The organism is Bacillus cereus group sp. BfR-BA-01360, assembly GCF_022663595.1.
Taxonomy (GTDB): domain Bacteria; phylum Bacillota; class Bacilli; order Bacillales; family Bacillaceae_G; genus Bacillus_A; species Bacillus_A cytotoxicus.
In genome coordinates this window covers 1-57,671 of the sequence record NZ_JAKUFV010000005.1, presented here as the reverse complement: position 1 = coordinate 57,671, position 57,671 = coordinate 1, and the positions used below count along the sequence as shown (strand labels likewise).

Below are 57,671 nucleotides of genomic sequence, written 5' to 3'. Positions count from 1 at the left end.
CTTCTTGATACGTAGTAAATGTACTATGAATCGCTTCTCTCTTTTCCTGTAACGGAGTCCATTTATCACCTTTATTCGTTACAATTTTTAACCAACCATCTGCACGTTTTTCTTTGACCACAATGATTTGCGGTGCATGCTGATTTGATGTAATCCCTGAGGATAATGATGGCTGATGATATGTAATGAAATATCTATTCATATACATTCTTTTTGCCGTATCTGCTTTTTTCATATCTGTTTGTGCAATAAATTGTGCTGCTTCTGCACGCGTTACAATACCACGTGGTTTCCAGCCATCGCCAGTACCTTTTGAAATTCCTAGTGCAACTAATATATTCGCTAGTTTTTCGCCCCAATGTCCTTGTAAATCACCAAACTGCGTTGGTAAATCACCGATAATTTTATTGTTTAGTTTGTAAGCTTCAACAAGCATAGAGGCCATAGAAGCACGATCAATGTGTTTAGAAGGGTTAAAGTTACCGCTTCCATCCCCTTTAATGACACCAGCTTTCTCAACCGCTGCAATATATGGAGCTGCCCAATGGTTTTTGGCATCTTGGAACGACGGTTTTGCCTCTTTGTTAATCTTTAAACCTAGTATCATAGCCATTAACTTTGCAGCTGAACCACGGTCAATTTGTTCAGAGGGTGAGAAGGTTCCATCTGGTTTTCCGTCAAGTGCTTTTTTCTCTACTAAGTAGTTAACGGATTGTTGCGCCCACTTTGGTACATCTGGAAATGTCTTTTTTGCAGCTGAAGTATTGACGGGGGAAAGGAGTAAGTTCGCTGCCAAAATTCCTACTGTAAGTTTTGTTGTAATTCTCTTATAGTTCACTTGAATCGCTTCCTTTCTAAAATATTGTTAAATGGATTTTGTTATATTGTAATAATTAAGATGAGCCTCTCTTTTTATTATCTTCCATAAATTGATAGATAAAAAGAGAGAAAAATTCCTTTAATAAAGGGAGATTCATGCAATGAGCTGGAACTGAGAAAACGAGGAATAATGTTTTTTGCGAGATAATATCAATATATTTTCTATTACACATGCATCATCTACCTTTCAAGAATATACGTGTTTCATGGCTCTTCTCTACATATAAACTTAACGTATACTTTACAATTGCTTTAAAAATACATGTTAAAATTTAGTAGGAGTCTGAAAGACGAATTATATGTATAAAGGAGCTGCTAGGGTTGGGAATCTTTATATCGGAAGTTGAGACGTTCTATTTTTGTTCAGCAACTGTCACAGAAGAGGATTGTACATTTGATTTTGTCGTTCGTAGCACACCGGTTGGGATTTCAATTTGTTTCGTGGAGAATGGGTATGAGGATGAGTGGTTTCCAATGAATGTAGAGACTTATTTGAGAGTAAATGAAGGGATGTTTCCAAATGAGGAAGCAAAAGAAGAGTTTCGGAGACAATTAAAGAGTGAAACAGGCTGGATGCTTGATAAACAAGGGGAAAGCGAAGGGTGTATGATTCAAAGAGCGATGAATGCTGCTGAATATGAAGCCTTTCAGCTTGTGAAAAGGAATATTCCTAAAAAAATGAGAAAAGATGATTCGAGATTTTTAATGGAAGATGAACCGAGAGAGCATCTTTTTAAAAATCGCTCAGGTCACCTTATGTAAGGTGGCTTTTTTACGCTATTTTTCCTTAAAACTTGCTTAAAAGATAAGATGTTATATTTCTAAACATTATTATTTTTGTTACAATATAATTGTTAGTGTAAAACTTTGTAAAAAAGGCGTAATGGTAGAAAAGGTTTCGTTACGTTTTTCTGAAAGTTTTGTATTATGTTGTTATTATTATATCAATATAAAAAGGAGAGAGAATATGTTACCAAACACGGTTCGTACTCCAAACAAAAAAAAGAAATGGATGATCATTGGGATTATTACATTAATTGTTGTCGTTGCAGCGATTAACATTTTCGTCATGCAAAATAAGAAGAAGGGCGAGGCGAAGGCGGATGCTATTAGTTTCGAAAAAGTAACAGAGCGTAAGCTAAATAATACGAAATTAATTGCAGGACAAGTAAAGCCAGGAAATATCGAAAGTTTCTATGCAGATCCAACAAAAGGGAAAGTGAAAGATATTGCCGTAAAAGAAGGGCAAGAAGTTGAAAAGGGAACGAAGTTATTCTCTTATGATAATGAAGAAATCAATTTGCAAATACAACAAGCCGAGCTTGAGCAAAAAATGGCAACGATGCGTTATGATCAGACGCAGAAGAAAATAGATTCATTGAAGAAAGAGATTAAGAAAGCGAAAGACAGCGGCGCTGGAAAAGAAGTGACAGAGCCGATGGAAGAGCAAGTAAGTGAATTAGAATTACAGCAAAAAACAGCGGATCTTGAAAAAGAAAAAGGTAAGTTGCAGGTAGAAGAATTACAGAAAAAACAGAAAGAACTTACGATTTATAGCAACTTTGCAGGTGTTGTACAAAAGCTAGATAAAGATGCAGCGCAAAGTTCCTCACAAGCGATGGGTGGACAAGGAAAAGCATTTTTACAAATCGCTTCTAAAGAGCCATTCCAAATTCAAGGGACATTAACGGAGCTTCAAAAATCACAAATTCAAAAAGATCAAACATTTACTGTAACAGCGAAAGCAAACAGTAAGAAAAAATGGACAGGTAAGATTATAGAGGTAAGTGAGTTCCCAACAAGTGCAGAGATGGCACAAGCGGCAGGAGCAGGTGAAGCGACGCAAAATATGTCTCAATATACATATAAAGCAAGCCTTGATAGTCAAGATGGTTTATCTCCAGGTTATCATGTGTCACTTCAAGTAAATTTAGAAAATAAGAAAATGATTGCTGTTCCAAGCAAGAGCATTGTTGAAAAAGGTGACGATGCATTTGTATATGTAGAAGAAAAAGGAAAGCTTCGTAAGCAAAATGTGAAGAAAGGGTCTACTGATGGAGATTGGACAGAAGTTCTTGAAGGCGTAACAGTGGGACAAAAGGTGGTTAAAAATCCTTCCGACAAAGTGTATGACGGAATGGAAGTGAAAGAAAAATGATTACACTAAATAATATTCAAAAAACGTATTATCAAGGAAAATTGGCAGTACCCATTCTACACGGCATTAGTTTAACGATTCAAAATGGTGAATTTGTATCGATTATGGGCCCGTCTGGTTCTGGTAAATCGACACTTATGAATATTATTGGTTGTTTAGATCGTCCGACAGAAGGCGAATATATGTTGAACGATGTGAATATCTTAACAGCAGACGAGTCAAAACTTGCTCTTATTCGCAATGAATATATTGGCTTTGTCTTTCAACATTTTAACTTATTGCCGCGTCTTTCAGCGGTGGAAAATGTTGAATTACCACTCGTTTACGGTGGTGTGAAGAAAGCGGAGCGTCGTAAGCGTGCCCTTGAGGCTCTTAGCAAAGTAGGATTAGCAGATCGGGTGCATCATTTACCGAATGAATTGTCAGGTGGACAAAAGCAGCGCGTCGCAATTGCAAGGGCAATTGCGAATAACCCAACGTTTATTATGGCCGATGAGCCAACGGGCGCTCTTGATACGAAATCTGGTGAACAAGTGATGAATATCTTCACAAAGTTAAATGCAGAAGGTACAACAATTGTTATGGTTACGCATGAAGAAGAAGTCGCGGCATATTCTTCAAGACGCATTGTGCTGCGAGATGGAAAAATTACGGAAGATAGAAGGTGTGCGGTATGAGTTTATTAGATAGTATAAAAATTGCCCTATCTTCTATCCTAGCGCATAAACTTCGTTCCGCACTTACGATGCTTGGTATTATTATCGGTGTCGGTTCTATTATTACTGTTGTTGCCATCGGACAGGGCGGAGAGGCGATGTTAAAGTCGAAAATTGCCGGCTCTGGTAATAACCTTATGCCGATTCACTTTGTTCCTGATATCAACGATCCATTTAGTGGAGAACAAGAAGCACCAAAGATTACAGATGAAGACATTTTTGAAGTGAAAAACATTAAAGAAGTTTCACATGTCATTACAACGAATACTATAATGGAACCACTTGAGGTAAATGATAAAAAAGAAATGGTTACGGTCATAGGGCTAGACAGTGAATACTTTTCGGTCAATAAAGTAAAGGTGGTAAAAGGACGCTCGTTAAATGAAGGGGATATTTCTCAAGGAAATAACGCGGTCATGATTAGTACAAAGACAGAAAAAGTATTATTCAAAGATGAGAATCCTGTTGGGAAAATTATCGAGATGAAAGGCCAACCAATGCAAATTATTGGTGTGTATCAATCGGATAATGAAATTATGGGATTTGAAAGTTCAGAAGCATTAATTCCTCTTACATTATGGCCAACTTTATATGGAACAGATGAAATTCAAAATATTTCCATCCAATCTAAAAATGTAGATGATCTAGAAACAGCGGGTAAAAAAGCTGTTGAAGTATTAAATAGTCGTAAGCCAAGTGAAATTTCAGGTAAGTATGAGATGCTGAATTTAAAAGAATTCCAAGAAGGAGTTTCTAAAGTAACGAGTATCATGACAATGATTATCGGAGGAATCGCTGGTATTTCTCTAGTTGTTGGTGGTATTGGTGTGATGAATATTATGCTTGTATCTGTAACAGAGCGTACGCGTGAAATTGGTATACGTAAGGCGCTTGGGGCAACGCGTAGCAAAATTTTGCTACAATTCTTAATTGAAGCGGTTATGTTAACGCTGCTTGGCGGATTAATTGGGATTGGTCTTGGCTATGGCGGAGCATATATTGTGTCCACATTTGCGAAATGGCCACCGCTGGTCTCATGGGAAGTTGTCGTTGGCGGCGTCGTATTCTCCATGACACTCGGTATTATTTTCGGATTAATTCCAGCGAACAAGGCTGCGAAATTAGACCCAATTGAAGCACTTCGTTACGAGTAGATTGCTAGTGTAGTAGAGAGGTGCTCTCTACTACACATAGATTGTTCTAGTGGGCGGTTCGTAGTCTCTCAAGTAGAGAAGGTGAACCGCCCGGTAGAACGGGTGATATAAATGATAAGGAGGCGTTACAATGGAGCCAAATGTTAATGCGCAAGACGTAAGTGGGAAAAAGCCATCATTATTCGGAATGATTCCATCTCCGAGCGTACAGTTTGAACGAATGAAAACGAAGAGCCCGGTTTGGGGAGCATTCTTTCTTTTCGTTATCATAACGGCGATTATAGCTAGTATTACTACGTACCAAGCGATGAATAATCCAGAAGCATTGGCAAATATTCCAGATCCAGAAGCGGCTAAAATGGCAGGGTATTTTAGTATTGGAATTGGAGTTATCGGCGGATTAATTGGTACAATATTTTGGTTTTTTGTTGTAGCAGGGATTTATAAAATTATTATGATGTTTATGGGCAACGATACACCGTATATGAAGGTATTATCTATTTACTTATATACGTATACTATTACAATTTTAGGAGCTATTGTAAATCTTATTTTAAAATTGATAATTGGCGGCTCTGCAGAAACTTCTTACACGAGTTTAGCACCTTTATTTGAACCAGGTACGTATCTTCATGGTGCTGCTTCAGCTTTTGAAGTTTTCAGTATTTGGGGATTAGTTGTCATGGGATTAGGTTTACAAATTGTAGCAGGATTAAGCAAGAAACAAGCAACAACGATTATTGTAATCTTCTTTATCCTTTCTGTTGCATTTAGTAGTTTAAGTGGTATTGCTTCTAGCTTCTCTAACTTAGGTCAATAAGATCATGAAAGCGGCTCTTTTTAGGGTCGTTTTTTATTTGCACGTATTTCATATAGCAGCATGGAAATTTCAAATTTAGCTTGCTTAAATTTGAAATTTGCGAGATAGAATTTGAAATAACCTGCCATGAAATTCTCTTTCTCTTTTTATATTGTAAAAGTACCGCGGAATAACAAAAAGGTATACCTTTTAGAAATGGGTATGAGATGAAGCCGGTCACTTTTACTGAGGCAGTTACTTTGTATGAGAAAATGATTAAAAATCAAATGAAACGGCTCTGCTTATATAAGGATTATGAGGAGTTTTATCAGTGCGGTTTAATTGGATTATGGATGGCATATGAAAGGTATGAGGAAGAGAAAGGAAGTTTTTCGAATTATGCATTTGTGACAGTGCGTGGGTATTTGCTAGAGAAATTAAAGAAGGAGAATCGATTTCAAACATATCACACTTGTTTTGAACAAGAGCATTTCGAACATGTATGTGGAGTAGTAGAGGTATCATCGGAAGTTCACGAGTATATGAGTGTGTTAAATGAACGGGAAAAGCATGTGATTACCGAATCTTTTTTTATGGGAAAGAGCATTGATGAAATTGCAGGAGAGATGGGATTAACATACTATCAAGTGAGGTGGATATATCGGCAAGCGTTCAAAAAGATGCGTACTGGAGCGTAGTGGTCAGAAAGTGGAGGCAGGTTAAACAGACTGACTCCACTTTCGTATTATTTTAAAAATCATTATGAAAATCTTCAAGCATCATTTGAGCTAAAAGATTACCAGCCTTTCTCCATTGTAGTTTCATTTGATAAGCACTAATAGAGAGGGTGATATTGTCTCCATTGCAAAAATATACGATAGCTCGGTTGTTATCATCTTTTTCTATATATGCAATGTTTTTATAAAATAACCATGTACAGTCCCAAGTATGAGGAGAATGAGTAGGAATGGCACAGATGAAACGACGATGATCAATAGGAATGGGTGTATTTTGATATAATTTCCATTTTGCAACGATTGCTTTTCGTCTACCCTCATATGTAGAATAATTATGTGAGATAATGAGTTCCTTTATGATTTCAAACGGTGTTTTTGGTGAGTAAAAAATTTCATCCGTAGTATGGATTTGAGTTTGAAAAAAAAGATCTCTATGTGGTAACAGCATCATTATCATATTTGAAATAGTATGAATTTTCGCTATCTCCAACAATGGAAGACCTCCTTTTAAATTAAGATGGCTTACAAATTTTATAATAAAGGCCAAATATAAAAATAGATTTAAAATAATGTAAAAAATTGTAAAGTTATAGATGTTTTTAGAGGATTTCTTCTATAATCCTTTTTATAATTTGCATCGCTTGGACATATATATGAGAATAGAAAGTGTTAGGCGGGTGATAAAAGTATGAAAAAGAAATATATCATTGCGGCTCTCGTTGTTCTTTTGTTTATTTATTTAGCTAATAGTAACCCGAGCAAAGGAGAATATACAGAGTGGGCAGCAAAGCAATTCATGAATCGAAATGATATTAGTAAAAAGCTTACAGAAGTTGAAAAAGAGGATCCAGATGGGTTACTCGGGGAACTTGCAACAATCGGTAAGAAATTAGCGAACAAATATGTACAACCTCAAGTAGGAGTGTTAATTGATCATTATACAAAGCGAAATGATTATTTGTTCTTCTCAACGTATACAACGGAGTTCACGCTTGGAAAGGAACAGTATAAATATGTTTCGGTTGGATTTTCCCATATTTTCATTCCAATTGAAATGCCGAAGAAAAAAGACGAAGCCGCAGCGTAAGGCAGCTTCGTCTTTTTTGTATTAAGGAGCAATATTTACTTCTGTTACTGTCTTTTCAACAAGTCGTGCTCCTTTTTTTTGTGCGTTTTCTCCAAGTGATAAGAAAATGGAAGAAGCAAGAATCGTATCCATCACTTGACTAATGGTTTGCTCATTGACAGGCGTAACGGGATTATCGAGGGAGAAAACAACCGTTTTCCCATCTTCTTTCGAAAAAATTAATTCTAGCGTTTGCATAAGTTATACCTCCTTTATAAGTTTGAAAGATCAGTTGTGCTGACAACTTGTACAGCGTGAAGTTTTAATTCTTGTAAGGAAGAAAGCGCGCGTGCAACGTCATGTACTTTTTCTAAATCAGCGTTTGGCTTAACTTGTTTTAACTGTTTGTTTTTAAATACTGTTTTTCCATTTTTGTCTAGACCAGCGTTTAGAACAAGTCGTAAAGTTAAATCCGTTACAATTGTTTCCACTGCCATGTTCTCACCCCCTTTTCACCATATATATAGGAGGGAATAGTAAGATTTTGGCGTGAATTTTTTTATTTTTTTTGGTACGCTTAGGAGAAAGAGAGAGGAGTTTCAAAAATGAAAAGAAAGTGGTTATTTTGGATTCCCGTTTTCTTATGGATGGGAATTATTTTTTATTCTTCAGCACAGCCGTATAAGAAGCAAGATATGCGTTCAGATATTGAGCAGTACGTGAATGTAGAATTTGTGAAAGAGAAATTTTCATGGGTATCGATTGATTATGGTGGAGGAACCCCGGTTAGTATTGCGAACAAAGGAGTCGGTGGCTTTATTGAATTTTTCCTTCGCAAAGGTGCCCATTTTATGGTTTTCTTTATGCTTGGTGTATTGACATATTACGCGCTTTATCGCTCTGGTTATTCAAGGAAGCGATCGTTTCTTTTTGCACTACTTTTTGTTGCTGGTTATGCAACATTTGATGAGATTCATCAGTGGTTTACAGGAGATCGTACACCGTTGTGGCAAGATTCCTTGTTAGATACGTGCGGCGGATTGACAGGTATTCTGATTAGCAATTGGTTTTGGCATAGAAAAAGGAGCTCATCCCATTAAGGATGGCTCCTTTTTCTGTTTTATACGCCAAGAAGTGTTTTCAGTTCGTCTGTAGATAGCTCTGTTATCCAGTTATCGCTTGTGATAACTGCATTGTTGAGCGATTGTTTACGTTCAAGCATTTCATCAATTTTTTCTTCCAGTGTTCCTGTTGTGATCAGTTTATGCACATGGACGAATCGTTTTTGACCGATGCGATAAGCTCGGTCTGTTGCTTGATTTTCTACAGCTGGATTCCACCAGCGATCATAGTGAATGACATGGTTAGCTGCCGTTAAGTTTAGCCCTGTCCCCCCAGCTTTTAAGGATAGAATAAAGATATCATATGTTCTATTTTGGAATTGTTCAATCATTTTATCGCGCTCTTTCTTTGGTACACTTCCATTTAAGTAAAGAACGCGCTGACCAAATGTTTCTTCTAATACAGTCTGTAACATGTGCCCCATCCCGATATATTGTGTGAAAATAAGGCAACTTTCATTTTGGTTCTTTATATTTTCAATCAAATCCATTAATGTTTGCATTTTCATGGAACGCTGTACAATATCTTTTGGTACATCTTCTTTTAAATAGAGAGCAGGATGATTACAAATTTGTTTTAGCTTATTTAGCATAAGTAAAATAAAGCCACGTCTTTCAATTCCATTTAAGTTTTCTACATTTTTTAATGTATCTTGTACAAGTTGTTCGTATAGTGATGCTTGCTCACCAGTTAACGGACAGTATGCTTTTTGTTCTTGTTTATCCGGTAAGTTCAATGCGACTGTTTGATCTTGTTTTGTACGACGCAGTAAGAATGGTGAAATGAATCGCTGTACTTGCTGAATTTTAGCTTCATCTCGATCCTTTTCAATCGGTGTAACGAAGCGGCGCTGGAATTGTCCAAGACTTCCAAGGTACCCATGATTTAAAAAGTCAAAGATCGACCATAGCTCAGCAAGACGATTCTCCATTGGTGTTCCTGTCAAAGCAATTTTATGGTTCGCCTTTAAGTTGCGAACTGCTTTTGATTGCTTCGTATGTGGATTCTTAATATTTTGTGCTTCATCTAAAATAATAGAATCCCAACATAATGTGCTTAATTCTTCTTCATCAAGTTGCGATAGTGCATAAGAAGTTAGTACAACATCTGCACCTTGTAGAAATTCCTTAAAAGCCTCTCCTTTTGCGCGATTGCTACCATAATGTAATATGACTTTTAAATGGGGAGCGAATCGCTCGAATTCTTTCTGCCAATTCCCAAGAACAGATGTTGGCGCAACAATTAAAGCTGGACCTGTTTGAAGCTTGTTTTCTTTTACATAGAGTAAGTAAGTGATTGTTTGGATGCTTTTTCCAAGTCCCATATCATCTGCCAATAATGCTCCAAATCCAAGCTCGCGTAAATATAATAGCCAACTAACACCATGTTCTTGATACGGGCGCAGTGTTGCCTGTAAGGAGGATGGTATTTTGATTTTCGGAATGTCACCGATATGCAGCAATTTTTGGAAAAGCTCTTCATAATAATCATCTAGCTCAATTTCAATATCAGCAAATGGACTCTCTTCTTGAGTCGTTTCTATTTCGGCTGAACGAGATAAGTGCTGCTGCAACACATCTTTCATTTCCAGTCCGTATTTGTCCGCATGCTTCATCAGTTTTTTTACTTCTTCAATAAAGGCAGGATCAAGCCTCATCCATTGCCCATTTAAATTGAACAGCCGTTTGTTTTGCTCGACAAGTTCAAAAAATTCGCTTTCTGAAAGATCAATTCCTTGTGTAGAAACACGCCAATCAAAATTCATGAGTGTGTTCATACCAAAGAATGATTGTGTTTGCGCCGTATTTTGCTTTAATTGGATGCGCAGTTTTGGTTTCGTTGCTTTTAAATTTTGCCACCAAGATGGTAATAAAATGGTAACACCAGCGGCTAATAATTCATTACTTGCTTCCGTTAAAAAGTTCCAAGCCTCTGTTTCATAGAGTTCATCTCGAAAATGGTCCTCTTCTTTCAGCCATGGAACGAGCTTGCTGAATCCTTCCTGCATTTCTTTAATTCGGTTCTCATAGCCCTGCCATCTCTTTGGCAATGAATGAGAGTCCGTATAGATATAGATGCGATGTGCTCCGCGTTTTGGCGCAAGAATCGTTTCCAATTTCCACATTTCCAATTCATCATGTGGCTCTTGTAGACGAAGACCGATTGTGAAGGGAAGATCGTCTTCCATATAACCAATTTTGCGGAGCCAGTCTTCTTCATGAAGTGCTGTCTCTAGTTGTTTTTTGGAAAACTCATAATGCTCATATAATCGCTTCGCATTTTCCCATCCGTCTCCTGAACGCGTATCTTGCAAAATACTTTCATTAACAGCTTCGGAGAATAAGGTTGCTAGCGTACGATCTTCAATAGAGTGTTTCTCTACCTTCCATGCTGGATAATGAGACCATCGCTCCATATCAGGGAGGAAGTCCCCGGCTACAAAAGCATCCCATAGTTCTTTTGCCTCTGGCGTTAGCAGGGTAGTTGGCCCATTCCATTGCAGATTGGCAAAGGTGTTCATCGGTTTATTTGCAATGTATTCAAATGCCTGAAGGCTCGTTAAGATAAATCCAGGTCGTCCGTCATGGATTGCTTCTTTTAAAAAAGTACCGTAAAAGGAGGTGGAGTGCCATGTAAAGGCATGTTGTCTCCAAGCCATCTCAGGTAATGGATGCCCGGTTTCATTCTCTCCCCAGAGGAACCAACCTTGATTGACATATTGGAGCCGAATTGTTACTTCAATTTGTTTGATCATCGATTAATTTTCCTTTCCGTAATTCCTCTTGTAGGGCGCGTAAGCGTGAATGTAAATTAGCAATTTGAATGATGAAGGCATTCCATTCATCTGTTCGCTTTAGACGTTTATATAGCATGCGTAATTTTTTTAAATAGCGAACAGCGCGGCGATAAGACTTTCGATTTCGTTCCTCAATTGCTTGTACTGTAGCAAGATGATAAAGAGGGAGCGCTGCTTCAGGTGCTTCTTTTTCAATTTCTTTTAGCGGCTCCTTCAATACTTCAATCGCTTCAAGGCCATGCAGGAGATGCAATTCCGTCCATGTGTGATACTGTTTTTTTGCCAATGCATATTGTTCATAATTCGCGAAGCTGTACGGTAATAAATCTTGCAAAATCATTTCCAACCCAGCTTGTTCATTCATTTGTGTCGCATATGTTTCATACATCATGACAAATAAACGAACGATATCTTCCACAAAAATCGTATCGGCTTGATCTTGTATTGTTTTTTTCACTTGTTTATATGTGAAAGATAACCAATTTTTTGCACGATCCCATTGCATCGTACTTAGCAATTCTTCTAGCCAATCAAAATAAAGACTAACGACGAATGCGGGTTGTTTCTCTAATCGTTCCATCGCTCCTTCATCATTTCGCTTTAGAAAGAGTAGGTGTGAAGATGCGAGTGCTTTTGAGAGCGGGTGCATCTTTGTATCAATTCGTTTCTTTTCTTCCTCAAGGAGAAGGTTCTCTGTTAAGAGTTCTCCCCATATATGACGGTAAATAAAGAATCTTTCTTGTGTATAGGAGTCTGCTGAGAAGAACATGGTATGTACGAGCCGAGCCGTTTCCTGCAAGATGGGTTCACATTCAGCAGGTGCAGGTTCTGATTTGAAATCTCGTACAATGGACTCCACTTTATCTACAAATAGATGAATTACGTTAATGGGTTGATGATAAGAATAGATTTTTTGTGTTTCAAACTCCTTGACTTCTTCTAATAGTTTTTGAAAAGAATATAACGCGCCGTGCAGTTTATATAACTCATGGATCGCAACAACGCGCGGTGCTTTCCGCTCCAACTTCATGTAAAAATCTGTAAAAATACTCATTAGAAAATACATTTGTTTATAAGTAAGACGCGCCTGCTCTTTCTTAAATGTCTCATATTCAGAGTCAAAGTATGAATACCAACTTGTATAATCCGTTTCTGCAAAAGAGGAGGATTGTAGCAGTTGTCGAGCCGTTCGAATTGGTGTTTGCGATGGTTTTGTTTTATTTTTAAATAATTTTAATACATCGCCCACTTTTCCAAAACTAGAAGCAGCTGATAATAAGACGGCAAGCATATGCTCGCATTGTGTAGGTGCAAAACAATCGCAATAACTGTTTGATACATTGCGAATGGGAATGTGAACGCTATATATGTTGCTTTCAGTCTCTACCGTCCCTGATAGCGTATACCCATCAAAATCCACATTATAGACAACACCGCTGCGATATAAATGACGAGCGTTCGCAACATGTTCTTGATCAGCCGCCTGCTGCGGATCTAATCCTTGAACAAATTCATTTGCAATCATCATAATCTCATCTTTCGTAATTGAATGTTGCAGCATAATTTTCCTCCGTACAAAAATTTTCGTTCCTCTACCATTATAAACAAAAATGTAGGAAAACAGAAAAAAAGGAATTACAGAAGACTTATTAACGATAGATGTCCGTAATGTAGAAAGGCAAAGTGCTACGAAGTATAAAGTAACGACGTATGAGGAATATCATATTCGTTATGGTGATGGGTCAGTGAAGTTTAAAAGCTTTAGTAATGACCATATGGTTACGGTAAATGAAGGTGGAAAACTACTATATCATTCACTTGTAGCAAATAATACGTTAAAGTCTGAGGAAATTGCTGATCCGACGCATTAACTAGAAAAGAAACTATCTCGTTAACGGGATAGTTTCTTTTTGTAAGATTGATTTTAGGATAATACGGCTTGTACATAAGGATCTTGTAGAATTTTGTTAATGAATGGAAGCATGTCTGTTCGGAAGGGAATATCGATTGGAAATGGTTTTTGTGACCCGGGCTTAACACCATATTGAATCATTTTGTAATGTGTCTTTTCATCATGCTTTAGTATAAGTAATTTATAGCGGTTATCATCTTGTTCAATCGAGAAATCAATAGAGGTTGCATCGTATGTCATATCATCATCTTTATATAGGTAAGACTTTGGAGTTCCAATCCAGTCTATTTTTGCTTGTAAGTTCATGTTTTTACCTCCTTACTGTCATTATAGAAAAATAAAAGCCAGCTCTCAAATATAAGAGAACTGACTTATGATTTAGCAGTTATTGATTATTTTAAAATTTTCACTTTTACCGTTTTACGTCCCCATTTGTTAGCAGCGCTATCTGAACCAACTAGAACGTCGATACGGTTACCTTTAATTGCACCGCCAGTATCACCAGCGATTGCTTCTCCATAACCTTCTACCCATACTTTTGATCCTAATGGAATCACTTTTGGGTCAACAGCAATCATTTTCATATTTGGATTTGCTGTTAGGTCATGACCCATTGCAGTTAATACACGACCACCATATGTGCCGCCGTTTTCACTTGGATGAGCTGTATATGCTGTCGCTACAACCGTTAATTCACGGCCGCCAGCAGGCGCACTTGTAGCAGCTGCTTTCACTTGCATGACAGGTTTTGCTTGCGCAGCTGATTTAGCAGGAGCTTGTGTTTCTTGTTTTTCTACTACAGGAGCTTCACCTGTTAAGAAAGGAGCATGAACATAAGCTGTTTTCCCGTTATATTCAAATTGTAACCATCCATTTTGTACTTGGTTCGTTGTTTCGATTTTATCATCTTTCTTTAACGTACCAAGAATTTCTGAATTTGTGTTTGCTTCTGCACGTACATTTAATACGTTAGCAGTTACATAGTAGATGCTTTTTGTGAACTCTGCACTTACGAATACGTCTTTACCATTGAATTTAATTTGTGACCATCCGTTTTCTGTATTTATAACATCTAGTTTATGACCATTTAATACTTTTCCTACAACTTTTGATTCCGTAGTTGGGTTTTCTCGTACATTTAGTACGTCTGTTGTTACAACAGTTTCTGCACTAGCAGAAGTAGTGAAAATCCCAAGACCAAAAACTGCTGCTGTTGCTATACCAATTAATTTTTTCATGATAGCCTCCATTGCGTTTGTTTTCGTGTCCTCATTATAGCAACAGATTTTTTTAGAATTGGGGAAATCATAGAATTACAAACCATTCGTAAAGAACCATTAACAATTTGTAACATAGCAAAAAAAGATAGAAAGCGTTTTTCATGCCTTATTTTTAAGTAGTTTACATTATATATTCCTCATTTTTAATATAGTGTCTATTTTTCGGTAGAGATAAAAATGTTACGAAGACATTACATAAGTTTTACTAATGGGTTACATTCCTTGAGTATTTTACTAATTTATGACTAAAATAGTTATATAAACATAAATATTTTATGTGTAGATTTAAAAATACGTAATATATCCTAACAAAAAACCGCATAATTGTTACAAAAAGAAAGAGTGAACATCCATGCATTTTCTCTTTTTTTACAACTGTAACACATCTTTTTTAGGGAAATAGATCCCTTCCGCATTTATCTCGCATCATTTGACATTGTAATCTTCACCTTTTGCTTTTCAAGGAAGTAAAAAGATGATTTGAGAAGATACAAATTGTCTATAAGAATTCTAATTGGTGGCCATTATTTTACACATTTGTAGAAAGATACCGGCAGTATTGTTGTAATTTATCCGATTTAACACATTGGAATTTGTGTCATTTTACACAACGAAAGAAACCTACGAAGGGGGATTTGATGAGGAAACTGACGAAAACATTTATTGTTTCATTGGTATTATGTCTTGCATTTACGATTTGGGGGATTATTCCTGAATCAGTGATTGGAAAAGGAAGTTTAGGAAATGTCACAACTGCTATTCAGCATGTGTTAGTTAGTAAGTTTGGTTGGTTTTATATTATTTCTGTTTCTATTTTCCTAGGGATTTCTATCTTTTTAATCGTTTCAAAATACGGTTCAATTCGTTTAGGGAAAGATGATGATGAACCTGATTATAGTTATTTAACATGGTTTGCCATGTTATTTAGTGCTGGTATGGGGATTGGACTGATTTTCTGGGGCGTTGCGGAACCATTAAATCATTTATATGCACCACCATATGGAGAAAGTGCTACAGAACAAAGTGCCCGTCTGGCACTGCGCTTCTCATTTTTCCATTGGGGATTACATCCTTGGGGACTATATGCACTTGTAGCGCTTTGTATTGCGTATTTTACATTCCGAAAAGGAAAGCCAAGTACAATTAGTGCGACCGTAGGCTCTTTATTTAAGAGTGGAGAACATGGGCGCGTTGCACATATATTTGATGTATTAGCTGTTTTTGCAACAGTGTTTGGTGTTGCAACTTCGTTAGGACTTGGTGCACAACAAATCGCGGGCGGTATTGGGTATTTAACGCCGATACCGAATTCATTAACAACACAACTCGTGATTATTGGCGCTGTAACAATTCTGTTTATGTTATCTGCTCAAACAGGATTGGATAAAGGGATTAAATATTTAAGTAATACGAATATTATTTTAGCCTTTGCACTAATGGTAATTCTATTATTTGCAGGTCCAACGAATTTTATTATGAACTATTTCACTTCGACAATTGGGGCTTACATTCAGGAGTTACCAAGCATGAGTTTTCGATTAAGTCCATTAGATAAAAGCGGAAATCAATGGATTCAATCATGGACAATTTTCTATTGGGCATGGTGGATTGCATGGTCACCATTCGTTGGGACGTTTATTGCTCGTGTATCGCGCGGACGTACAATTCGAGAGTTTGTAATTGGTGTACTGCTCGTTCCAACATTAATTGGGGCACTTTGGTTCTCTGTTTTTGGTGGCACTGGTATTTATATGGAATTATTTGACCATGCAAATATTTATGAACAAATTAAAGAGATGGGAACAGAAATTGGATTATTCGCTGTGTTCGATCATATGGGAAGTATCGGTCCTGTGTTATCAGTACTTGCAATTCTCTTGATTTCAACGTTCTTTATTACATCGGCGGATTCTGCGACATTTGTTCTTGGTATGCTAACGACACACGGTAGTTTGAATCCACCAAATCGCATTAAGTTGATTTGGGGTATTGTTCAAGCGGCGTTAGCAGCAATTTTACTTTATGTCGGTGGTTTAGCTGCATTACAGACAGCTTCCATTATCGCAGCATTTCCATTTGCATTTGTTATCTTCTTTATGGTAGCTTCGTTATTTAAAGAGCTACAAAAAGAAGGGCGGCATCGCCAACGTAAATGATCGGAAAAAGGGGCTATCCCAAAAGGGAGTGTCACATAGTCGAAAATTCGACTTATGGGACAGCTCCTTTTTTTACGCAAAATAATATTGCTCGGCTAAAAATTTTTATATTTTTTCACATGATTTTCATAAGTTATTCATATTTTTGACAAAAAATTGTCAGAAATATGTTGTCACTTTTCTATATATATGCTATATTATTTATTGTAAGCGATTTCAATAAAGTTTTAAGTGTATTCAAGGGGGACAACTAGAATAATGAAACGTTACGAAAGAAAGTGGAAGCATATTTGTTTGAAACGTGTAGCACATCGTAATGTGCAAGAAAGCACGGAACCAAAGACTCAAGTAGTGAAAGAACAACAAGACAAGCAGTTGGTTTTACAAAAATAGCAGTCACTTTTTCGTATATAAATGAAAGTAAATCGTTCGTTGGGGGATGGACGTGAAACTTACTTTCGGCTAAGGGGTATTTGTCCGATATATAGACGTTTAGTCAAAAAATAAGCACAGAGCATACGGCGCTCTGTGTTTATTTTTTAATCAAACGTTTGTTTAAATAGGACTACTTCTCTTTTTTGAATCGAACCGTTTTATCCCAACCGATGACTTGTTTTTTACTTTTTGCACGCAAATAAAGAATGAGGCTGCGAATAAATAAGTAAGTAAAGAGTTGAGCATAGGTAAAGTACATAATGATACTAATGAAAATATTAATTGGTGTAAATGTTCTTTCAACACTTTGTGAACTAAATAGTTGGGCAGTATACGTAATATATGCGACATACCACATAAATAGTAATGGAATGGTATAGTGAATGTGAAATAGACCGAGTAATCCTACAATGAACCAAATATTCGAGATAATGAGAAATAACCAAAAGACAAGGTAAACGAGTACCTGCTGTAAGGAATGGACAAGCAACTTTCCTTTAAAGAAATGGAATGAAGAAAATATTTTTTCCAAAATGTATAAGTTTCCTTGTAGCCAGCGTGTTCGTTGTTTAATCAAAATTTTTAAGTGCTCTGGTTCTTGTTCCCAAGTAACAGATTCAGGGACGATTGGTAATACATAGCCTTGTTGCGTAATTCGTAATGTCAGTTCTGCATCTTCCGCAATTGCATATGGATCATAGCCACCGAGTTCTTCTAAAGCAGACCGACGAAGAAGCATATTTGTCCCTGTAAGAGAACCGGTTTGAAATAACAGCCAGCGTCCGGATTGCATGAGAAGCTGGAAAATTTGAAATTCTAGTGAAATCATTCGTGTTAACCAATTTCGTTTCTCATTTATTGTTCGAACATGTCCAACTGCACCAACTGCGTTCTCGGTTGTTTCAGCGTATTCTACAAGCATTCGTAATGCATGTGGTTCAGGCTGATTGTCAGCATCATATACACAAAAATATTTACCATTCGAAATGCTAAGGCCATAATTTAATACGCGTGATTTTCCTTTTGGTTCGCCTGGAGGAACGCGGATGTGACGAATATGAGCATAATCCCTATCGAATGCATCTCCAATTTCGGGTGTTTCGTCCTGTGAGTTATCATTTAATAGATAAATGGTGAGTTGACCTGGATATTCAATCTTGACCATTGCTTCTAGTGTATCTTTCATAACGATCCCTTCGTTATGTGCTGGAATGAAAATATCGACACTCGGATAATGTTCCAATACACGTTCTTTCTTCTTTCTATTTCGATGAATCAGCCCTGCAATCGTTAATAATGAATAATAAGCAAGTAGGGCTGAAAATAAGAAAGCAGTACAAATTAAAACATATTTAATAGAGAAGACGATGCTAATTAAAAAGACAAGTATGCAAAATAGGAGAAAGAATAGGAAAATAATGAGTGTCATCATAGTCATCATAAGGGACTAGACTCCTGTCCATTTACTTGCTTTTGTGTGATTTGAATTTGTTGTATTGCATCGTCTGTTAACGATTCTTTCATTTTCGGATATAGTCGATTCATGACAATTTCAGCGCCAGCTATATCTGTATTTTGAAGTAAAGTTACTAAAGTATTATGATCATATTTTCCCACAAGGTCAAAATCACGTCGTACAGTAGAAAGTAATAAAGAAGCTATACGATCCATAACACTTTTCTTTGTATGTTTACTAAAAGAGATGAAATCGAAATAGATAATTATTCCTGTCTCGCTGCGACGTTTCATGGCAGCAATTAACAAAGTTTGACGTCTTTCAAATTCTGTTCTTGTTAGGAGTTTTGATTCACCGATGTACTGTTCTAATACCTGTATTCGTTCGGTTAAATTTTTATTTTCCAGAATCACTTGTTTTAACATATAAGTTGAAATATATACAAAGAAGAAGTTAGCTACCGTAAGGAAATGCGTAATCATATACTTCAATTGTAGGGATGTGCTTCATAAATAAACCCATGACTGATAGAATAAATAAAATACAGAAAGAATCGTCCCAAGTATAAAGAGTACAAAAGCCTGTTTGTCTGGTATAAATAAAAACAGTATGTGAACGAGGACATAGGAAATTGTAAAGAGTATAGCGTGTTTATATGCTGTTATATATATGGTTGTAAAATAAAATAAAATTTGTACAATCCAAAGTAGTAATACTTTTATAGAGTTATGTTTCATTTGATTCCCCCTCAGGCTCGTATTTGTAGTATGCACAGTTTTATAAGAATGAGTCGTATTTGTTTTTATTTGCATATATGAATGTTAAGGTGATTGTTCTTTTGGAAGTTTTTTGGTGGAAGAGGAGTGTACGAATCAAAAACAAAAGCCCATTCCAATGATTTGGAATGGGCTTTTCATTTTATAAGAACATCATACCTGCAACTGCTGCGTTTAAGAAGTTCGCTAATGTACCAGCGATCACTGCTTTAATCCCTAATTGTGCAATTTGTTTTCGGCGCGTTGGAGCAAGTGTTCCTGTTACACCTAATTGAATTGCAATAGAAGAGAAGTTTGCAAAACCACAGATTGCAAATGTTAAGATCATAACGGTCTTATCAGAGAGCTCTGACATATGTGGTCCTAGACTTGCATAAGCAACGAATTCGTTAATGGCAAGTTTCTGACCGATGAAACCAGCTGCTTGTACAGCTTCGTTTGGTGAAATCCCGATTAAGATAGCGAATGGTGATAATAAATAGCCAAAGATTAAATCTAGGCTTAATTTAATATGGAACAAAGAACCAACCCATCCTAATAGGCCGTTCAGTACAGCAATTAATGCGATGAAAGCCATTAACATTGCCGCTACGTTAATTACGAGGTGCATCCCTTCAGATGCACCTCGTGCAGCTGCATCAATAACGTTTGCATCTTCACGTTCGGTAGAAAGCTTTACGTTGTTATCTGGTGTTTCTGTTTCCGGCATTATTAATTTTGCAATTAATAAACTTGAAGGTGCTGCCATGATTGCCGCTGCTAATAAATGCTCAAGCGAAATTCCCATAGCTGCATAGCCGACAAGAACGGATCCAGCAACCGCTGTCATACCGCTTACCATAACGGCAAAGAATTCACTATTTGTTAAGCGTGCTAAGTACGGTTTAATTAAAATTGGTGCTTCTGTTTGTCCTAAGAAAACAGTTGTTACAGCATTTAAACTTTCGGCTTTAGAAGTTCCGAGAAGTTTACTTAATGCACCACCAACGATACTTACAAATTTTTGCATAATACCAAAGTAATATAAAATGGCTACTAATGAACTAATAAATACAATTGGAAGTAGTGCTTGAATTACGAATACAAATCCCCAAGGGCCTTTTGTATTTACTAAGTCACCAGCGACAAATTTAATCCCCTCATAAGAAAAGTTAATTAGACCCTGGACGCCATCAGAAGCGATCTTTAATCCAGCTTTTCCAGCATCCCATCGTAATACGATGAAGGAAAATGTAATTTGTAGTGCTAGCGCAATTAAGATTGTGCGCCAATTAATAGCTTTGCGATTGGAAGATAATAAAAATGCGATTGCTAATACTCCAATCACACCGCCAATTCCCCATAAAAAATTCATGCAGTGTAAATCTCCTTTCTCATAGTAAAAAAAAGTATAAATAACGGATGTCTATACTGCTAGAAACATAACATCTTAAGTAACTTACCATACCGGGCTTCTGAGGTCAAACATCCATATAAAAGTTTAAATAAAAAGAAAATTCATTAAGAAAACACATATAAACAGGATGAAGGAGAAATAGGTTATATCTATTCGGGAGGAGATATGTATTATGGTAACGTTATAAAATATTTTTATAGAATATAGTGTATGAAATGAAGAGGAAGTAACATATTTTAAAACAAAAAAGAGCCTTCTAGCAATCTAGAAGGCTCTGAAACTATCAATTAAGGTGCTTTCGTGTAACCTAAGAAATGATTCTTCCAATAAGAGTTACTTAATGAAGCAACAGCTACACCGTTATCTCCAGCTTGGATAAATGATCCGCCACCAAGATAAATACCCATGTGGGAAGGACCTGATTTATAAGTGTTTTGGAAATAAATTAAGTCGCCTGGCTGTGGATTTGAAGTCTTTGGTAGGCTGCTCCAATATCCTGCCACACTTTGACGGCTAATGTTATGACCAAATTTCTTATATACATGGAAAATATAACCGCTACAATCCACACCATTAGCAGAAGTTCCGCCCCATACGTATGGAACACCTGCCATCGATTTTGCATATGCAAGGATCGATGAGTTATTACCACTATTATTTGTATTGGTATTGTTTTGCATGTTAGATGGTGTGTTAGGTTTTGTTTCTACAGCACCACCAACTGGTGTTTTAGATAAGAAGCGAGTTCCGATATAACCAGTTTGTCCGTTATAGTTAATTTTACTCCAACCAGAGTTTTCAGAAAGTACTTGAACCTTATGGCCGTGAGGAAGAGCACCGATAATTCGGTAGTTTGTACCTTCGCCGCTACGTACATTGAGGGCGGAGGCATTTACATAATAATCTCCAATCGCTCCCTGCGTTTGAGGTGCTTGTTGTTTAGGTTGTTCTGGCTGAGCGGTTCCGCCCTTAACAAATTTTACAAATTCACTACTCACATACCCAGTTTGACCTTGGTGATTAATTTTAAACCAACCATTTTCGCTACCAATTACGTGTAATGTTTGTCCGTTTAATACACCACCGATTACGCTATGGTATGTAGCTGGACCCGTACGAACGCGTAAAGATGTTGCATTTACAACGTAAGTTCCGCCAGTTTGTACAGTTACATGACTACCATTTTGATATTTTGGCTCTTCTTGACTTCCTTGAATTACATTGTCGTTAGAGCCACCTTTTGTTACATAGTCTTTACTAATGTAAGCTGATTGTCCTGCATAGTTAATTTTAAACCAATCTTGAACTTCACCAACAACTTGTACAACTTGTCCTTTACGAACAGATCCTAAAATAGTGTGAGAAGTGCTAGGCCCTGTACGAACGCGAAGAGAAGATACGTTTACCGTATAGTTTCCGCTTGCTGGTTGTACAGTTGCAGAATTACTATTGTTATTTGCAGAGTTAGCGCTTGCAGAAGCACCAGATACAAATTGGCTGCTTACGTAACCAGTTTGTCCATTATGGTTAATTTTAAGCCAGCCATTCTCTTGACCGATTACGTGTAATGTTTGCCCTTCGTACACACGACCTATAATAGAACTAGAAGTGCTAGGACTTGTACGTACACGCAATACATCAGCAGTTACTTTGTTGTTTCCACCTGTGCTTACATTTGTTTTTGCTGCACCGCCTTGTGAAACGAACTCACCGCTAACATAACCAGTTTTTCCATTTAAGTTAATTTTGAACCAACCATTTTCTTGACCAATAACATTTAACTTCTGCCCATTGTATACGCGAGAGATAATCTGATGAGAAGTACCAGAACCTGAACGAACGTGTAATACATCAGCAGTTACAGTGTAACTTGAACCATTTGATGTTGCGACTTGAACGGATTGTGTAGCAGGCTTTTGTGGAGTTTGCTCTGGGGCAGCTTGAACACTATCAAGTGTTGGAGCTGCTCCTCCTGCTACAGACACCGCCGCAAGACCGGCAAGATATTTTTTCATGTTTTGTCGATTCCTTTCTGTCTGTAGTATAGTGAAGAAATATTTACCAACTGTTAAAAATTCTAAAAGGCATGTCGATTACTGTCAAGACTTATGAAGGAATCTGAATATGACAAAAAGGTTACAAAACAGAAATAAAGATAGATTCTTCACACTGATTTTTACTTAAAATACATATATTTGAAAAAACGAACGAAATATTATTCGTATTTATGGAAAAGAAATGTCAGAAGTTGTGAAGCTCTGTACGAACGATTTTTGTAATAATTTCGTAATTGGCCCCACATGTCCATTTTGAATTGCAGTTCCATCAAGATGCGTCATCGGTAAAATTTCTATCGTGGTTCCTGTAAAAAAACATTCATCTGCATGATAGACATCGCGAATACTAAATAGCTCCTCTTGTACAGGAATCTTTAATTTATTTGCTAAAGATAGCGTATATTGGCGTACAATTCCATTTAAGATTAAATGATTCGCGGGGTGTGTATAAAGAGTACCATTTTTTATGAGAAAGAAATTGGAGTGACTTCCTTCTGTAACGATACCGTTTCGAACGAGAAGAGCTTCTTTGCAACCTTTACGTTCTGCTTTTGTATAGGCTAATACGTTCGGTAATAAATTAAGGGATTTAATATCGCAACGTAACCAGCGCACATCTGGTTCTGATATCGCGCGTACTCCATATTCAATCCATAGGGAAGGGCGTTCTTTTTTCGAGATATAAGCATAGATTGTTGGAGGTAAATCAAAGGAAAATGCATGTGTACGTGCTTGAATACCGCGGGAAACTTGTAGATAAATCGTCCCATCTTCGTGAAAGTGATTCTTTTCGATTAATTTGTAAAGTAATACAATGAGCTCCGCTTTCGAAAAGGGGAGTGATAATTCAATTTCTTCCATTGAGCGATAGAGCCTTGTTAAATGCGGCTCCAATAAATGAAAGTTTCCTTTATAGAGCCGAATTACTTCATAGACACCATCGCCAAATTGTAATCCGCGTTCTTCTAAATCTATGTATGGATTTTGTTTGTGTGCATCAATAATTCTCTCGTTCCACAGTATAAATCTTTCATATGCCAAATTACATCCCATCCTTTCCAAATCACATACGTGATGAGTTGTGTTTCTCATCCTGTATAGTAAATGTTATGAAATATATTTGTATGTTGTGATTTAGGAGTGACCAATATTTTATATATAAGCGAGTATTGTTATTGTATTTTGTATATACAAATTCGAAAATGAGAAATAAGAATCCTGCTTTTGAAATAAAAAAAGCAACATTCATACGGAATGTTGCCAAGGAGGGTAGTTATATTTCATAGGGACATTGTCTTATTAAAGGCTCGGTGAGTGACAAAGCACAATGCCTTTTCCAGACAATTAGTGTCACTTCTGTAACACTAGAAAGTTGTGAACAAAATACGAGAGAAGAGAATGGTTTGGAATGTTGTTTACAAATTCAATTATAAAGATGTTTCGTGAATTTAATGTAAATATTTAGTGAAGATTATGTAATTTCAGCATAAAAAAAGAGCTGAGATTACTCAGCACCTTTTTTGTCTTCTTTAATAATTGTTTTTACTTCACCTGTTTTAATTTTGTTGCTTTCTGAGAAGCGAAGTAAGTCTCCTTCGATGAGTTGATCGGACATGCGAAGTTCATTTTGCGCACGATCAATTAACGCTTGAGATTCTTCTTTTGGTAATTGTACAACTTCGCCTGTCATACGGTCGTAGAATGTATTGTTTGCATACATATATTTATCTGTAACGAAACTACCATCGCGGAGAACAACGAATCCTTTATAATCTGGTGAGAATACGTCATGACCAAAGCGTACATCATTACTTGAGTCAACACCAAGTAAATTTAGAATGGTTGGTTTAATGTCAATTTCACCAGTTGGTTTTGAGATTGTTTTACCTTCTTTTTGACCTGGAACGTGAATAAACATTGGTGTCTTTTGTAAGTTCATATGGTCAAATGTTGTAATTTCTTCTTTTCCTAAGAACTGTGCCATAGCACGGTTATGGTTTTCAGAAATACCATAGTGGTCACCGTAGAATACAATAACAGAATTGTCATAAATGCCTTCTGCTTTTAGACGTTCAATAAAATGTTTCATTGCTTCGTCTAAGTAGCGAGCTGTTACCATATAGCGGTCAAATACTCCATCACCAGAGTTGTAAGGTTCAATTAATTTCGTATCTTCATCATATGTGAATGGGTAATGGTTTGTTAATGTTAGGAAGCGAGTATAGAATGGTTGCTTCACTTGCTTTAACATATCAATAGATTGATCAAAGTATTCGATATCCTTTAATCCCCAGTTTAATTTCGTTTCTGGTGTAATCTTATAATCAAGTTCGTTGTAGTAACGATCGTATCCTAATGCTGGATACATTATGTTACGGTTCCAGAATGTTGCATTGTTTGCATGGAATACAGCTGTGTAATATCCTTGCTGACGTAGAATTTCTGGAGTTGCTGTAAATTCATTGTTACCGTGTGTGAAGAATACAGCACCGCGATCAAGTGGATACAATGATGTATCTACTAAAAATTCAGCATCTGATGTTTTTCCTTGCCCAGTTTGATGGAAGAAGTTATCAAAGTAATAACTTTCTTTTATAAATTGGTTTAAAAATGGTGTAACTTCTTGATCGTTTACTTTTGCCCCAATTAAAAACGTTTGTAAGGATTCAAGAGAGACAACGATTACGTTTTTCCCTTTTGCAATCCCAAACATGTTTGGATCCGGTTTGCTTTGTGTTGTTTTCACGTAGTTTTCTGTTTCTTGCAGTTTGCTACCATCAGCGAATGCTTTTTGTGAACTTGATTTTGCTTGTAACCCAAGGTCATACGCTTGGTGAGCATATAAACCTAAGTTTTTAACAAGCATAACGCGGTCAAATGAGCGTGTTAATAACTCTGGACGTTCTGTTTCTGCTAGACCTAAGTTTGCAAAGAAAATGGCAATCGTTGATACAAAATATAAAGAACGCATTGGTCGTGATACACGTTCCGTTTTTGCGAAACCTTGCTTTTTCTTAAGCAGAACGAAGAAAATTACAATGTCAACAAAAGCAACGATGATTTTGTAGTTAAGAAGTTCTTTTACACTGGACCCTAACTGTCCGAAGTTAGACGTTTGTCCAAGAACTGGTAAAGTAACAAAGTCGTTATAAAATCCATAAAACATTACGTTACCAACTAGAATGATTGTTAACACAAAATCAATTCCAAGTGCTATATAGTTGCGTTTCTTTCCCTTTACAAATAATGCAAGACCTACAAGCAGTAATGATGCTGCTAGTGGGCTAATAAACAAGATAAACTCTTGCATGAAAGATTCAAGTTTCAAATCAAAACTTGTACGTGTAATGATGTAAGTTTTTAGCCATACAGCTAAAGCAACAAACAAAGTAAAACGTACATTATGAAATTGTGATTTTAAAGATTCCTTCATCCATTCCACCCTTTCTCTATCAGGCTTGGTCGATTTTGGAGCGAAAAATGCTAAAATAAAAAATACATAGTTTCTTTTGCTATGAGCAGTATTTTCTATTTACTCATATACGACTTTAACTATGCATACCCTTTTTGGTTTCTTTGGTTAAATCATAAGTATAACGTCATTTTTGTATTATACAACAAAATTCAATTCTGAGAAACACTATAACATTTGACATTTTTTTGTATTTTTATTGTGACTGCCAAAAAAACTTTAACATTGGTTTATATGTTCGTCAACTAGAAAATATAACAAAGGTAAAAGGGATGTTAAGAGAAATTTAACATTTTATATTGAGAAATATAAGGGAAGACATACTATGTAATCTAGTAGAAAATGATTATACGAGAACAAGCATATGAAAAGAAATAGAACACTTGTTCTTTTGAGGTTTGTCTGTTAAAATACAATTTGATTGGTAAAATCTATGTATATGCGATAAATGTTTTGCAATGCAAGAAGATTGTTCTTTGGAAGCATAACAAGATATGGAGGCTTTTATATGGAAAGAAAATTTTCAGTGGAAGCATTTTGGAAGAAAATAAAACATGTAGCCAAACAAGCAGGTCAATCTGTCATTTATGCAAGTTTATTGCTGTTTTACGTGTTGCAAAGGCAAGATGTTCCAAAACGAGTGAAGGCTACAATTATTGGAGCGCTTGCTTATTTTATTGCGCCGATTGATGCGATTCCTGATTTCATAGCTGGCATTGGTTATACGGATGATTTAGGTGCATTAACGGCCGCATTATTGCAGGCATCCATGTATGTAGATGAAGATGTAAAGGAAAAAGCAAAAATGAAATTAGCCAATTGGTTTGGTTCAGGCATAGATACATCGTTTATCGATCAACATTTCAATCAATAGGTAAGAATTGTCCTGTACTTAGAGGGCAAACATAAGCGAGGAGTGCATTATGCCATCAGGAAAAACACATACGAAAATCAACTTACTTTCTCTTCCGATTGTTTTGTTTCTGCTTATTTCGTATGGTCTAACAAATTTTGATTTTCTCTTAACGTTTGCCATTGGCTTTTTAGTAGGTACATTTTTTTTAACACCGGATTTAGATATCCATAGTAGTGCTTATAATAAATGGGGATTACTTCGAATTTTTTGGTACCCGTACCAATGTATTATGCCTCATCGTTCTTTTTTGACTCATACAATTATAATTGGTGATCTCATTCGTATATTGTACATGTTACTCGTTTTCTCTCCACTTTTATACATAGTCAATCGAACTGTATTGGATGGAAAATTAGTTGATATGGCGAAAGAACATGAAGTAGGATTGATAACATTTGTACTAGGAGTTATTGCTGCTAGCACATTGCATATTATCGCGGATCAATTCAATACACGACGAAGAAAACTGATGAGAAGAAAAAAGAGAAGACGAAGAAGGTAGAACCTGTGTCACAAGGTCGTAAAAATGACTTTTTGACACAGGTTTTTCTTTTGTGTTAGCAGTATAAAATCACAAGTCTTTTTTAAAAAGGGAGTAAAGCTGAAGAAGAAAGCAGACAAATATCAATTCGTGTGCACAATGAAACATATAATCAAACGTTTGTTTAAAATGAATTCATCGTACTCTCGTTTCAAATAATAAAATTTTCAAAAAGCGTTTTTAAAATAAAAAAGGATGTGGTAAAGTATAGATATAAATGAAAACGTTTTCTTAAGTGTTTTATTTTTATCTTAAAGGTATGATGACCATACAGTATGCTGATAAGGTTATGGATATGTGAAAAAGGGATTATAGAAAGGGAGAGGGACAATGAACACATGGACACAAGTTTATGATCCGTTCGGGAACATTTGGATTTCCGCAGCGGTGGCACTTATTCCAATTATCTTTTTTTTCTTGGCTTTAGCTGTTTTTCGTATGAAGGGGTACGTAGCAGGATTTATTACCGTTGTATTAACAATTTTGGTAGCGCTATTTGTATATAAAATGCCATTTACAATGGCGATGGCGGCAACTGGATATGGTTTTCTATATGGGCTATGGCCAATTGCTTGGATTATTATCATGTCGGTATTTTTGTATAAAATTTCTGTGAAAACAGGACAGTTTGATATTATTCGTGCATCTGTATTATCGATTACAAATGATCATCGTTTACTTGTCATTTTAATTGGTTTTTCATTTGGAGCATTTTTGGAAGGAGCAGCAGGATTTGGAGCACCAGTAGCCATCACAGCAGCGCTTCTAGCAGGACTTGGCTTAAATCCTTTATATGCAGCAGGTCTTTGCTTAATTGCAAATACAGCGCCAGTAGCATTTGGAGCAATGGGAATACCGATTACAGTTGCAGGGCAAGTAACAGGTATTGATCCTCATAAAATTGGACAAATGGCTGGGCACCAATTGCCATTCTTATCGCTATTTGTTCCGTTCTTTATTGTATTTTTAATGGATGGTTTCAAGGGAATAAAGCAAACATGGCCGGCGTTATTTGTAGCGGGGGGGTCTTTTGCAATTACACAATTTATTACAGCGACATTTTTAGGACCAGAACTTCCAGATATTACATCAGCGCTTGTCAGCTTAGTATCTTTATCGCTATTTTTAAAAGTATGGCAGCCAAAAGAAGTGTATCAATCGAATCAAGCAAATGTGGAAGCTGCAGCAACAGCGGAAGCTTCATCGATGCCAAATTTAACAGGTAAAAAAGTTGTGAAAGCTTGGTCGCCATTTATTATTTTGACTGCTATGGTAGTGATTTGGAGTCAAGATTTCTTTAAAGCATTATTTGCTCCAGGCGGGGCGTTAGAAAGTTTTGTCATGAAGTTTGAAATTCCGGGTCTGCACAATTTAGTCATGAAGGCAGAACCAATTGTAAATAAACCAACGCCTTATGAGGCTGTATTAAAATTTGATATTGTATCGGCAACCGGAACAGCCATTTTAATCGCATGTATCATTTCCATTTTTGTATTAAAAATGAGTGCAAAACAAGCGGTTGAAACATTGAAAGAAACATTACAAGAATTAAAAATGCCAATTTTATCTATTGGGTTTGTATTAGGCTTTGCATTTATTGCGAATTATTCTGGTCTATCATCTACACTTGCACTAGCGTTAGCTGGAACAGGAGGATTATTCCCGTTCTTCTCGCCATTTCTTGGCTGGATCGGCGTATTCTTAACAGGATCAGATACATCGGCAAATGCGCTATTCTCGAACTTACAATCGATTACAGCACAGCAAGTAGGTGTAAAAGAAGTATTACTTGTTGCGGCAAATACGACAGGTGGTGTAACGGGGAAAATGATTTCTCCGCAATCGATTGCAATCGCGTGCGCAGCAGTAGGACTTGCAGGAAAAGAATCCGATTTATTCCGCTTTACAGTAAAACATAGTTTGTTCTTTGTCATTATCGTTGGAATTATGACGTATGTACAAGCTTATTATTTAACGTGGATGATACCGTAAAAGTGTAAATTGATTTGCATTTTTCAGATTATAGTGTATGATAGAAAAGTATTGAAAATTAAATCAGTGATAAACTAGGGGTGCCCAATGTATGCGTGGGCTGAGAGAGAAGTACGCAAACTTCTTAACCCTTTGGACCTGATCTGGCTCGTACCAGCGTAGGGAAGTTAATGGCTTTACATAATGATGACTTTTATGAGCCAGGTCCTTATTTTCTTATGGACCTGGCTCTTTTTCATTTTGCATGCGCTGGTTACAAGTTGAATCTCGTCCTTGTCACATGTAAAGCGGAGCCGACTGTTTCGTCTTAGTGTATAAAGTTCTTCCGCATAGAAAGTGTTTTTTTACTTTCTTGTGCGGAAGATTTTTAGACGTGAGGGGCTAGAAGGTGAAGCTGGATTCAAGAAATGCGGAGCTGACTGTTTAGCAGCTGAAGGGAGAATCGAATTTTTCTAGGTAAAGTAGATTTCTTGAAATGATAAAGGGGAGGAAACAAAAATCATGGAACAATCTGTTTCAGCTGAGCAAATTGAATTAAAGTCGAGTTTACCAGGGAGTAAGAAAGTGTATGTGGAGGGGTCACGTGAAGGTATGAAAGTGCCGATGCGTGAGATTGAATTAAGTGACACAAACGGAGTGCCAAATTCCCCGATTCGTGTATATGATACGAGCGGTCCCTATACGGATCCAGAATATAAAGTGGAACTCGAAAAAGGGATTCCAACTCCTCGTCGCAATTGGATTATAGAACGCGGAGATGTAGAGGAGTATGAGGGACGCGAAATCAAGCCGGAAGATGATGGTGTAAAAGCTGCTTCGAACCATACACCTGTGTTCCCGCAAATGGATCGTAAACCTCTTAGAGCAAAGAAAGGTGCGAATGTCACGCAGATGCATTATGCTCGTAAAGGGATTATTACATCTGAGATGGAATATGTTGCAATTCGTGAAGGGGTAGAACCGGAGTTTGTTCGAAAAGAGATTGCCGAAGGACGGGCCATTTTACCAGCGAATATTAACCATCCAGAAGCAGAACCAATGATTATCGGCCGTAATTTCCATGTGAAAGTAAATGCGAATATCGGAAATTCTGCTGTTTCGTCTTCGATTGCCGAAGAAGTAGAAAAGATGACATGGGCAACGCGCTGGGGTGCGGATACAATTATGGATTTATCAACGGGGAAAAATATTCATACAACGCGCGAATGGATTATTCGTAATGCCCCTGTACCAGTTGGGACAGTGCCGATTTACCAAGCGTTAGAAAAGGTACAGGGGATTGCTGAAAACTTAACTTGGGAAGTATACCGCGATACATTAATTGAACAAGCGGAACAAGGTGTGGATTATTTTACAATTCACGCGGGCGTATTATTGCGCTACATCCCGCTCACAGCAAAACGCATGACGGGAATTGTTTCGCGCGGCGGATCAATTATGGCGCAGTGGTGTCTATACCATCATAAAGAAAACTTCTTGTATACTCATTTTGAAGAAATTTGTGAGATTATGAAACAGTATGATGTTTCCTTCTCTTTAGGAGATGGGTTACGCCCAGGATCTATTGCAGATGCAAATGATGAAGCTCAGTTTGCAGAGCTTGAAACGTTAGGGGAATTAACGAAAATTGCTTGGAAGCATGATGTGCAAGTCATGATTGAGGGGCCAGGGCACGTACCGATGCATTTAATTAAAGAAAATATGGAGAAAGAAATAGATATTTGTCAAGGTGCGCCTTTCTATACGCTGGGGCCTTTAACAACAGATATCGCACCAGGTTATGATCATATTACTTCTGCAATTGGTGCAGCGATGATTGGATGGTTTGGGACTGCGATGCTTTGTTATGTAACACCGAAAGAGCATTTAGGATTGCCAAATAAAGATGATGTTCGAGAAGGTGTGATTACTTACAAAATTGCAGCGCATGCAGCTGACCTTGCAAAAGGACATAAAACAGCGCAACAAAGAGATGATGCGTTATCAAAAGCGCGCTTTGAATTCCGTTGGCGCGATCAATTCAATCTATCGTTAGATCCTGAAAGAGCAATGGAATTTCATGATGAAACATTGCCAGCAGAAGGAGCGAAAACAGCTCATTTCTGTTCGATGTGTGGCCCGAAATTTTGTAGTATGAAAATTTCACATGATATTCGGGAGTATGCAAAAGAAAATAATTTAGAAACGACAGAAGCAATTGAAAAAGGAATGAAAGAAAAAGCAAAAGAATTTAAAGAGGCTGGTAGTCACTTATATCAATAATGACGTTCGATGTTTTTGAGAGTTGTTTATAGCAACCTTCTCATGTATGCAAGATAGGGTATGAATGTTCTAAAAATAGAAATATGTACGATTTTGAACACCTTTTCCTTCATTGATTACATGTACCTAACTTTATAATAGAGAAGCCCCCTTTGCTAAGACGGTAGCAAAGGGGGCTATTGTGTTTTACAGATGAAAGAAAGAGAATAATAAGCTGAGAGTTACTTTGAAACGGTCTTTTTGCATGTCTTACTTCTCCTTTAAAAATGTTCGATCCTTTAGGAAGAGGTTCCAGAAGAAGATAAAGCCTGGAAGTAAGATTGCGATACCGATTGCATAAAGGATAAGTAAAGCATAGAATGTTTCTTTCGTTGTAAAGCTTGTGAACACGGTGATATCTGGATAAATAATATATGGTAAATGGGCTACGCCATAGGCATAACTTGCGAAAGCATATTGAGCAACGACTGCTAAAACAGCAATGCGAGGCCAACCGAGAGAATCGTGCTTTTTATTTGACCACCATAGAGAGGAATAACCGATAACAAATAAAATAATAGATATCGTGAACCATGGGAATTGTTTCATTAATCCTTGCATAAGCCAATGTGTTTCTGGATCCATGACCACAAGGGCAATGATAGCCGTAACAAGAGTAGCTGGTCCGAGTATAATGGCATTCCGTCTATAAAGACGGTATGTATCTTCTGAGCGGCGTTCTCTAGCAAAATCAGCTAGGAAAAGTGAAGATAAAAATAGCTCAGAAGTTAATCCAAATAGCATATAACAATAAATAACAGGACTGGATAAAAGTTTACTATATAAGAGAACTTCTTTGCCTCCGCTCGTTGAAATATAGGCACCTTCTGTTACTGGTAAAACAGTAATCAGTAAGGCTGGAATAAGCAATCCTGTAATACCGGAAATAAAGCGTAAAGTATGTTCATATTTCGGGACAGAATAGGCAAATACCATAAATGTACTACGAATAGAAATGAGAACTAAAATGAGTGTAACAGGTACAAACATGACGGTAGCGAGTGTAAAAGCTGCTTTAGGAAAAAAACCAAGAAAAGCAACGACAACAAATACGAGAAACGTATTCGTCACTTCCCAAGTTGGTGATAAATAACGGTTAGCAAGTTTAGCAGCAAGCGTTGGATGTTTTGCATACACCATGCCCCAAAAACCCGCTCCAAAATCAATGGAACCTAAAATACTGTATACGAAAATAAGAGCCCATAAGATGATGATGGCAATACTAGCTTCATGCATGCGAGTCTCCTCCTTGCGGGTGTAAATCATTTTTTAATGGATGTCTTTTAAAGAATGTTCGAAGTACAACAATAGTTAAAAGACCGAGTCCAATGTATAAAATAATAAATAAGATGAATAATGGTCCAACGAAATCGGCACGTGTGGCCGCGTCAACGGTCCGCTGCATGCCGTAAATAGTCCAAGGTTGTCGGCCGCTACAGCTAAAGATCCACCCAAATTCAATGCCAAGCATCATAATCGGTCCGCATGCAACAGTAGCCCATAGTAACCATTTTGGTAATTGTGCGCCTTTCTTTCGATAAATAAAGTACCAGTAAAGAAGTGCGATTACTGCAACTGCAAAAGTAAATACAGCTGAACCTACCATTAAGTTGAAAAAGGTGTGTGTATAAAATGGGGGCCATGTTTCCTGTGGGAATTCATTTAACCCTTTTACAATCGTGTTAGGATCGAGGCCAACTAATAAGCTCAGCATATTTGGAATTTCTAACGCATATCGCAGCTTATTGGTTGCGGAATCTACAAATCCACCAATCGCAAGGGGCGCATGTGATGTCGTTTCAAATAAAGCTTCTGCCGCTGCTAATTTTTCTGGTGAATGGTTATGTAAGGCAATCGCAGATTCGTGCCCAGAAATCCACATAATTGCTCCTGTTATACACGTGACGACAAGTCCTAAAAATAACCCTTTCTTATGATAGACAATTTCTCGCTTGCTCGTATTTCTTTTTAATAATTTAAAAGCCCCAATCGCCGCAATAACAGCTGCACCTGTTGCATAAGCTGTAATTACGACATGAAAGGAACTTGTGAAAAAGCTTGGGTTAAAGAAAGCTTTCCAAGGGTTTACATTGTAGACAGAACCATCTGGATTCATAGAAAATCCCGCTGGTGTATTCATCCATGTATTTGCTGATGTAATTAATACAGCGGAAGCAGTCGCACCAAGCATGACAAGAAAGAGCGAAACAAGTCTCATCATTGGAGGTAATTTATCCGCTGCGTATACGTAAATAGACATAAATAAAGCTTCTAAAAAGAAGGCGAAAATTTCAATCTGAAAGGGAACGGAAATAACTTGGCCGACAATTTTCGCGAATCCAGGCCAAAGAAGTGAAATTTGTACACCTACAATTGTTCCAGTCGGAATCGCCACGCCAAGAAGAATAGCGAAAGCTTTTGTCCAACGCTTTGCCATGATGGCATAATCGGAATCTTTTTTTAAGTGGTATAATACTTCACTGATGAAAATCATTAAAGAAAGCCCGATTCCAAGCGTTGCAAAAATGATATGGAATGCTAATGATGATCCAAAGAAAGCCCGTGATAATGTAACAGTATCCATAATTCTACTCCTCTACATTTTTGCCATTATTTTCTGATTGGATTGGTAAATTTATTCAAAAAATCTTAGAATATATCTGTATTTTAAAAAATGAATATGATAGTATTATGTTGAAAAATTCAGAAAAAAGAAAAGGAACATTTCGTTTGTGTTTTAGAACAAAATCTTTTATAATTCTTTTTGCGAACATAGGTTCTGTTTTAGGAGTCAGCTGAAGCAAATAGAGTAAAGAAGTTCATATGAAACGGAGGAGATGTTTTATGTATCCTGAGGTCATTAATAAAATGGCGTTTTCAAAAAAACATAAAGACTTGTTACTAAAATTATATAATAAAGAGATTACACGGAAAGAATATGACCATCTTGTACAATCATTATATAGACCTACAAAAAAAGCGTAAGGAAGAGCCTGTCTAAAAGTATAACTTTTGGACAGGCTTTTTTTAATAAGTATTTAGTCGGTTCACGAATATTTATCTTAATTGAAAAAATATAGTATAAAGATTTTTCGTTCATGTATGTTCCTATACAATTACGGTTAATCTGATTGAGGAGGTGAGAGAATTTGAACAAACGCCTGTACATTTGGACTGGAATAATTGTGTTATTGTTGTTGGGGGGATTAGTTTTTTTGACTGCATTCCAAGGGAACCGGACTGAGCACTTTATTTTGAGGCATATGTTTAACGAAAATGGTTCAATTGCGACATATCGGATATCTGATCCAAAAGAGGGGAAGAATGAGGCCACTGGCCGCGAAGCATTGTCAGAATCAGCGGGGCTTTGGCTACAATATGCTCTTGATCAAGATGATCAATCGTTGTTTGACGAGCAATTAAAGGTGCTTCAAAATTATTTCATACAGAAAGACTATATTGTTTTATGGAAAATTTCTGAAATGGGGAAAAAGCAATCCGCAACAAATGCACTTATTGATGATTTACGCATTATCGAGCAGTTATATCGTGCATATGATATGTATAAAGAAAAACGCTATAAGCGTCTTGCTGATCAATTGAGTGATGCTGTACTTCGTTTCAATAAAAGAGGAAAGCAGTATGTTGATTATTATGATGCGGACAATCGCATACAAAATAACTTTTTAACGACATCTTATATAAATCCACATGCTTTTTATTATATGAAGAAATATGGAAAAATTTCAGCGACGCATTATGAAGAAATCGTTCAATTTTTAGCAGATTACCCGCGACAGAATTGGGCATTTCCAAAAGAATATAAAGAAGATGGTACATTTCGATATGACAAGATTGTAAACTTAATTGATCAATCCTATGCAGCATATCACCGTAGTTTGGGAGGAATTACATCAGAGGCTTATTTTGCATTTATTAAGAAGAAATTCCAGCAAGATGGAAAGTTATACGGTCGTTATCATTTAGAAACAGGAGAGCCAGCAGTTGACTATGAATCACCAGCTGTATATGGATTAACAATTTTATATGTATTGAAAACAGGGGACATAGAGTTTGCGAAAACATTGTATGCGCGGATGAATGAATTTCGAAATGATAGTGTATTCAGCAGATTTTACGGTGGCTATGTAACCGGAAAAGATAACAATACTCATATTTTTGATAATATATTACCGCTCTTGGCTGAGACGGAATTGAATAAGAAGAAGTAAAAAACAATGCCATCTTCATCTGAAAAGATGGTATTGTTTTTCTTTTTATTACCTTGATTTATTGTATATAATAAGGAGCTTTGCAGTACTTTAAACGCGGGAAGCATTTTATATGATGACGTTCATCTTCTTTTCAATAGATGAGATGATGTGAAGGGCAAACAACAGAAAAGCAGAGGCCTGCTGCCTCTGCTTTTTTGTGAAATATTATGCGAATTTATTTTTTATCCAATTCTTTCCTTCAACAAGACGAGCTGTCATTACGGCACAAGCGTTATCTGCTGTTACGTTTAACATTGTTGCTGGTGGATCGATGATTGTACTAATTGCCGCAATAATTGGAAGAGCTTCTGGTGGAAAGCCGTATAGAGAAACAATTAACATTTCACCAATCATACCGCCACCAGGAATTGCGCCCATTACGGTTCCTACTAATAGGGAAACAACAAGTGCAATCGCTAATGTCTTTGGACTTGAGAAGTCCATATTGAAAATCCCAAATAAGAACGAGATTTTTAACACACCACCTAAAACAGAGCCATCTTTATGAAGTGTAGAGCCAAGAAGGACAACTGTTTCACGAACATCAGAAGAAATTCCCATTTTTTTCGTAGCTTCTAGGTTTGCTGGAATACTTGCGGCACTACTACAAGTTGCAAGTGATGTCACTGTAGGAGAGACCATGTTCTTCCAAAAGATTTGTACGCCTTGTTTGCGGCCTGCAAGGTAGGCATAAAATGTAAATGCAATAAAGAAATACACGAAAGATGATGGATAATATACCATCGCAGCGCGGAAATATGTTCCGAGAAGCTGCGGTCCAAATTCACCAACTAATGCGGCAAAGTAAGCTCCAAGTCCAATTGGAGCGTAATACATAATGAAAGATACGACTTTCATTGAGATTTCAGCACCAGCTTGTAAGAATGTTGCAAATGGTTTTCCTTTTTCACCAACCGCTGAAGTTGCAATCCCCATTAAAATAGAGAAGAAAATAAGAGCTAACATATTTTCGCGAGATAGCAACTTAGAAAAGTCTGATACTGTAAGAATACCAACGATTTGCTCAGCAACACTAGCCCCTTTTTCAACTTTATCAGGCTGCGTTAGTTCTAATACAACACCTTGTGCAGGTGGGAAGATTTTCACAACAATAATCATAAAAATTGCAGCGATAATACTTGTAAATAAGAAAGTCCCAGCCATGCTAGATATAATTTTTCCAAAGCGTTTTAAACCATCCATATTGGCAATCGATGATGCGATACTAAAGAACACAAGAGGTACCACAATCGTAAACATTAAGTTTAAGAAAATGTCACCAAGCGGCTTTAAAGCAACCGCATCAGTGCCCATGAAATACCCAATGAAGCCACCAATTAGGATGGAAGATAATAAAATAATGGGAAAGCGATAAGCTTTCATATTTATACCCTCCTATCAAATAAAAAATCATACTGAACTATTATAGCGAGTTGCAGCTCTCTTTACTAGGAAAATACAGATAGATAGAATAGCGTGAAAACAGGGAAATTTTTGTTTTTATGCTTGGTATAACGTATGAACTCTTGACAGATATCTTGGTAAGCTAGTAGCTACTTAGATTTATCATAAGAAAGAAGCACTTCCAAGATACAATGAGTTTATAGTAAATTGATTCGGAGAAAATTGGCAAAAAGCATTAGGGTATCCAGTTGGAGTAACATTTAATATAATGTCTTTAATAGAAAGTGTTGGAATCGCTTACATTCCAAGCGAGTAGTATAAAGTAGATGCGCTGGCGGCAGGGGCATGATCACTTACTTTTTTTACTCGCAACGCCGCATTAGGTGACACATATTATATCTTATGCGCAAGAGAGCATAATTCCTACGGCGTTAATGGGGAGCCAAAGGTTACTTTAAAATGCCAGAAACAGTTCCGTCAGTTGTTATATGATCATTTGCAGCGCTTGCTTCAGATTTTGGTTTAGAACAAACAAGTTTCTGAAGCCTTCATAATATAGTAGGAGAGGCTTTGCAATAGAGTAGGGAAATTGTGGCGAGACCGAGCGGTGCAGTTGTACCGTGGACGACACTGATTCTTTTTAGCGGTTGTCTTACGAATTGTGAACTTTGTACTCGCGTTTTTCATTGATTTGTCGTTCTTGAACATGTGAGACAAACAAAAAATAGCTGAAGAAAAGGGGAGTAGGGAATTCAAATGGATACGTTAGAAACGCAAGCTTTTCATTTAATTTTACACGGAGGAAATGCAAGAAGTTATGCGATGGAAGCAATCAGTCATGCTAAGCATGGAGAATTTGAGGAGGCAGAAGCTAACATACAAAAGGCGCTTCAAGAGTTACAGAAAGCTCATAGCTTACAGACAGATTTAATTCAAAGAGAAGCTGGCGGAGATCAAACAAAGGTTACATTGCTTATGGTTCATGCACAAGATCATTTAATGAATGCGATTACAGTGAAAGAATTAGCTAGTGAGTTTATTGCATTATATAAGAAAATAGCGGAAGAATAGAAAAAACCTGTGCTTTTGGCACAGGTTTTTCTGTTTCCTCTTCGCAATATCAAATATATCGGCGATTCTCCCCCATTTATCGGCGCAAGTTAAAATATATCGGCGGTTCGACACGAGATATCGACCAGTCGACAAATTTCATATCATACCGTTATGTGTTAAAAGTGTGTTATCTCACAACACACTATCCATATTTTGGCGACACACTAATTGAAAGCGGTAACACACAATGGAAATACATATAAAAAGTGTTGATTTTTATATGTTTATAAAAGTTGGCACGAGAATTGCATAAATAAAAGACGTAAAGAAAAATAAAAAATAATTTACAACTATAGGAGGACTTATTTATGAATATTTTACTTTGCTGTTCAGCAGGAATGTCTACAAGTTTACTAGTTACAAAAATGGAAGCCGCTGCAAAAGCTCGTGGTCTAGAAGGAAAAATTTGGGCTGTATCCGGTGATGCAGTAAAAAACAACATTGATGAAGCAGATGTATTATTACTGGGACCGCAAGTTCGATACATGCTATCTTCTTTGAAATCGCTTGCAGATGAAAAGAATGTTGGAATCGATGTAATTAATCCAATGCACTACGGCATGATGAATGGAGAAGCAGTATTAGATCAAGCGTTAACACTTAAAAAATAATTAGGGAGGGAAATGAAATGCAAAAGTTTATTGCATTTATGGAGAAGTATATTGTTCCAGTTGCTGGTAGAATCGGATCGCAACGCCATTTAGCAGCGATTCGTGATGGATTTATTGCGGTTATGCCATTGATTTTAGTGGGGGCGCTTGCATCACTTGTGAATGGTTTTCCATCTGAAGTTTTCCAAAATTTTATGAAAGATACATTTGGTGAAGTTTGGAAAGATGTTGGGGGCGGAATGTGGACTGGTTCATTTGCAATTTTGGCGCTGAGTGTAGCATTTACGACAGCTTATAACTTAGGGAAATCTTATAATGTGGATGGATTGTCAGCAGGTCTTATCTCATTTTGTTCTTTAATTATTCTGACTCCCGTAACTCCAAAAGAAGGCGGTTTGAACTTCCTTTGGACAGGTACTCAAGGTTTATTCGTAGCAATTATTGTTGCACTTCTTGTAACGGAAGTATTTCGCTTCTTTGTACAAAGAGAAATCACTCTTAAAATGCCAGATGGGGTACCACCAGCGGTTATTCGTTCTTTTGCCGCATTAGTTCCAGCATTTGTTATTTTAACAGTTGTATCATTTATTGCATTAGCAGTGAAATTAGCAGGTACAAGTGTTCATGAGTTCATCTTCCATACACTTCAAGTACCATTACAAAACTTAGCAGGTTCATTACCAAGTGCAATTATTGTTGTTTTATTTGTTCATGTACTTTGGTTCTTTGGATTACATGGCCCAAATATTGTGGCAGGTATTATTGAGCCATTGTATTTACCGGCATTAGAGGAAAATGTTAAATTATTCCGAGATGGCGTATCTGCTTTTGATGTTCCGAACATTGTTACAAAGTCATTCTTTGATACTTTCGTATATCTTGGTGGTTCCGGAGCAACATTAGCATTCTTAGTTGTTGTACTAATTGTCGCAAAAAGCGCACAATTACGTGGTGTATCTCGTCTGTCAATTGGACCGGGTGCATTTAATATTAACGAACCAGTTATTTTTGGTACACCAATTATTTTAAATCCAATTTTGTTCGTTCCGTTTATTGTTACACCAATTGTACTTGTTATTACTTCTTATACAGCTATTTATTTCGGATGGGTACCAAAAACAGTTACAATTATTCCTTGGGCAACACCACCAGTTATTAGTGGTTACCTTGTAACAGGGGGACATATTTCTGGTGCAATTCTACAATTATTTAACTTTGTTCTTGCGATGGTGATTTACTACCCATTCGTTGTATTATGCGATCGCTCTGTTGTACGCACTGAAAAGGCAGCAGCGCAAGGAAACGATCAATCTGTACCTATGTAATCATGATTGTTCTCACAGGTTCATATAGTCTGTGAGAACAATTACTTTCTAAACAAGAAAACATCTGGAAGAACATTAAAATAAAATAATAACAATGTAATAGAGAGGTTCAAGCTGAAAGGGTGTCAAGCTTGAATGAAATAGAGAGGGCGGTAATGATGATGACTACAGCAGAACAAATTCCATTTCAATTAATTTTACACAGCGGAAATGCAAGAAGTTATGCAATGGAAGCATTGCAATATGCAAAGCGAGGAGATTTACAAGCGGCAGATGAGGCAATGGGGAGAGCGAAAGAAGCGATTAATGAAGCACATCATTTTCAAACAGAACTCATACAATCAGAAGCAAGAGGGGAAAAAACAGAGATTAGTGTCCTTTTAATTCATGCACAAGATCATTTAATGAATGCAATTACAGTAAAAGAATTAGCAACAGAATTTATTGATCTATATAAAAAGCTAGATGCGAAGGGGGAGTAAAGTATGGAAGGAATTAAAATTGCTACAATTGGTGGTGGCTCTAGTTATACACCAGAGTTAATAGAAGGATTTATTAAAAGGTATGATGAATTGCCAGTTCGTGAAATTTGGTTAGTTGATATTGAGGCTGGAAAAGAAAAGTTAGAAATTGTTGGTAATTTGGCGAAACGAATGGTGAAAAAAGCTGGCTTACCAATTGATATTCATCTTACATTAGATCGCCGTGCAGCATTAAAAGATGCAGACTTTGTTACAACGCAGCTCCGCGTTGGTTTATTAGAAGCGCGCGCAAAGGATGAAGCAATTCCGTTAAAATATGATGTAATCGGTCAGGAAACAAATGGCCCTGGTGGTCTATTTAAAGCGTTGAGAACGATTCCTGTTATTTTAGATATTTGTAAAGATATGGAGGAGCTTTGTCCAAATGCTTGGTTAATCAACTTTACAAATCCAGCAGGCATGGTAACGGAAGCTGTGCTTCGTTATACAAATATTGAAAAGGTAGTTGGACTATGTAACGTTCCAATCGGCATTCGTATGGGTCTTGCAAAACTTCTTGAAGTGGATGCAAGCCGTGTACAAGTTGATTTCGCAGGTTTAAATCATATGGTTTACGGATTAGATGTGTATTTAGATGGGGTAAGTGTGATGGATCGTGTGTTAGAACTTGTAACGGATCCAGAAAACCAAATTACGATGGAAAATATCGCTGCTCTTGATTGGGAGCCAGATTTTATTCGTGCACTGCGTGCGATTCCATGTCCATACCATCGCTACTATTATAAAACACGTGAAATGTTAGAAGAAGAAAAACAGGCTTCTTTAGAAAAAGGAACACGTGCAGAAGTGGTGAAACAATTAGAAGCAGATTTATTTGAACTATATAAAGATCCAAACCTAGATATTAAACCACCGCAATTAGAAAAAAGAGGCGGCGCGTATTATAGTGATGCGGCATGTAGTTTAATTACATCTATTTACAATAATAAAGGTGATATTCAGCCTGTAAATACGAGAAATAACGGTGCAATCGCAAGCTTACCGCACGATTCTGCTGTTGAAGTAAACTGCATCATTACAAAGGATGGCCCAAAACCAGTGACGGTCGGTGACTTACCAGTTCCAGTTCGCGGTTTAGTACAGCAAATTAAATCCTTTGAACGTACAACAATTGAAGCAGCTGTTACAGGGGATTATCATAAAGCACTGCTTGCAATGACAATTAACCCACTTGTACCATCAGATAAATTGGCAAAACAAATTTTAGATGAAATGTTGGAAGCGCATAAAGAACATCTTCCGCAGTTCTTTAAAAAAATAGAGAAATAAAAGCGGTGCTTACTAAGCCCGCTTTTTTTCTTGAATCAGGAGGGGACAGGATGATTCAATTAATTGTAAACGCAGATGACTTCGGTCTTTCAGAAGGGACAAATTACGGGATTATTCATGGTCATATAAATGGAATTGTGAATTCAACAACAATGATGATGAACATGCCAGCAGTAGAGCATGCGGTTCGTTTAGCAAATGAATATCCATCATTAGGAGTAGGGGTACATCTCGTTTTAACTGCTGGAAAGCCGCTCCTTACGAACGTTCCATCCCTCGTAGATGAAAAAACGGGATTATTTCATAAGCAAAGTATTGTAAGAGAAGAGAAATTTAATCCAAAAGAGGTTGAGAGAGAATGGACTGCCCAAATTGAAAAGTTTTTATCATTTGGATTACGACTCACGCATCTAGATAGTCATCATCATATACAGAGTTTGCCCCTCTTACATGATGTCATGAAGCGATTGGCAGCTAAATATAACGTGCCCGTTCGGCGCTGCGAAGGGGAAAGAGCGGTGTTTCCATTTTCAGATGTGTTTTTTTGTGACTTTTATAGCGCTGGTGTGCAGAAAGAATATTTTCTAAAATTAAAAGAACGTGTGAAAGATGAGCAAACTGTGGAAGTTATGGTACATCCAGCCTATATTGATCCGGAGCTGATGAAGCGATCTTCTTACGTGATGGACCGCGTAAAAGAACTGCAAATTTTAACGGAGACTCGCTTACCAGAAGGAATAGAGCTTGTAAAATTTTAAGAATGAAAAAAGGCGGCTTCATAAAAGAAGTCGTCTTTTTTCAAAGGATTATCTAAAGAAAATGAAAATTTAAGTGCGTGATATAAGGCGGGTCGTTGCTTTGTAAAGGTTTTATAAATGCATGAAACGGGGAATGCAAGGGAAAAGGTCATAATTGATTATGCCTTAGCAATAAATTAGTTACAGGAGTGTATCAAGTAAATTTTATATAAGGAGAATGTTGCGTGTATGACAAAACATTTCTTTGCTAGATTAAAAGGAGAGAGGGAAGTCCCCCCTGTAAATACGAACGCTTATGGTGTAGTCGAGCTTATTTTTAATAGTGACTTAACGAAAATCCATTATAGAGTAATAATAAAGGAAATAGAGAAAGTGACATCATGTCAAATCCATCTCGGAAGAAAGAATCAAGTGGGGCCAGAAGTTTTGTTTTTATATGGACCGGTGAAGCATGGGATAAGTGTAGATCAAGGAATTGTTAAAGGAGCATTAACGACTGAAGATTTAGAAGGGCCTTTACAAAGACAGACATTTGAGCAGCTTTTGAAAGAAATCGAACGTGCAAATGCATATGTGAATGTTTGTACGGAAACCTTTAAAAAAGGGGAGATACGCGGAAGAATAAGAAAGATTAAGAAACGCCCGTGAAGTTTCACGGGCTTTCGTTTGTTTCATGATCTTTTTGCGGTTGATTCTTGATGAAGAAGTCCATCACATAAAATACTTCATCATCTGGAATGTTTACTGTAAATGTATTTTCAATTGGTTGCAGCGCTTTTTTTACTTTCATGTACATCCAGTATTGATCTTGGCGACGAGTTTCTCGATCTGGATAAGGAAGGAGACTCTCTCCTTTTTGAAGACGGTCAATCATACAGCTCATATGTAGGATGACGCCCATTAGGCTATCGGGATTTAGCTGTAAGGAGGTGAGCTCTTGAATTGTATTTAATGTATAACGAATCGTCTTAATCATGAGTGCTCCGTCATCTCGCTGCATTTGTTGTCCGAGAATATCAGCCATTTTAGCGTATGTTTCTTCATACGTAATAAGTTCTTGAATTGGCTGAATGGCTTTATAGTTTACGATATCTTGGAAATGGTAAGTTAAGCATGGTACTTGCACATCGAAATTGGTCACAATACAAATGATATTTCGTTCCTTTTTTATATTCTCAAGCATCTTTGTTAAATCTTTTTGATGAACGATGCTAATGGGGATAATTTCAATTAAATTTTTATCAAAGCGCAAATAATTTTCAAGCATCTTTTGAATAGCAAGCGCGCTTCCTTCGCCAGTTAGGCAGGCCGTTAAAATAACGGATTTCATTGGAGATAGTGGTTTTTTCTTTTCTTCGTGTACGTGTAAATAAAAAGGTGTTAAATTTTTTACGGTTTCATATAAAGCATCCAATGAATAGCCGAGCTGGGCCTTTCGAGCGGCTTCTAATACATGCGGTGTACTCGTCATAGAAAGGACGCGAACTGGAATTTGAAATTCAGTTTCTAATATATCCCCTATATAAGCGAGCGATCCCATATCTACAAGTAAGAGAAGTCCGTTTATATGTTCAAGTGTTCGCATATAGACTTTCACGCGCTCTAAAAAGCTTTTTGGCGATTCGTGTAGCGGCATATCGATGCCAGTTACTTCATGCATACCAAGAAGTTCATTGGCGACATTAGCCATTTCAGTTGCAATACCATTTCCGTGAGCTAAAATTAAGACTTTTACTTCTGCTTGTGAGGCAGGAAGTGGATCAACAACGAAAAACATTGTTAAAAATCCAGCTTCGTCAATTGGCATCGTGATTTGTAATTCGTCTTCTAAAACTTGAAGGCACTTCATTGCTACAGAGAAAGCTTCTTTATATTTTGTTCGAATTTGGTTTAGCTGTGGGTGATGGATTTGTTTCCCACTTCGTATCCGTTGTAAAGTTGTCTGTACATGCAAATTTAAAGCAAGAAATACCTTTTCATCAAAAGTCTTAGATAAGTGTTTTTCTACTAGTGAGGCAATTTTTTCACATACAGAAACAATGCAATGGTCCACAATTTTAAATACATTTTCATGATTGGTTGTTTTAGACATTTGATGAAAATATTGAACGAAGAAGCTTTGAATATCATTTTCAATGAGCAGCTCTAGTTCAGCTTCTTCAATACCTTGAGCTTGAAGTTCTTCATATTTATGATCGATGTACTCATAAATAGATGTACGTTGATTGTCTAGTTCGTGCTTGCTCCACCCTTTATCACTTGTAAATAAAAACGTTTCATTTGGCACTTGGTATAAGTGACGGCTTTTTCTTTCAATAAAGAGCCCTTCTTTTATATACCATGGCAAATCGGTACTCGAGACGCGGACAGATTCTCGTTTTTTTGTTACAAAATCAGAATAGGCTTTTGCACATGCGATTTGGACGTCTGCTTTCAATTGTCCGATATTATTTGGACATTGATAAAAGACGAGAGCGCGCATTGCATTTGGACTAACATGTATGTTTTTTCTGAGACGAATGGCTTCATTTGTAAAAAAAAGCTGTAAAAGTGTAAAGCGTTCTTCATATGTTCGTTCGCGAAGCGGTGGCAATGTGATAGTCATTGGAATTCGTCTTGTAAATGTTTTTAATAAAAATGAATTTGGTTCTTCTGTTGTTGCTGCAATAATTAATACTTTTGCCTTACGTTCATTTTCTGTTTCGCCAAGGCGACGATAGACACCACGATCGATAAACGTGAAGAGCATTTCTTGTCCTTCTGGCGGAAGACGATGTACTTCATCTAAAAATAAAATGCCTTCATGGGCCTTTTCAATTAATCCTTTTTGCTCATTTGCACCAGTGTAAGCACCCTTTTTGATTCCGAAGAGTTGTCCAAGTAAAAGCTGTGGATTATTCGCATAGTCAGCACAGTTAAAAATAATAAAGGGTGCGTCTTTTTGCAGTTGATTGACTTCAATTGCGTATTCGTGCATTAAGGAGGCAAACATAGATTTTCCAACACCTGTTTCTCCAAGTAGTAATGTATGCATACCATTTGGCGGATAGAGTACGGCAGCTTTTGCTTTTTCAATTGCAATTTTAAGACTTGTGTTTTCTTTTGCGAAATTGTCAAGTGCGGTGCTACCCGTTGAAGGCGTTTCCAATAGATGATTTAACTCTATATAGAAACGAACAGGTCTTGTATTTGTTTTACATAATCGTCCATCTTTCACGAGTTTATTTAAATCGCTGCTCACATTTGCACGGTCTAGCTGTAAAAGTGTAGCCAAATCAGATGCTGTTACACCCTCTGTGTAATGCCCCTTCTGTATTGCATCATAGATGAGGTCAATTCGTTTCATTTTTCTTCACCTCGAAACTTCATCACTATTTAAAATTGTACACAAAAATGAGAAGGGTGGAAAGAGAAAAAACAAACAGCTCTAGTATATATACTAAAGCTGTTACAATCTTGTGTCTTTCCAAAAGTTTACCTCTACATGGGAGGAGGGACTATAAGAAAGAAGTGTATAGCCCTTTGATTGAAGATAATCAATTACTTTAGGAAGGATTTGTACGGTGACACTTGAATCATGCATTAAAATTACTTCTACTGGTTCGTCACTTTGGTTCATCACACGTTCTAGAACCGCAGAAGGATTATTGTAGCTTTTCCAATCATATGTATCAATGGTCCAATCCCACAATTTATAATGAGCAGAAACGAGTGCATCTCGATAGTTCTTTTTTAAATATGGCATGCTGCCATAAGGAACACGAACGAGACGGGAGTTTAACTTTGTTACTTGCTGGACAATTTTTTGGGCTTGCATCATTTCAGAAATTAAAATGGATGGATCTCCAGTATATAGACGTTTTGCATCATGGGACATACTATGGAGTCCGATGTAATGTCCCTCCCTAATTAAACGTTTCGTTGTTTGGGGATAACGAGATACTCTTCCACCAATAACAAAGAAGGTAGCTTTTGCATTTTTTTGTTTTAAGATGTTTAAAATTTGTGATGTATATTTGTTTGGTCCATCATCAAATGTTAAGTACGCAATTTTTTGTGGAAGTGCAGCAGTCTGGATAGTAGAACGATGTTCAACTAGAGAGTTCGTCGCTGCTTCAATATAAGATGCTGTACATATCATCATAGCTAAAAGTATTATTATACATTGACATACTCGCTTCATCATCATACTCACCCTCAGTTTCGCAATCAAAGATGCAAGAAGGAATAGAGAGGTTCTTCTCATAATCTTCTTTATATGTATATTTTTATCCAATCTATTCACTCTCAAACGAAGTATATTTTGGAAATAAAAATAGCATCCTCTCTTAAAAAGAAAGGATGCTATTTGAATATTTCGTAGTAATAAAGGCAATACTATTATTATTCTTCACGTTTTTTCACTTTTTTATAAAAGGAAATAATTGGTTTATATCGTTCGTGCACAAGACCAATTATTTCAGCGACGATTTCAGTAAAGAAAATCAAAGCGAATAAAAGAATAATCGATAACCATAATGTTGCGCTCGTGAAGATAATGGCATTTACGCTAAAGAAAATGCCAAATGCATAAATGATGAGTACCGTTGTTCGATGCGAGAATCCCATCGCTAATAGACGGTGATGTAAATGCGATTTATCTGGCGCAGAAATTGGTTTTTTATTTACAATACGTCTAATAATCGCAAATGCCGTATCGAAAACAGGAACACCTAAAATGATAATAGGAACAATGAAACTGAATAACGTTACGCTTTTGTATAGTCCAAGTAATGATATAACAGAAATGCAATATCCTAAAAATAGTGCACCTGTATCTCCCATAAAGATTTTTGCTGGATGGAAGTTGTAGAACAAAAAGCCAATTGTACTTGCAAGCGCGATAAGTGCTAATGGTAAGATGATGACTGCCCCAGTTCCCATTGGACTGGTAAAGGCCATATATGCCAATGTTGCAAGAACAATGGAGGAAATACCAGCTGATAAGCCATCTAATCCATCAATTAAATTGATCGCGTTTGTAATACCGACAATCCAAAATACGGTAATTGGATATGCAAGTAGTCCAAGTTCTGTATCTCCTAAGAATGGAATATAAAGGACTTGGATTAACAGTTGACTCTTTGCAATTAGTATTGCAACTAATAGTTGTCCACCGAATTTTACTTTTGCTGATAATTCATACATATCATCTAAAATCCCAATGATAACGATGATAACAGCACCTAAAGTTATTGATAGCATTCTCTGCTCATATAATCCACTAACAATAAATCCTACAGCTACACCAATGAAGATTGCCAGTCCACCGAGACGAGGCATAATTTTTTGGTGTACTTTACGTGCGTTTGGCTTATCTGTTGCTCCAATTTTAAAAGCTAATTTGATAACGAACGGAGTGACTACGAGTACAGTAATGAAAGATGCCAAAACTGCATAAATCACTTGTGAGTTCATTAATACCCCACCTTTGATAATTTAACTTAATTTCTAAATGTTTTATCTGAAAATTATGATGTTTGTTTGCAGGCTCATAACATATGGTATCACAAAAAGAGTAGAATTCAATCTTTTTTTCTATTCACTGCAATTGGAAATAGATAAAATATATGACAAATATCATGTCAATGAAGTATGTTGTAACGTTTCTGTAACACTTTTTACTATAGAGTAAAAGGGGGCTTTTCATCCCTGATTGATGATTAGCCTTCATCAATCAGACTTTTACGTACCCCCTCATTTCCGCCTATTTTCCTTGTTTCTCTCTGAATCTTGAGGTAAGACGAGCCGTTTCAACTTCTTTCGTTTTATATGTGTAGTGACGTGCTACTCGTTTGTATCATAATTTCTTTACTATAAGTGTTACACGTTAGAATACGTACATTTCACGTTAAAATATGGAAGTTTACATAACATGTGACGATATATTTGTAAAAAATATAAAAAAAGAGATGGTTTTTTTTACAAAATTTTAAAAAAGAAAGAAAAGACGGTTCATATAATAGAAGTCGTATCTCACTTTTCCTTCATCAAAATGATTGCTCCTATGTCGTATTTAGAAGTATCACGATTGTGTACTGATCTGTGAAAGGAGGAAGAACAGGGACCCTCTTATGTATGTCAGCACATTTCATGATAGTCACTCTGTGTAAAAAAATGAAATGAAAATTACAGTGGTGGGTGCGGGTTATGTTGGATTAATTACGGGGGTTGGGTATTCTGTTATCTGTTTTGATATAAAAAGAAAATAGAGCGAATACAGCAAGGAGACATGCGGATTTATGAACGGGGTTTGGAGCGCTTAGTAACGTTAATGAATAAAAAAGGCCGTTTCGCATTCACTTCTAGCAAAAGGGAGGCATTTACGCATTCGGATTACATCTTTATTGTGGTAGGAACGCTTTCTTTGCCAAATGGAACTGCTGATTTAACTTATATTCAGAATGCTTGTTATGATATTGGGACATATGTAAATCGAGATGTCATTATCATTACCAAAAGTAAAGTTCCTGTGGGAACGAACGAGTTAATAAAGAAGTGGATGTATAAGAATGTATGTAGCCAGCACCAAATAGAAGTAGTGTCAAATCTGGAATTTTTACGAGAAGGTTCAGGCGTATATGACTTTTTTTATAACAGATCTCCGTAGTGCAGAAATGATTAACTATGCATCGAATGCTCTTTTAGCTACAAAAGTTAGCTTTATTAATGAAATATCAAATATATGTGAGAAAACCGGGGCAAATATAATAGAAGTGGCGATGGATAAGCGCATTGGTTCTTCTTTCTTACAGGCCGGTATTGGCTACGGAGGATCATGTTTTCCGAAAGATACTAGGGCACTCGTTCAAATTGCTGGAAATGTTGCCCATGACTTTAAATTATTAAAGGCTGTCATTGAGGTGAATCATAATCAACAAAGATTGTTAATTGAGAAAGCAAAACAAGGGATAGATATGGAAGGAAAAAGAATAGTCGTGTTAGGAGCATCTTTCAAACCAAATACAGATGATATTCGAGAGGGCCCATCTCTTGTCATCATACAAGAATTAATCAAGATAGGAGAGAACGTCGTTGTATACGATCCACAAGCCCTTTCTCATCTCAAGCAAGTATTTGGTGACGAAATTCAATATGAAGCAATAGTTGGAGCTTATGCAGCGTTTATTGTAACAGAGTAGGAATCGATTCACAAGTATCCATTAGCAAGATATATTGCCTTTATCAGTTCCCGACAGAATACTTCCACTTCAAAGAATGTGTAGGGTGTAGCCCAATGAATAAGTGGGAGATGAATGTCGATTGGCATTAGCCAACATCTTTGCTACAATACATGTAGAACGAATTCAAGCGTGGTTGCTTGTTGCGTAAATAGAACTTGTCTGGTGGCTGTCGTTCGCCTACACCATTCGAAAGTCGCAAAAAGGATAAACTATCAAATCTGTGGCATGAAAACCAAGTGTCAGACCAAAAATAAGACTGTAAATATCATACGAATTTCGTATTAACCGTAGGAACTACGGGGGGAGCCTACTAAATAACCGATGGGTACATCGGTGTTCGTAGGAATCCCCCACTTCAAGCGTTAGCTAAGTGGGGGGAGTTCAATTGATGGGAGAAATTGTTATACTGATGAGGATGTGAAGAAACATAAAATCGATTATTACTCGATAGGAAGAAAGAGTATTTGTAATCGTAATGTTTCAATTATTGTCTAATGAAGCACTTACTTTTGCTTCGCTTTATTTTTGTCTATAATCAAGTATAGTAGTGACATTGTGTAATTTGTGAAAGAAAAGAGGCAGTGAAATGACTGAACGTTTAAAAGTAATGACGATTTTCGGAACACGTCCAGAAGCGATTAAAATGGCACCTCTTGTATTAGAGCTGCAAAAGCATCCGGATAAAATTGAATCGATTGTGACTGTAACAGCGCAGCATCGTCAAATGCTGGATCAAGTATTAAATATTTTTGGAATTACACCAGACTTTGATTTGAATATTATGAAGGACCGTCAAACTTTAATTGATATTACAACACGTGGTTTACAAGGTCTCGATCAAGTAATGAAAGAAGCAAAGCCGCATATCGTTCTTGTTCACGGTGATACAACAACGACATTTATTGCGAGTCTTGCGGCTTTTTATAATCAAATTCCTGTTGGTCACGTTGAGGCAGGACTTCGTACGTGGGATAAGTATTCTCCATATCCAGAAGAAATGAACCGCCAATTAACAGGTGTGATGGCTGATCTGCATTTTTCTCCAACAGCAAAATCAGCAACAAATTTACAAAAAGAGAATAAAGACGAGTCTCGTATTTTTGTAACAGGAAATACGGCAATTGATGCACTAAAAACAACTGTAAAAGAAACATATAGTCATCCTGTTCTAGAGAAGCTTGGTAACGACCGTCTTGTTCTTATGACGGCGCACCGTCGCGAGAACTTAGGTGAACCAATGCGCAACATGTTCCGTGCAATTAAGCGCCTTGTTGACAAACATGAAGATGTACAAGTTGTATATCCGGTTCATATGAATCCTGTTGTACGTGAAACAGCTAATGACATTTTAGGAGAGCATAATCGCATTCATTTAATTGAACCGCTAGATGTAATTGATTTTCATAATGTTGCAGCTCGCTCTTACTTAATACTAACAGATTCAGGTGGTGTGCAAGAAGAGGCGCCATCTCTTGGGGTGCCAGTTCTTGTTCTGCGCGACACGACAGAGCGTCCAGAAGGAATTGAAGCTGGTACATTGAAATTAGCAGGCACAGATGAAGAAACGATCTTTACACTTGCGGATGAGTTATTATCAAATAAGGAAGCGCATGATAAAATGGCGCAGGCATCCAACCCTTACGGTGATGGTCGTGCTTCAGAACGTATTGTAGAAGCAATCTTACAACATTTTAATAAATAACGAGAAAAAGAGCCGATTGAGTAGTAATCTGTACCCTTTGTAAAGGACATTTAAAAAAAAGTTAGGCAGCCGCGAGAAGATGATTTCTGTATTCAACAGGAGTCATCTTCTTTAAATTCCACTGATATCTATGCTGGTTATGGTATTTCATATAGTCTTTAATCTCTTGTTTTAGCTGGGAAAAAGATGTACAAGCTTTTATATGCGCTTCATCTTTAAAATGCCCGAAAAAAGATTCTTGGGGGGCATTATCCCAACAGTTCCCTCGTCTTGACATAGATTGTCCAAGCTTTAATTTTTTGACTCATTTTTGATAGATAGGACTTGTGTAATGAGCACCTTGATCAGAATGAATATAGGCATCTTTAGTTAATCGTACCATCTTATTCTTCTTTAGTTTGTGAAGAGTCGCCGTTGCGATATCTAGTGTAAGTCGTTCTGAAACATGATAGGCCAAAATTTCATTGGTGGATCCGTCTAAAATGGTAGATAAATATCCTTTCTGATTCTTACCATAAAACAGGTAGGTGATATCTGTAAGAAGCACTTTTCCAGGGGTACCTTGCCTGAATTCTCGCTTCAATCAATTTGGTACCACGAAATGTTCTTTCGTCGCTTTTATCATTCTTTTGTAAGGATTCGCTTTGCGGATCGGACAGATAATCCCGTATTTCTTCATAATTCTACGAATACGCTTCAAATTGTAGACAACTTGAAATTGACCCGCTAATGTCATTTTGATTTGACGAGCCCCTTTTTTTCGGTTTTTAAATCGAAATGCCTTTAATATCCATTCTTTCGTTATTTCATCCTGATCTATTCTGTTTTTTCGCTGCCTTTGCGAAGAAACAGAAAAATAATTATAGTATCCTGAACGTGAAACACCAGCGATCCCGCACAAATATTTCACCATATTTTTGAGGTTGTATGTTTCAATAATAGAACGAATTAACATATATTTTTGGTTAGGTCGTAACGTTATTTCTTTCTCATCCTCTCTTCCATAAGTTTTATCTTTGTTAACAATTCATTTTCAGCTTTTAATAGGTTTCGTTCCGCTTCCAAACGCGCATATTTCTCTTCTAATGTAGGAGAAGCATTGTCTGGTGGTAAGATGAAGCTTAAAACATATAAAGTTGAAGGAACAGAATATGTTTGGGGCGATGACATAATTAAAGTGAACAATACTTTAAACACATACGCTCAACAAAATCGTTATAAAACTAATCAGTATAAAACTCTATCAAAAATTGCATTAGCTGAAATGGCTGCTAAAACAAATGTGAAAAGTTATGATGAAATCTTAGTTATAACGGGCGTTCCAAGCGAGGAAATCGGAACAAAAGCCGTTGATGAAATTAAAGAAGTTTATCAAGGAGCTCATGATCTTGAGGTGAATGGTAAAAAAGTATCGATTAATGTTGTAGATGTTATTGTTCTTGCTCAACCGGTAGGAACAGTTATGAGCCGTTATTTAGATGAAGATGGATTTGTTGCAGATGATACTTATGAAGATATGACAGTAGGTATTATTGATATCGGAACTGGTACAACAGATTTAGATGTAATCTCTATGCTGCGTCGTGAAAAAGAATCTACTTCTGTTCCAAAAGGAATGCATGATGTTTATGAACCAATCGTAGCTAAAATTAAAAAAGAAACAAGTGCAACTATTAATGATTATAAATTAGAAAAAGTATTTGAAGAAGGTGCTTACCAAGCTTCAAAGCGTATGGATCCAATTGATTTTAATGATGAAAAAACTGCATCTATTAAAGAAGTTTATGATTTTATCGTAAACGGAGTAAATAATGCATGGAAAACATTTGACCGTTTTGATGAAGTGCTAGTTTCTGATGGTGGCGCGAATACATTCCATGAGTTATTGGAAGAATGGATTGGTAAAGTAACAAAATTAGAAGAAAGCCAAACTGCAAACGTGGAGGGCTTCTACAGATACGGTAAATTCGAGGTAGGAGAAGAAGATGGCGAATAAGACATACCTTCTGTCTTATGATGATGTATTAGATAAAGACATTAAAGAGTGGTTAGAATCTTTACCACGTAATAGAAAAGCTGAAATGGTTCGTGCTATTAGACAATACATGCATACAAGTGGTTCTATTATTATTTCTCCAATGAAAGAAGAAAAAGTAGAGCCTAAAAAAGTTGAAAGAAAACGTCCTAAGTTAGGTAGGGGCGGTAATTTCGAAAAAGAGTAATTACAACCGAATATAAAAAGAGAACGCTCTTCACAGCTTGCCGGCACGAAAGAGCGTTCTCTACACTTTGAAAATCTGAAAGGATGATTTAACAATGTCAAATACCCTATTCAAATTAACTACTAGTGAGCCTATTCTACCACAAACTCGTAGTAAAAAGGAACTGTTCGGAACAATCCGCTCATTCTTTGCGAAAAAGTGCCAGAGATTAAATGAGTGGTTTGGTATTGAAGAATGTAAATCAGATCGTATTTGGTACTATGGAACATTATCACTTATGTTATTTCTAAATTAATATATTAATATGGTCGTAATGTATGATATTACAAAAAAGAGGGCGCCACAGCGTCCTCTTTTTTAGGTATTTAAATATGTTCTCCATGATCAGTATAAACATCACCGTATTCGTATGCTGGTGCAGGCGGTCTACCATGGTCAAGAGCAACCACTCCAGTATTTCCATGTGCCTTATCTTCATAACTAGAAACATAATCTGGTCGTTGTGGTGCAGGCGGTCTACCATGATCAGCTTGTGATGTATAAGATTCTGCAAAACTTCCAATAGTTAAAACAGCAGCAAAACTAACAAATCCCATTAGTACTTTTTTCATTTTAACGCACTTCCCTTCTGAAGCAATTCTTTAGCATCATAAGATATATTAAAATATTGGCTAGCTTTCTCATGATTACCTTCTTGATAAAGTTTTTTCGCTAAAATTCCAGAGTACTCTTCAATAAAGCCATAAAGTTTTTGGGATTCAAAGTAATCTAGTCCATCTGCAATCGTTGTTTCTAGATTCTGCTTATAATTTTCATCATATTGTGCTCGAAGTATTCGTAAATGATGTGTATATTCAACATCAGCTAATTCAAAGCCTTCAGTCAAAAATTCTTGTGCTTTTTCAATTTCATTTACTTTGAAATGTTCTCGAGCCAGTAAGAATACAGTTTTATGATATGGTTTTTCAGATTTATATACATCCATTAAATGTCGAATTGCAGTTGCGGATATACCTTGTTTTGCATAAAGGAAACCTAAGTTATACTGAATTAAGGTAATTAGTCGAGTGCAGTTATGTTTTTTAGCCATATCCAAACATTTAACAAAAAGTTCTTCGCCTTGTTCAAACTGACTTAAAGTGACACTTGCCAACCCCAGGATTGTATCGCATTCAATTTGATTTATTACATAATCTTCATGTTTTTTGTATATGTCTTTTGCTTTCATTACATGCTTAATTGTTAATAAAGGTTGTTGAAGATGGTAATATAGTTCACCAAGTTTATAATTAAATTCAGCTTTTTCAATGTCATTAGGAATATACTCTAAAAGTCGTTCAGCTTCTTCAAATTGCTCCATAGCTTCCATATAGTTAGCAATCATGGTGTTATGCACAGCTTTATAGAAATGGTAGTAGTATTTTAAATACTCATCAATAGTTTTTGTTGTAAGTTTTTCAACTGCATCAAAATCACTACGAGTTACATATGATTTATTTATTAACACTTTATAACTATAATCCAATAGGGAATAATACAATAAGAGATTTTGATCTTGTAGATCTCGGTTTTGTTCGACCATTAAGACACTAATCTTTTCATCAACTTCTTCTTTCATTCTTGTTGCTTTTGTTATTTGCTTAGATAGAATAACTTTATACCATTCATTTAATAATTTTGTAACTTTCTCATTATTCAGAATTCTAATATCGCAATCTCCTTTATTTAGTTTATATAAAATCAATCATAACAAAGTTTAATTGTAATAAGTTGTAAAAAATAACTTTATAAATATAATTCTTAATTTTTAAAATATTTTTTATCAATTGACGTAAATTTATCGGTAAATTGTTAGATTGTAAAGATAGGATTATTTATATAAAAATCATTCTTAATCCAGTAATGACATGGTTTTAAGAAGGTTTGTCGAATTGTTTTGTGAAAATTTTAATCTGAATATTGTTTATTTTTTTGGATTTTATAGTCTATTATCAGGGGTGTGCTAGTAAATACCGGTAAATTAGCATAAATTTTCAAAAGAATGGAGATGTTATTATGGGTTATAAAAATTTATTAAAGAAAAAAACAATCCCAATGTTACTAGTTGGTGGAATGTTAGCTAGTACTGGATGGGGTGCAGGTAATGCATATGCAGATTCGCCTACAGCACCTGAAGCTGCTAATTCATCCGCAAAATTTGCAGGTGTAACATCACCTTTGGATACTTCAAATGCAGACTTTGAAGTATTATACAGCGAAACAGTAAAATTTGATGAAAATGAAAACGTTATTAATAGAGAGGTTTCAGGCACTGAAACTCGTACAAGTAATACGCAGGGAGTAATTATTGCTGATGGTAGTTTCAATTGGAAACATGCTAGTAGTAAAGATTCAAGCAATAGAATTAATAAAGACAGTTATAATGTAGGACTTATTTTAGTAAATGGATTATCTTCTTATATTCCTTGGAAACCAGTACAGGTTACAGCACAAGTAGTCGCAAGCGGATTAATGTATTTTAATCAACCTTCTGTTACGTATTATCATACTGAAGCATACAGAGATATCGATGCTGTTAACCATTATGTAAAAACAGTAACGGATACAATTAAAAATGGTAAGAAAGTATACACTGATACAAAAGTTATGAAATATACAAGATAAAAAAGAGAACCGAACTAGACTATTTATCTAGTTCGGTTTTCTTTTTATATAAACGATTTATTAAGTCAATAATCCATGAATTAATAATAACTACTGTGAAAATTACAAACAAAGCTACAATATTTTCATTAGAAGCTATATATGGTATAAACGTACCGCGCACTAAAAAGAATATAATTAGAGCGAATGCAATTGCCCAAATAAATTTTAACATTAATTCACCTCCTCTAAAAAATACAAAAGTAATTTTAAAATATAACTATTCTGTTTTGGAAATAAGATTCCTTTTAGTATGTACTAAGAATTATAGAAAAGGGGTCCAGAAAACGGATATTTTTTGTTCTGCATATCCATGTTTTGAGGTTGTATGTTTCAATAATAGAACGAATTAACATATATTTTTGGTTAGGTCGTAACGTTAGTTCTTTCTCATCCTCCCTTCCATA

The 57,671-nt window shown here is 36.5% G+C and carries 50 protein-coding genes, 5 pseudogenes and 1 riboswitch (1 of these 56 running past the window's edge); of the genes and pseudogenes, 31 read left to right on the top strand and 24 right to left on the bottom strand.

Translation table 11 applies throughout. The features are described 5' to 3' along the window. Nucleotides 1–838, bottom strand: partial view of an N-acetylmuramoyl-L-alanine amidase gene (locus MR056_RS06710; RefSeq protein WP_242136533.1) — the 5' portion only. Its footprint begins 788 nt before the window's first position; the window shows 838 of its 1,626 coding nt (coding positions 1–838); the start codon lies at nt 836–838; its stop codon lies beyond the left edge, outside the window. A gap of 362 nt (nt 839–1,200) precedes the next feature. On the opposite strand from MR056_RS06710, the gene MR056_RS06705 reads away from it, so the two are divergent. From MR056_RS06705 to MR056_RS06680, 6 genes are all read left to right on the top strand, one after another. Beyond that, nucleotides 1,201–1,641 (top strand): hypothetical protein, encoded by a 441-nt coding sequence (locus tag MR056_RS06705; RefSeq protein ID WP_210351860.1) that lies wholly within the window; start codon nt 1,201–1,203, stop codon nt 1,639–1,641. A gap of 205 nt (nt 1,642–1,846) precedes the next feature. Next, a complete protein-coding gene (locus tag MR056_RS06700; protein WP_210351859.1) occupies nt 1,847–3,037 on the top strand; it encodes an efflux RND transporter periplasmic adaptor subunit in 1,191 nt (396 codons plus the stop codon). Continuing rightward, nucleotides 3,034–3,714 (top strand): ABC transporter ATP-binding protein, encoded by a 681-nt coding sequence (locus MR056_RS06695; RefSeq protein ID WP_012096232.1) that lies wholly within the window; start codon nt 3,034–3,036, stop codon nt 3,712–3,714. The genes MR056_RS06700 and MR056_RS06695 overlap by 4 nt, the downstream gene beginning before the upstream one ends. Then, complete coding sequence (locus MR056_RS06690; RefSeq protein WP_210351858.1) at nt 3,711–4,907, top strand: ABC transporter permease; 1,197 nt, start codon at nt 3,711–3,713, stop codon at nt 4,905–4,907. The genes MR056_RS06695 and MR056_RS06690 overlap by 4 nt, the downstream gene beginning before the upstream one ends. Nucleotides 4,908–5,037: 130 nt before the next feature. Next, the gene (yknW, locus tag MR056_RS06685) at nt 5,038–5,727 is read left to right on the top strand and encodes a YknW family membrane protein (RefSeq protein ID WP_210351857.1); all 690 of its coding nucleotides are present in this window, start codon (nt 5,038–5,040) and stop codon (nt 5,725–5,727) included. A gap of 206 nt (nt 5,728–5,933) precedes the next feature. Beyond that, nucleotides 5,934–6,404, top strand: a complete 471-nt coding sequence (locus MR056_RS06680) for a sigma-70 family RNA polymerase sigma factor (RefSeq protein WP_012096229.1) — start codon at nt 5,934–5,936, stop codon at nt 6,402–6,404. A 52-nt stretch (nt 6,405–6,456) separates the two neighbouring features. Here the strand turns inward: MR056_RS06680 and MR056_RS06675 are convergent, their stop codons facing one another. Beyond that, entirely contained in the window at nt 6,457–6,933 is a 477-nt protein-coding gene (locus tag MR056_RS06675; protein ID WP_235436430.1) for a competence protein ComK, read from the bottom strand. Nucleotides 6,934–7,131: 198 nt separating this feature from the next. On the opposite strand from MR056_RS06675, the gene MR056_RS06670 reads away from it, so the two are divergent. Continuing rightward, nucleotides 7,132–7,530, top strand: a complete 399-nt coding sequence (locus MR056_RS06670; protein WP_012096227.1) for a DUF4359 domain-containing protein — start codon at nt 7,132–7,134, stop codon at nt 7,528–7,530. Between the two features lie 21 nt (nt 7,531–7,551). Here the strand turns inward: MR056_RS06670 and MR056_RS06665 are convergent, their stop codons facing one another. Both MR056_RS06665 and MR056_RS06660 read right to left on the bottom strand, forming a co-directional pair. Then, nucleotides 7,552–7,767 (bottom strand): DUF2922 domain-containing protein, encoded by a 216-nt coding sequence (locus tag MR056_RS06665; RefSeq protein ID WP_012096226.1) that lies wholly within the window; start codon nt 7,765–7,767, stop codon nt 7,552–7,554. A 14-nt stretch (nt 7,768–7,781) separates the two neighbouring features. Beyond that, nucleotides 7,782–8,006 (bottom strand): DUF1659 domain-containing protein, encoded by a 225-nt coding sequence (locus MR056_RS06660; RefSeq protein WP_012096225.1) that lies wholly within the window; start codon nt 8,004–8,006, stop codon nt 7,782–7,784. A gap of 108 nt (nt 8,007–8,114) precedes the next feature. Here MR056_RS06660 and MR056_RS06655 point away from each other — a divergent pair, with 108 nt between their 5' ends. After that, on the top strand, nt 8,115–8,609 hold the full coding sequence (locus tag MR056_RS06655; protein WP_210351856.1) for a VanZ family protein: 495 nt from the start codon (nt 8,115–8,117) through the stop codon (nt 8,607–8,609). 20 nt (nt 8,610–8,629) lie between these two features. Here the strand turns inward: MR056_RS06655 and MR056_RS06650 are convergent, their stop codons facing one another. Both MR056_RS06650 and MR056_RS06645 read right to left on the bottom strand, forming a co-directional pair. Next, nucleotides 8,630–11,386, bottom strand: coding sequence for a DEAD/DEAH box helicase (locus MR056_RS06650; protein WP_242136532.1), 2,757 nt, complete (start codon nt 11,384–11,386; stop codon nt 8,630–8,632). Further along, on the bottom strand, nt 11,370–12,989 hold the full coding sequence (locus MR056_RS06645; protein ID WP_210351854.1) for an SWIM zinc finger family protein: 1,620 nt from the start codon (nt 12,987–12,989) through the stop codon (nt 11,370–11,372). The genes MR056_RS06650 and MR056_RS06645 overlap by 17 nt, the downstream gene beginning before the upstream one ends. Nucleotides 12,990–13,053: 64 nt before the next feature. Between MR056_RS06645 and MR056_RS06640 the strand changes: the two are divergent. Beyond that, nucleotides 13,054–13,299 (top strand): annotated as a pseudogene (locus tag MR056_RS06640) (TcaA NTF2-like domain-containing protein); the annotation flags it as partial. A 53-nt stretch (nt 13,300–13,352) separates the two neighbouring features. Here the strand turns inward: MR056_RS06640 and MR056_RS06635 are convergent. Together MR056_RS06635 and MR056_RS06630 are read right to left on the bottom strand one after the other, a co-directional pair. After that, nucleotides 13,353–13,646, bottom strand: a complete 294-nt coding sequence (locus MR056_RS06635; RefSeq protein ID WP_012096221.1) for a DUF3910 family protein — start codon at nt 13,644–13,646, stop codon at nt 13,353–13,355. Nucleotides 13,647–13,732: 86 nt separating this feature from the next. Next, nucleotides 13,733–14,578 (bottom strand): cell wall-binding protein EntA, encoded by an 846-nt coding sequence (locus MR056_RS06630; protein ID WP_087099359.1) that lies wholly within the window; start codon nt 14,576–14,578, stop codon nt 13,733–13,735. A gap of 680 nt (nt 14,579–15,258) precedes the next feature. On the opposite strand from MR056_RS06630, the gene opuD reads away from it, so the two are divergent. Beyond that, the gene (opuD, locus tag MR056_RS06625) at nt 15,259–16,776 is read left to right on the top strand and encodes a glycine betaine transporter OpuD (protein ID WP_048723511.1); all 1,518 of its coding nucleotides are present in this window, start codon (nt 15,259–15,261) and stop codon (nt 16,774–16,776) included. A 258-nt stretch (nt 16,777–17,034) separates the two neighbouring features. Further along, on the top strand, nt 17,035–17,169 hold the full coding sequence (locus MR056_RS22240) for a hypothetical protein (protein WP_087095574.1): 135 nt from the start codon (nt 17,035–17,037) through the stop codon (nt 17,167–17,169). Between the two features lie 172 nt (nt 17,170–17,341). On the opposite strand, the gene MR056_RS06620 is transcribed toward MR056_RS22240, so the two are convergent. From MR056_RS06620 to MR056_RS06595, 6 genes and pseudogenes are all read right to left on the bottom strand, one after another. Beyond that, the gene (locus MR056_RS06620) at nt 17,342–18,643 is read right to left on the bottom strand and encodes a glycosyltransferase family 2 protein (RefSeq protein WP_048723559.1); all 1,302 of its coding nucleotides are present in this window, start codon (nt 18,641–18,643) and stop codon (nt 17,342–17,344) included. A 5-nt stretch (nt 18,644–18,648) separates the two neighbouring features. Continuing rightward, nucleotides 18,649–19,404: pseudogene (locus tag MR056_RS06615) on the bottom strand (dGTP triphosphohydrolase). Nucleotides 19,405–19,585: 181 nt separating this feature from the next. Next, a complete protein-coding gene (locus MR056_RS06610; RefSeq protein ID WP_012096216.1) occupies nt 19,586–20,797 on the bottom strand; it encodes a NupC/NupG family nucleoside CNT transporter in 1,212 nt (403 codons plus the stop codon). A gap of 329 nt (nt 20,798–21,126) precedes the next feature. Then, nucleotides 21,127–22,854, bottom strand: a complete 1,728-nt coding sequence (locus MR056_RS06605; protein WP_048723507.1) for a C40 family peptidase — start codon at nt 22,852–22,854, stop codon at nt 21,127–21,129. A 210-nt stretch (nt 22,855–23,064) separates the two neighbouring features. Continuing rightward, nucleotides 23,065–23,949, bottom strand: coding sequence for a D-amino-acid transaminase (locus MR056_RS06600; protein WP_048723506.1), 885 nt, complete (start codon nt 23,947–23,949; stop codon nt 23,065–23,067). A gap of 451 nt (nt 23,950–24,400) precedes the next feature. Further along, a complete protein-coding gene (locus MR056_RS06595) occupies nt 24,401–26,329 on the bottom strand; it encodes an LTA synthase family protein (protein WP_242136531.1) in 1,929 nt (642 codons plus the stop codon). 547 nt (nt 26,330–26,876) lie between these two features. Here MR056_RS06595 and MR056_RS06590 point away from each other — a divergent pair. The 4 genes from MR056_RS06590 to thiC all read left to right on the top strand — a co-directional run bounded on the left by MR056_RS06590 (nt 26,877) and on the right by thiC (nt 32,079). Further along, the gene (locus MR056_RS06590; protein ID WP_012096212.1) at nt 26,877–27,242 is read left to right on the top strand and encodes a YkvA family protein; all 366 of its coding nucleotides are present in this window, start codon (nt 26,877–26,879) and stop codon (nt 27,240–27,242) included. Between the two features lie 49 nt (nt 27,243–27,291). Then, entirely contained in the window at nt 27,292–27,786 is a 495-nt protein-coding gene (locus tag MR056_RS06585) for a metal-binding protein (RefSeq protein ID WP_048723505.1), read from the top strand. 369 nt (nt 27,787–28,155) lie between these two features. Continuing rightward, on the top strand, nt 28,156–29,817 hold the full coding sequence (locus MR056_RS06580) for a lactate permease LctP family transporter (RefSeq protein WP_012096210.1): 1,662 nt from the start codon (nt 28,156–28,158) through the stop codon (nt 29,815–29,817). 66 nt (nt 29,818–29,883) lie between these two features. Beyond that, nucleotides 29,884–29,999: riboswitch (TPP riboswitch) on the top strand. A 319-nt stretch (nt 30,000–30,318) separates the two neighbouring features. After that, nucleotides 30,319–32,079: a phosphomethylpyrimidine synthase ThiC gene (thiC, locus tag MR056_RS06575; RefSeq protein WP_012096209.1), complete on the top strand. Its 1,761-nt coding sequence runs from the start codon at nt 30,319–30,321 to the stop codon at nt 32,077–32,079. A 249-nt stretch (nt 32,080–32,328) separates the two neighbouring features. Here the strand turns inward: thiC and MR056_RS06570 are convergent, their stop codons facing one another. Next, nucleotides 32,329–33,354, bottom strand: a complete 1,026-nt coding sequence (locus MR056_RS06570) for a cytochrome d ubiquinol oxidase subunit II (protein WP_012096208.1) — start codon at nt 33,352–33,354, stop codon at nt 32,329–32,331. Then, nucleotides 33,347–34,702: a cytochrome ubiquinol oxidase subunit I gene (locus tag MR056_RS06565; RefSeq protein WP_012096207.1), complete on the bottom strand. Its 1,356-nt coding sequence runs from the start codon at nt 34,700–34,702 to the stop codon at nt 33,347–33,349. Before MR056_RS06565 ends, MR056_RS06570 begins: the two co-directional genes overlap by 8 nt. A gap of 260 nt (nt 34,703–34,962) precedes the next feature. On the opposite strand from MR056_RS06565, the gene MR056_RS06560 reads away from it, so the two are divergent. Together MR056_RS06560 and MR056_RS06555 are read left to right on the top strand one after the other, a co-directional pair. Beyond that, nucleotides 34,963–35,103: a hypothetical protein gene (locus MR056_RS06560; protein WP_012096206.1), complete on the top strand. Its 141-nt coding sequence runs from the start codon at nt 34,963–34,965 to the stop codon at nt 35,101–35,103. A gap of 164 nt (nt 35,104–35,267) precedes the next feature. Next, on the top strand, nt 35,268–36,350 hold the full coding sequence (locus MR056_RS06555; RefSeq protein WP_012096205.1) for a hypothetical protein: 1,083 nt from the start codon (nt 35,268–35,270) through the stop codon (nt 36,348–36,350). A 207-nt stretch (nt 36,351–36,557) separates the two neighbouring features. Here MR056_RS06555 and MR056_RS06550 read toward each other — a convergent pair whose 3' ends face one another. Further along, entirely contained in the window at nt 36,558–37,775 is a 1,218-nt protein-coding gene (locus MR056_RS06550) for a dicarboxylate/amino acid:cation symporter (protein ID WP_048723503.1), read from the bottom strand. Between the two features lie 199 nt (nt 37,776–37,974). Between MR056_RS06550 and MR056_RS06545 the strand changes: the two are divergent. The 8 genes and pseudogenes from MR056_RS06545 to MR056_RS06510 form a co-directional block, all read left to right on the top strand. Next, nucleotides 37,975–38,336, top strand: a pseudogene (locus MR056_RS06545) (PTS cellobiose transporter subunit IIC); the annotation flags it as partial. Between the two features lie 216 nt (nt 38,337–38,552). Then, complete coding sequence (locus tag MR056_RS06540) at nt 38,553–38,867, top strand: PTS lactose/cellobiose transporter subunit IIA (protein WP_012096203.1); 315 nt, start codon at nt 38,553–38,555, stop codon at nt 38,865–38,867. Between the two features lie 350 nt (nt 38,868–39,217). Then, nucleotides 39,218–39,520 (top strand): PTS sugar transporter subunit IIB, encoded by a 303-nt coding sequence (locus tag MR056_RS06535; protein WP_012096202.1) that lies wholly within the window; start codon nt 39,218–39,220, stop codon nt 39,518–39,520. A gap of 17 nt (nt 39,521–39,537) precedes the next feature. Beyond that, complete coding sequence (gene celB, locus MR056_RS06530; protein ID WP_012096201.1) at nt 39,538–40,845, top strand: PTS cellobiose transporter subunit IIC; 1,308 nt, start codon at nt 39,538–39,540, stop codon at nt 40,843–40,845. Between the two features lie 158 nt (nt 40,846–41,003). After that, nucleotides 41,004–41,327 carry a PTS lactose/cellobiose transporter subunit IIA gene (locus MR056_RS06525; protein ID WP_041810133.1) on the top strand — a complete coding sequence of 108 codons (324 nt, stop codon included), beginning with the start codon at nt 41,004–41,006 and terminating at the stop codon, nt 41,325–41,327. A 3-nt stretch (nt 41,328–41,330) separates the two neighbouring features. Further along, on the top strand, nt 41,331–42,656 hold the full coding sequence (celF, locus tag MR056_RS06520; RefSeq protein ID WP_012096199.1) for a 6-phospho-beta-glucosidase: 1,326 nt from the start codon (nt 41,331–41,333) through the stop codon (nt 42,654–42,656). A gap of 50 nt (nt 42,657–42,706) precedes the next feature. After that, a complete protein-coding gene (gene chbG, locus MR056_RS06515; RefSeq protein ID WP_012096198.1) occupies nt 42,707–43,414 on the top strand; it encodes a chitin disaccharide deacetylase in 708 nt (235 codons plus the stop codon). 228 nt (nt 43,415–43,642) lie between these two features. Further along, nucleotides 43,643–44,062 (top strand): CHRD domain-containing protein, encoded by a 420-nt coding sequence (locus MR056_RS06510; protein ID WP_012096197.1) that lies wholly within the window; start codon nt 43,643–43,645, stop codon nt 44,060–44,062. 4 nt (nt 44,063–44,066) lie between these two features. On the opposite strand, the gene MR056_RS06505 is transcribed toward MR056_RS06510, so the two are convergent. The 3 genes from MR056_RS06505 to MR056_RS06495 all read right to left on the bottom strand — a co-directional run bounded on the left by MR056_RS06505 (nt 44,067) and on the right by MR056_RS06495 (nt 48,871). Beyond that, nucleotides 44,067–46,760 (bottom strand): sigma-54-dependent transcriptional regulator, encoded by a 2,694-nt coding sequence (locus MR056_RS06505; protein WP_012096196.1) that lies wholly within the window; start codon nt 46,758–46,760, stop codon nt 44,067–44,069. A gap of 102 nt (nt 46,761–46,862) precedes the next feature. Further along, entirely contained in the window at nt 46,863–47,600 is a 738-nt protein-coding gene (locus MR056_RS06500) for a polysaccharide deacetylase family protein (protein ID WP_012096195.1), read from the bottom strand. 197 nt (nt 47,601–47,797) lie between these two features. Then, nucleotides 47,798–48,871 (bottom strand): glycosyltransferase family 4 protein, encoded by a 1,074-nt coding sequence (locus MR056_RS06495; protein ID WP_012096194.1) that lies wholly within the window; start codon nt 48,869–48,871, stop codon nt 47,798–47,800. A gap of 704 nt (nt 48,872–49,575) precedes the next feature. On the opposite strand from MR056_RS06495, the pseudogene MR056_RS06490 reads away from it, so the two are divergent. Both MR056_RS06490 and wecB read left to right on the top strand, forming a co-directional pair. Then, a pseudogene (locus MR056_RS06490) lies at nt 49,576–50,592 on the top strand (UDP-glucose dehydrogenase family protein); the annotation flags it as partial. A 631-nt stretch (nt 50,593–51,223) separates the two neighbouring features. Continuing rightward, entirely contained in the window at nt 51,224–52,339 is a 1,116-nt protein-coding gene (wecB, locus tag MR056_RS06485; RefSeq protein ID WP_012096193.1) for a non-hydrolyzing UDP-N-acetylglucosamine 2-epimerase, read from the top strand. A 61-nt stretch (nt 52,340–52,400) separates the two neighbouring features. Here wecB and MR056_RS06480 read toward each other — a convergent pair. Next, nucleotides 52,401–53,428 (bottom strand): annotated as a pseudogene (locus tag MR056_RS06480) (IS3 family transposase); the annotation flags it as partial. 25 nt (nt 53,429–53,453) lie between these two features. Between MR056_RS06480 and MR056_RS06475 the strand changes: the two are divergent. From MR056_RS06475 to MR056_RS06465, 3 genes are all read left to right on the top strand, one after another. Continuing rightward, nucleotides 53,454–54,335 (top strand): ParM/StbA family protein, encoded by an 882-nt coding sequence (locus MR056_RS06475; protein ID WP_235436426.1) that lies wholly within the window; start codon nt 53,454–53,456, stop codon nt 54,333–54,335. Beyond that, the gene (locus MR056_RS06470) at nt 54,325–54,561 is read left to right on the top strand and encodes a hypothetical protein (RefSeq protein WP_012096190.1); all 237 of its coding nucleotides are present in this window, start codon (nt 54,325–54,327) and stop codon (nt 54,559–54,561) included. Before MR056_RS06475 ends, MR056_RS06470 begins: the two co-directional genes overlap by 11 nt. 94 nt (nt 54,562–54,655) lie before the next feature. Further along, nucleotides 54,656–54,856, top strand: coding sequence for a hypothetical protein (locus MR056_RS06465; protein ID WP_041810131.1), 201 nt, complete (start codon nt 54,656–54,658; stop codon nt 54,854–54,856). Nucleotides 54,857–54,926: 70 nt separating this feature from the next. Here the strand turns inward: MR056_RS06465 and MR056_RS06460 are convergent, their stop codons facing one another. Then, nucleotides 54,927–55,172, bottom strand: coding sequence for a hypothetical protein (locus MR056_RS06460; RefSeq protein WP_012096189.1), 246 nt, complete (start codon nt 55,170–55,172; stop codon nt 54,927–54,929). After that, complete coding sequence (locus tag MR056_RS06455; protein ID WP_176371964.1) at nt 55,169–56,269, bottom strand: response regulator aspartate phosphatase; 1,101 nt, start codon at nt 56,267–56,269, stop codon at nt 55,169–55,171. Before MR056_RS06455 ends, MR056_RS06460 begins: the two co-directional genes overlap by 4 nt. A gap of 347 nt (nt 56,270–56,616) precedes the next feature. Between MR056_RS06455 and MR056_RS06450 the strand changes: the two genes are divergently transcribed. After that, a complete protein-coding gene (locus MR056_RS06450; RefSeq protein ID WP_012096187.1) occupies nt 56,617–57,225 on the top strand; it encodes a hypothetical protein in 609 nt (202 codons plus the stop codon). Nucleotides 57,226–57,244: 19 nt separating this feature from the next. On the opposite strand, the gene MR056_RS06445 is transcribed toward MR056_RS06450, so the two are convergent. Beyond that, nucleotides 57,245–57,439, bottom strand: coding sequence for a hypothetical protein (locus MR056_RS06445; protein ID WP_041810129.1), 195 nt, complete (start codon nt 57,437–57,439; stop codon nt 57,245–57,247). Nucleotides 57,440–57,671 lie beyond the last annotated feature (232 nt).

What these genes read in the sequence shown, in the direction of transcription:
- MR056_RS06505 (WP_012096196.1), bottom strand. Translation starts at nt 46,760, where the DNA reads ATGAAACGAATTGACCTCATCTATGATGCAATACAGAAGGGGCATTAC.
- MR056_RS06510 (WP_012096197.1), top strand. Translation starts at nt 43,643, where the DNA reads ATGACAAAACATTTCTTTGCTAGATTAAAAGGAGAGAGGGAAGTCCCC.
- MR056_RS22240 (WP_087095574.1), top strand. Translation starts at nt 17,035, where the DNA reads ATGAAACGTTACGAAAGAAAGTGGAAGCATATTTGTTTGAAACGTGTA.
- MR056_RS06450 (WP_012096187.1), top strand. Translation starts at nt 56,617, where the DNA reads ATGGGTTATAAAAATTTATTAAAGAAAAAAACAATCCCAATGTTACTA.
- MR056_RS06565 (WP_012096207.1), bottom strand. Translation starts at nt 34,702, where the DNA reads ATGGATACTGTTACATTATCACGGGCTTTCTTTGGATCATCATTAGCA.
- celF (WP_012096199.1), top strand. Translation starts at nt 41,331, where the DNA reads ATGGAAGGAATTAAAATTGCTACAATTGGTGGTGGCTCTAGTTATACA.
- MR056_RS06620 (WP_048723559.1), bottom strand. Translation starts at nt 18,643, where the DNA reads ATGATGACACTCATTATTTTCCTATTCTTTCTCCTATTTTGCATACTT.
- wecB (WP_012096193.1), top strand. Translation starts at nt 51,224, where the DNA reads ATGACTGAACGTTTAAAAGTAATGACGATTTTCGGAACACGTCCAGAA.
- MR056_RS06445 (WP_041810129.1), bottom strand. Translation starts at nt 57,439, where the DNA reads ATGTTAAAATTTATTTGGGCAATTGCATTCGCTCTAATTATATTCTTT.
- MR056_RS06570 (WP_012096208.1), bottom strand. Translation starts at nt 33,354, where the DNA reads ATGCATGAAGCTAGTATTGCCATCATCATCTTATGGGCTCTTATTTTC.
- MR056_RS06680 (WP_012096229.1), top strand. Translation starts at nt 5,934, where the DNA reads ATGAAGCCGGTCACTTTTACTGAGGCAGTTACTTTGTATGAGAAAATG.
- opuD (WP_048723511.1), top strand. Translation starts at nt 15,259, where the DNA reads ATGAGGAAACTGACGAAAACATTTATTGTTTCATTGGTATTATGTCTT.
- MR056_RS06600 (WP_048723506.1), bottom strand. Translation starts at nt 23,949, where the DNA reads ATGGGATGTAATTTGGCATATGAAAGATTTATACTGTGGAACGAGAGA.
- MR056_RS06650 (WP_242136532.1), bottom strand. Translation starts at nt 11,386, where the DNA reads ATGATCAAACAAATTGAAGTAACAATTCGGCTCCAATATGTCAATCAA.
- MR056_RS06690 (WP_210351858.1), top strand. Translation starts at nt 3,711, where the DNA reads ATGAGTTTATTAGATAGTATAAAAATTGCCCTATCTTCTATCCTAGCG.
- MR056_RS06610 (WP_012096216.1), bottom strand. Translation starts at nt 20,797, where the DNA reads ATGAATTTTTTATGGGGAATTGGCGGTGTGATTGGAGTATTAGCAATC.
- MR056_RS06560 (WP_012096206.1), top strand. Translation starts at nt 34,963, where the DNA reads ATGTATCCTGAGGTCATTAATAAAATGGCGTTTTCAAAAAAACATAAA.
- MR056_RS06605 (WP_048723507.1), bottom strand. Translation starts at nt 22,854, where the DNA reads ATGAAAAAATATCTTGCCGGTCTTGCGGCGGTGTCTGTAGCAGGAGGA.
- MR056_RS06500 (WP_012096195.1), bottom strand. Translation starts at nt 47,600, where the DNA reads ATGATGAAGCGAGTATGTCAATGTATAATAATACTTTTAGCTATGATG.
- thiC (WP_012096209.1), top strand. Translation starts at nt 30,319, where the DNA reads ATGGAACAATCTGTTTCAGCTGAGCAAATTGAATTAAAGTCGAGTTTA.
- MR056_RS06595 (WP_242136531.1), bottom strand. Translation starts at nt 26,329, where the DNA reads ATGAAGGAATCTTTAAAATCACAATTTCATAATGTACGTTTTACTTTG.
- MR056_RS06660 (WP_012096225.1), bottom strand. Translation starts at nt 8,006, where the DNA reads ATGGCAGTGGAAACAATTGTAACGGATTTAACTTTACGACTTGTTCTA.
- MR056_RS06470 (WP_012096190.1), top strand. Translation starts at nt 54,325, where the DNA reads ATGGCGAATAAGACATACCTTCTGTCTTATGATGATGTATTAGATAAA.
- MR056_RS06540 (WP_012096203.1), top strand. Translation starts at nt 38,553, where the DNA reads ATGGATACGTTAGAAACGCAAGCTTTTCATTTAATTTTACACGGAGGA.
- chbG (WP_012096198.1), top strand. Translation starts at nt 42,707, where the DNA reads ATGATTCAATTAATTGTAAACGCAGATGACTTCGGTCTTTCAGAAGGG.
- MR056_RS06580 (WP_012096210.1), top strand. Translation starts at nt 28,156, where the DNA reads ATGAACACATGGACACAAGTTTATGATCCGTTCGGGAACATTTGGATT.
- MR056_RS06475 (WP_235436426.1), top strand. Translation starts at nt 53,454, where the DNA reads ATGAAGCTTAAAACATATAAAGTTGAAGGAACAGAATATGTTTGGGGC.
- MR056_RS06525 (WP_041810133.1), top strand. Translation starts at nt 41,004, where the DNA reads ATGATGACTACAGCAGAACAAATTCCATTTCAATTAATTTTACACAGC.
- MR056_RS06645 (WP_210351854.1), bottom strand. Translation starts at nt 12,989, where the DNA reads ATGCTGCAACATTCAATTACGAAAGATGAGATTATGATGATTGCAAAT.
- MR056_RS06655 (WP_210351856.1), top strand. Translation starts at nt 8,115, where the DNA reads ATGAAAAGAAAGTGGTTATTTTGGATTCCCGTTTTCTTATGGATGGGA.
- yknW (WP_210351857.1), top strand. Translation starts at nt 5,038, where the DNA reads ATGGAGCCAAATGTTAATGCGCAAGACGTAAGTGGGAAAAAGCCATCA.
- MR056_RS06590 (WP_012096212.1), top strand. Translation starts at nt 26,877, where the DNA reads ATGGAAAGAAAATTTTCAGTGGAAGCATTTTGGAAGAAAATAAAACAT.
- MR056_RS06665 (WP_012096226.1), bottom strand. Translation starts at nt 7,767, where the DNA reads ATGCAAACGCTAGAATTAATTTTTTCGAAAGAAGATGGGAAAACGGTT.
- MR056_RS06700 (WP_210351859.1), top strand. Translation starts at nt 1,847, where the DNA reads ATGTTACCAAACACGGTTCGTACTCCAAACAAAAAAAAGAAATGGATG.
- MR056_RS06460 (WP_012096189.1), bottom strand. Translation starts at nt 55,172, where the DNA reads ATGAAAAAAGTACTAATGGGATTTGTTAGTTTTGCTGCTGTTTTAACT.
- MR056_RS06535 (WP_012096202.1), top strand. Translation starts at nt 39,218, where the DNA reads ATGAATATTTTACTTTGCTGTTCAGCAGGAATGTCTACAAGTTTACTA.
- MR056_RS06585 (WP_048723505.1), top strand. Translation starts at nt 27,292, where the DNA reads ATGCCATCAGGAAAAACACATACGAAAATCAACTTACTTTCTCTTCCG.
- MR056_RS06495 (WP_012096194.1), bottom strand. Translation starts at nt 48,871, where the DNA reads ATGAACTCACAAGTGATTTATGCAGTTTTGGCATCTTTCATTACTGTA.
- MR056_RS06550 (WP_048723503.1), bottom strand. Translation starts at nt 37,775, where the DNA reads ATGAAAGCTTATCGCTTTCCCATTATTTTATTATCTTCCATCCTAATT.
- MR056_RS06465 (WP_041810131.1), top strand. Translation starts at nt 54,656, where the DNA reads ATGTCAAATACCCTATTCAAATTAACTACTAGTGAGCCTATTCTACCA.
- MR056_RS06670 (WP_012096227.1), top strand. Translation starts at nt 7,132, where the DNA reads ATGAAAAAGAAATATATCATTGCGGCTCTCGTTGTTCTTTTGTTTATT.
- MR056_RS06695 (WP_012096232.1), top strand. Translation starts at nt 3,034, where the DNA reads ATGATTACACTAAATAATATTCAAAAAACGTATTATCAAGGAAAATTG.
- celB (WP_012096201.1), top strand. Translation starts at nt 39,538, where the DNA reads ATGCAAAAGTTTATTGCATTTATGGAGAAGTATATTGTTCCAGTTGCT.
- MR056_RS06635 (WP_012096221.1), bottom strand. Translation starts at nt 13,646, where the DNA reads ATGAACTTACAAGCAAAAATAGACTGGATTGGAACTCCAAAGTCTTAC.
- MR056_RS06630 (WP_087099359.1), bottom strand. Translation starts at nt 14,578, where the DNA reads ATGAAAAAATTAATTGGTATAGCAACAGCAGCAGTTTTTGGTCTTGGG.